This is a genomic window from Streptomyces sp. NPDC086519 (assembly GCF_040686075.1).
Lineage (GTDB): Bacteria > Actinomycetota > Actinomycetes > Streptomycetales > Streptomycetaceae > Streptomyces > Streptomyces shenzhenensis.
In genome coordinates this window covers 26,059-82,599 of sequence record NZ_JBFBJL010000034.1, presented here as the reverse complement: position 1 = coordinate 82,599, position 56,541 = coordinate 26,059, and the positions used below count along the sequence as shown (strand labels likewise).

Below are 56,541 nucleotides of genomic sequence, written 5' to 3'. Positions count from 1 at the left end.
TGTTCATCGAGGCCGAACTGGGTGAGATCGGGGGTAAGGGCTCGGCGCACCTCCCCGGTGTGCGCACCGACCCGAAGGACGCCGCCCGGTTCGTGGCCGAGACCGGCGTGGACGCCCTCGCCGTCGCCGTGGGCAGCAGCCACGCCATGGTCACCCGCGCCGCCGCGCTGGACCTCGGCCTGATCTCCCGCCTGCGGGACGAGGTGCCCGTGCCCCTGGTCCTGCACGGCTCCTCCGGCGTGCCGCACCCGACGCTGAGGTCCGCCGTCGAACACGGCATGACGAAGATCAACATCGGGACGCTGCTCAACGTCGCCTTCACCCGGGCGGTCCGTCGGGCACTGGCCGAAGCGCCGGAACTGGTCGACCCGCGCCGCTATCTGACGCCGGCCCGGTCCGCGATGACCGACACGATCGCCGACTGCCTCACGACACTGACGGCGCCCGCATCACCCTGACGCCGAGCCGGCCCCGCTGCCCGGAAGCCGGGACCGTCCCCCGGTGACCATTTCCATGGACGCAGCCGATGAGCGTCCCGCCACGGCAGACGTGGCGGGATGCGTGAAACTGGCAGCCTCGTGCAATCGGGAGTCGCCTGTTCCTCAGCTGCCATCCCCGGCATCAACCAGGCCGTCGCCGAAGTGATCACCGCGGAGACCGGCGGCGCCATGACCCGGTCGGCGGCGCCGGCGACCGCCGTTGTCGCCCCGGTGGACGCCGCTGACGGTGAGCCGGCCCGGCTTGTCGAAGTGCGGAATCCGGCGGCAGGTGGGTCGCCGAGGACTTCACCACGCACTACTGGATCAGCATCCAGCACAAGCCACGTCCACTGGTGTTCTGACGAGGCCCCCGGCCTGCCGGCCGACGCCGCCGGCACACTGCGTGCTGCCGGTGTCGACGGGCGCCGGCCGCGTGAGCTGGTCAGGGTACCCCCGAACGCGACTGACGGCTGTTCAGAACGTGCGTCGTTCATGCGTCAGGAATCGCTGCCGCACGGCGGCTCCGGCCCGCGACCCGGCCGTCGGCACAAGGGGTGCGCCGAGGACGACGGGCCCGGCACGGACCCCGCGCCGGAAGTCTGGCAGCAGGAGGGGGACCACGGCCTGTGTACGGCAGGGCACGGAACAGCACACCGGCCGGCACCCGGTCCGGTCGTGGCGGACGGTCCCGGGCCCGCACCGCTCGCCTGGTGTCCAGGCCGGCCGTGAAGGGAAGGCGCCACTGGACCGGCGATGCGCTCGGTCGCCGTCACGCGGACCGTCCCGCGCCGACGGCATGGGCGAGAGCCGCGTCGAGGAGCTGACGCAGTCCGGCGAGGGTCGGCGCGACGGCGGTGGCGAGGAGCGCCGCGTCGTCGGCGAGGGGCGACAGGACGCAGTGTCCCCTCAGTGGGGCACCGAGGAGCAGGGGTGCCGGTGGCGATTCGAGGTCGGGGGTGACGAGGAGGAGTTGGCCCGTCGCGCGATGGCCGCCCAGTACGGCGGGCCCGTCCCATGCGGGAGCCTGGGGGCCGTGAACGGTCTGCTGGTCCAGGATCGTCCGGCCCGCGCGTAGCACGGTCAGTCGTGTGGACAAGTGGCCCGGAGATTCGGCGGAGCGTCCGAGGAGCTGTTCCTCGCGCAAGAGCACATGGGATCTCCCGTCGAGTTCCACCCGGTAGGTCTGGTGCAGCCTGCTGCCGTAGGTACTGATCAGCGGCTGCGGCAACCAGTGCAGGGACGCGTCCTCGCCTACGGTCAGCCGTACGTCGTAGGTCGCGGGGTCGGGTGTGGGGCCGCGCAGGGCAATGGTGGCGGCGGCCGTTGTCACCTCCAGCCGGGTGTGGGCCGCGGCGGTGATGTCGAGCGCGAGCTGGTCGCCGCCGAGGGGTGCGCTCATCGCGCCGAGCACGCAGACCCGTGCCCGCTCTCCTCGCGGTCGCAGTCGGCGCAGGTGGAAGGGGCCGTCGCTGTGCAGAAGGGGAACGATGGTGGTACGGCCATTGTGGGTCGCCCGGAGGCGGGCCGTGGCGCGGAGGCCGGTGGTGTGGGCGGGGTCTGCGGCAGGGCGAGTCATGTGCGGGGGTCCGTCGTGCGGGTCTTCACCGGACGCCGTGGGGGCGCCCCGCCGCTGTCGGCCGGTGGCGGCGTCGCGGTCGGTGCCTGGGCAAGCGGCCTTCACCGGGTGGCTCCGGTCCGCCAGGCGGCGAGGCACTCGGTGACCCAGTCCGCGACAGGCTTGATGCCGCCGTCCGAGGTGAGACTGCTGAAGACGAATGGCAGATCCTTGCGCTGCCTGCGGGTGTCGGCCCTCATCATGTCCAGGTCGGCCCCGACGTACGGCGCGAGGTCGGTCTTGTTGACCACGAGGAGGTCTGCGGTCGTGATGCCGGGGCCGCCCTTGCGGGGGATGTCGTCGCCACTGGCCACGTCGATGACGAAGACCTGGGCGTCGACCAGTCCGCGGGAGAAGGTCGCGGTGAGGTTGTCCCCTCCGGACTCGATGAGGATCAAGTCGAGCGGCCCCAGCGCCTGTTCGAGTTGCTCGACGGCTTCGAGGTTGGCGGAGATGTCGTCGCGGATGGCGGTGTGCGGGCAGGCCCCGGTCTCGACGGCGGTGATCCGCTCGGGTGGCAGTACGGCTTCGCGACGCAGGAAGGCAGCGTCCTCCTGGGTGTAGATGTCGTTGGTGACCACGGCGAGGGACAGCCGGTCGCGCAGGGTGCGGCACAGCGCGGCGACGGTGGCGGTCTTGCCCGAGCCGACCGGTCCGCCGAAGCCGATGCGCAGGGCACGGGGGTTCCCGTCCGGACGCTGAGGATCGGCGCTGTGGGTGTGGCGCTGCGGCATGGTCACGGGATGGTCCAGGTGCACGGGAACTCCATGTCGGTGCGGGCGGGCTCAGGATGCGAAGAGGCGTACGGTCCGGACGGCGTGCTGTTCGCCGGTGATGTCCAGCAGGGGTGCGGACGCGGCGGGCAGGACGGCGACGCCTGCCGAGGCGACGCGCTCGGCCGCCTCTGCCGCGGTATCGGCGACGGTGTCGCACTCGCCGGCCAGGCGGGCCAGGACCGCTGTTGCGTCGAAGGGGTCGAGGCTCAGCAGCCGTACGGCCGCCGTCGCCGGGCCGCTGACACTGTCGAACGCGGCGGCGTGGGCGGCGTCCAGCGGGGACAGCCCGGCGGCCCGGGCCACGGCGCCGAGGATGACCGGCTGGTGCACGCCCCCCGGCCGATGGTGAGCGAGGTGGTCGAGGTCGGCACAGGGCCACGTGGCGCGGGCGGCGCGCAGCAGTTGCCGGCCCAGTCGGCGGGCGACGCGTCGCAGCGCGGGTGACGGCGTGCGGGCGTCGGCGGCGTCGTCCAGGGCCAGGGGATCGTGTCCGGCGGCGGCCGCGGCGGCCAGGCCGGCCGCGGTCAGTCCGGTGGTGTGCAGTCGTCCGCGGCAGAACGCCTCCAGGCTCGCGGTGTCGTGGACGGCTCCGGAGGCGACGGCGGCTTCCATGCCGCCGGAGTGGGCGTGCCCTCCGGCGGGGAAGCGGCCGTCGGCCAGGACGAGCAGAGCGGTACGGCTCATGGGGTGACTGGGTCGCCTTTCGGGAGAAGGCGGGTGGGGGCCGGCCTCGTCGCGTGTGTCCGGCCCACGGTCGGGGAGAGCGGTCGGAAGAGGGTCAGAAGAGGAAGTACCGCTGGGCCATGGGAAGTTCCGTGGCGTAGTTGCGGCCGACCTCGTGTCCGTCCACGCTGGTGCGCACGTCGGACGTCGTGGCGCCGCCGATGGTGACCAGGAAGGTCTCGGGGTCGACGACGATGTCCGGCACGCCGTCGTTGTGGATCATGTCGGCCTTGGTGACACCGCGGGTGGAGCGGATCGCCCGCAGCGGCTTGAGCAGTCCGAGCTGCGGCAGGCGCCCGCCGAGGGCGGCTTCGGAGACGAAGTTGAAGGAGTTCGCCGCCGGGGAGCGGCCCCGGAACCCCCACACCGGGCGCGGCAGGTAGGGCTGCGGAGTGGGGATGGAGGCGTTGGCGTCGCCGATCTGCGCGTAGGCGATCTGGCCGCCCTTGATGACCATGTGCGGTTTGACGCCGAAGAACTTCGGTTCCCACAGGACCAGGTCGGCGAGTTTGCCGGTCTCCACGGAGCCGACCTCGTGGTCGATGCCGTGGGTGATCGCGGGGTTGATGGTGTACTTGGCGATGTAGCGCCGGGCCCGGAAGTTGTCCGCCCGGGAGTCGTCCTCACGCAGATGTCCGTAGCGCGACTTCATGACGTGCGCGGTCTGCCAGGTCCGCATGATCATCTCGCCGATGCGTCCCATGGCCTGGGCGTCCGAGGACATCATCGAGATGGCGCCCATGTCGTGCAGCAGGTCCTCGGCGGCCATGGTGGAGGGCCGGATCCGGGAGTCGGCGAACGCCATGTCCGCCGGGATCTCGGGGTTGAGGTGGTGGCACACGACCATCATGTCGACGTGCTCCTTGACGGTGTTCACCGTCAGCGGCCGGGTCGGGTTGGTCGAGGCGGGGAGCACGTTCGGCTTGCTCACGAGGCTGATCATGTCCGGGGCGTGGCCGCCGCCGGCGCCTTCGATGTGGAAGATGTGCAGGCCCCGGTACTTGGCGTCCTTGGTGTCCGGGGCGCCGTCCTTGGTCGCGGCGAAGGTGTTGTGCACGAATCCCGACTCATTCAGCGAGTCGGCGTGGAGCGCCACCTGGACACCGGTCTGTTCGCACACGGTGAGGGCCGCGTCGATCACCGCGGGGGTGGCTCCCCAGTCCTCGTGGATCTTGAAGCCGAGGGCCCCGGCCGCGACCTGGTCGACCAGCGCCTTCTGCGACACGGTGCTTCCCTTGGCGAGCAGGCCGATGTTCACGGGATAGGCGTCCAGCGCCTCGAACATCCGCTGGATGTGCCACTCGCCGGGCGTCACCGTGGTGGCGGTACTGCCCTCGGCGGGGCCGGTACCGCCGCCGATCAGCGTGGTCACGCCGGACGCCAGGGCCTCGTGGATCTGGCCGGGGCACAGGAAGTGCACGTGCGTGTCGACGCCGCCCGCGGTCAGGATCCGTCCCTTGCCCGAGATCACCTCCGTCTCGGGGCCCACGACGAAGTGCGAGGCACGCGTGTCCTCGTGGGGCCGCTCGGACATGGTCTCGGGGTTGTACGCCTTGCCGATCGCCTGGATCCGGCCGTCGCGCAGCCCCACATCGGCCTTCACCACGCCCCAGTGGTCCAGGATCAAGGCGCCGGTGATCACCGTGTCCACCGGTTGGCGCGGGTCGTCGCGCGGGATGTGCGACTGCCCCATGGACTCCCGGATGACCTTGCCACCGCCGAAGACCATCTCGTCGCCGCTCCGTCCGGGGCCCCCGCACCAGTCCTCCTCCACCGCAAGGACGAGGTTGGTGTCGGCGAGCCGGACCCGGTCGCCGGTGGTCGGCCCGTACAGGTCGGCGTGCTTCGACCGCGGCAGCGGGTCCCAGGCGCGCCGTGTTCCGCCGTCGTGCTGTTCAGTCCTGTCGGGCATCGAGGTGCTTCTCCTCGTCGGTCTTGCCGGCCTGGAGTCCGTGCACGATCCGCTCGCCGGCGATCGGCACCAGCATCACGGTCCGCTCCTCACCGGGTTCGAACCGCTCGGAGGTGCCGGAGGGAATGTGCAGCCTCATGCCGTGGGCGTCGCGGCGGACGAAGTCCAGCCCCTCGTTGGCCTCGGCGAAGTGGAAGTGGGAACCCACCTGGATCGGACGGTCCTTGGGGTTGGACACCCGCAGCGGCACGGGGGTCGCGCCCTCGTTGAACACCACCCGGTGCTCGTCGTCGTCGGGCAGCAGTTCCGACTTCCCCGGATGGACGTCCACCTCACCGGCGGCCTCGTCGAACGGGTCGTGGATGGTCACCAGCTTGGTGCCGTCCGGGAAGGTCGCCTCGACCTGGACATTGTCGATCATCTCCGGGACACCGTCCATGACCTCGCTGCGCCGCAGCACGTGCCGCCCGGACTCCATCACGGCGTCGACGGTCGCACCGGCGCGTGCCTCCTCGTAGACATGCGCCGTCAACAGGGCCATGACCTCCGGGTAGTTGAGCAGCAGTCCGCGCTCGCGGCGCCGTCGGGCGACATCCGCCGCCACATGGACCAGCAGACGCTCCTGTTCGTGCGGAGTCAGATGCATACGGCCCCTTTTCCTGTTCGTCGCTCTCGTGCAGGACGGTCGGACGCCTCATCGGAGCAGGGCGGTGGGAGGGCCCCTGTGTCGTGCGCCACTCGTCGATCATCGGGAAGGCGAAGGCTCCGACGACCGTGAATCGCGCCGCAGGCCCTGAAGTGATGAACCCGAAGCATTCCAATGCACCGGGAGCGCTCAGCCGCGCCGAGACGCGCCCATGACCGGTCTCAGTCTGTCGAGCGCAGGAGCCGATGACGCATTCGACCACGTCGTGGACGTCGGCCGGGCAGGCGATCGCCTGCGGGCGGATGTGGTCGAACCGCTGGTTGCCCGGCAGGCGGTGTCGGTGGTGCGAGCGCGTCGCCGACGGGGTTGGGTGCTGCGTGAGTCGGTGACCTCACCGACCCGTGGGGGGCGATCTCAGGGCCGGTGAAGCCACCGATCACCAGTCCCGCTCCGGCCGCCGTCCCGCCGTCCGGCCAACCCGACCGCGTCCTCGCTCGTGCGCCGGGTGGACACACACCGCCGCGGCCAGGGCAAGCAGGGCCGGCGTGCCGAGGGGGCCGGTTACCTTCGCCACTTCGACATTTCCATACGACGTATGGTAACAATGAAAAGGTGCTTCCATACGACGTATGGAACTGCTCGCTCGTACCACGTAAGGCGCCACACATCGCCTGACAGAACCGCTGCTGGCGCAGATCACGCCCTCGGGAAGGAAAGATCATGAAGAAGCCCACGAAGCGCCTCGCCCTTGCTGTCTCCTCCGTCGCGGTCGCCGGTGTGACCGTCCTCGGTGCCGGGGGAACCGCTTCGGCCGCGCCCCTTGCGTCCACGCACGCCCAGCACCCGACCGACGGGGCTGTGGCCGTTGATCACAGCTGGGACCACGGTGTCGGCTACCTGCTCGAGCGGGGCTACTCCTGCGACGAGACCCGCGGCTGGCACCAGGACCCCCACGGCACCGATTCGACCCGGCACGACTGCGACGGTCTCTACTACCGCGATGGTCACTTCTACCGCTGGGAGGGCGAGGGACACGGTGGGACGTCCGACAGGTCCTACCGCCACGACGGGAACCGCTGCGGGCACGACGGCTGGGACAGGCACCACCACGACCTCAGCCGCGACGACCGGTGAGACGGATACCGAGGCCGTGAGCCCAAGCAGTTCCCCTCGGCCCTGTCCCTGCCGGCGACGGGGGACCCGTCTGGCTTTCGGAGGGCGGCGCCCCCGACTGCCGGCCGAGTGAGTGCAGTACCACTCATCACGCGGTGCCCCGGTGCCGTCCGGCGCCCGCGCCCTGCTGTACCGCCTCCGCCCGCACTGCCTCTTCGCCACAGGCTGGCGTGAGGCACCACCGAGCCATGCCCAGGAGCGGAAGTCGATGAAGAAGTCCTCAAAGGCCGTGGAGCGGCGGGTGGCCGTGCAGCTGGTCGTCTCGCACGCCTACTCGTTGCCCCTCTGCGTACGTCTGCGGTACGAGCCCGCTGATCCCTATGTCATCCGTGCCGCTTTCTTCGTCGACTGTGACAAGCCGGTCGAATGGGTCCTGGGACGGGATCTTCTGGCTGACGGTCTCGAGGGTTCCGCAGGCCACGCGGACGTCCGGATCTGGTCGGCCGCAGGGCGGGGTGACCAGTCGATCTACATCGCCCTCGGATCCTCCGCAGGCACCGCCTTGCTCGAGGTCCCCGTGCAGGACATCTCGTCCTTCCTTCAGGACACCCAGGCTCTGGTGCCCCGGGGTACCGAGTCCGGACTCATCGACTGGGATGCCGAACTGGCACACCTCCTCCCCCAAGGCTGACCACCGACCATCCATGCTCAGAAGTAAAGGAACCAGCGTCATGTCCCAGTACCAGCTCCGTGTCTACACCCTGCGCAGCCCCCACGCGCTCTCCGCCTACGAGAAGATCTGGGCCCAGCACATTCCCGGCATGACCAAGCACCGGATCACCACACACGGCGTCTGGACGGTGCCCGCGGCGCCCGGAAGCGGGACCCCCCGGCTCTACGCCCTCGTTTCCTACAGGGACGCCGACGACGTGCAGGACCGGCTGAAGGCGTACCTGTCGAGTCCTGAATTCCGCGCGGACATGGAGGGCTTCGACATCAGCCAGATCATCGGCCTCGACGAGACCCTGCTGACGCCCACCGTGGACTCACCCTTGCGCTGACTGCCGGCCCGCGACGAACGACGCGGCCAGAAGAGCAAGGGCCGGCATCCGCCGCGGGCCGGCCGGCAGCGGCCATGGACGAAGTCGGTGGGCACCCGGCCGGGCGGCATTCCTGCACGCCTGCGCCCACCGGCCGTCCCTGAACTTCATCTCCACGCGGCAGTAAGGCTGTGGCGGGGGAACCGGGCGCTCGCCGCCGTATGGCGCCGTCGACGGTTCGGGGGCAGCGGGCTGCTCCGTCGCGTCCGATCCAGACCCTGTAGGCACCTGACGGGACATCAGCCCGTGCGTCATTCATGCGTCACGCCGCAAAAACGAATGCCGTCCCGTTCCCGTCACACACCCGCCTCTTCAGACGAAAGCACAGGTCACGGGACGTCGTGCGGTTTCACCTGTTCCCACGCGACGCAACAGGTCGAGCAGCCCAAGGGCTTCGAAAAATCGCTGGTCACTGGCCCTTCTCGGAAGGTTCCAGGATCGCCACGCACTCCACGTGCGAGGTCATCGGAAACAGATCGAACGCCCGCAGGGTCCGCACCCGGTACCCCCCGTCCCGGAAGTAGGCCAGGTCGCGGGCGAGCGCGGCCGGGTCGCAGGCCACGTAGGCGATGCGGCGCGCGCCCAGCGATGCCAGGTGCTCCACCGTCCCGCGGCCCGCGCCCGCGCGGGGCGGGTCGAGGACGATGAGGTCGACCTCCGTGATGCCGGTGCGCGGCAGGACCGTCTCGACCTTGCCCTGCTCGACGCGGACCCGCGGGAAGCCGGCGAGGTTGTGGCGGGCGTCCTCCACCGCGCGCTTGCCGGACTCGATGCCGAGCACCGCGCCCTTCTCGCCGAGGCGGTCGGCGAGGGCGCCGGCGAAGAGGCCGACGCCGCAGTAGAGGTCCAGCGCCATCTCGCCCTTGCGCGGGAGGAGGCCCTGCATGACCGCGGTGACCAGGGTGTCCGCCGCCCTCGGGTGGACCTGCCAGAAGCCGCCGCTGCCGACCCGGTGGGTGCGGCCGTCGGCGCGCTCGCGGACGAAGGCGCGGCCGTGGACGCGGTGGATGCCGCCGTCGTGCTCGTCGACCCGCATGACCGAGACCGGCCGGTCGAGTTCGACCAGGGGGAGGCGGGCGCCGGGGCGGGGTTCCAGGATCACCATGCGGTCCTGGGAGCCCGTCGCGGCGATCGCCTCGACGGAGACCATGCCCGACCAGTCGCGCTCCTCGATGCCCAGCTCGCTGACGCCCGGCGCCGCGATCATGCAGTGCTCGATCGGCTCCACCTCGTGCGAGCGGTGCCGGCGCAGTCCCGCGTTGCCGTCGGCGTCGACGGCGTACTGCACCCGGGTCCGCCACTGCGGCACCTCGCCCGCCGGCAGCTTGTCGCCCTCGGCCGGCATCACCGTGCCGTCCCAGCCGGCCTCCTCGGGAGTGAGGCCGGCGAGCCGCTGGAGCTGTTCGGCGATCACCTCGCCCTTGAGGCGGCGCTGGGCACCCGGCTTGGCGTGCTGCCAGTCGCAGCCGCCGCAGCGGCCGGGACCTGCGTAGGGACAGGGGGCCGCGACGCGGTCCTTGGACGCGTCGAGGATCTCGACCGCGTCGGCGCGCAGGAAGCGGGCGCCCTCCTCGCCCTCGGTCACCCGGGCCACGACCCGCTCGCCGGGCAGCGCGTGCCGGACGAACAGCACCTGGCCCTCGGCGGTCCTGGCGATGCAGTGCCCGCCGTGCGCGACCGGGCCGACCTCGACCTCGTACTCCGTCCCCACCAGCGATTTCTTCGGTTCTGCCTGCATGGCGGGGTGACTCCAGATCAAGGGGGAGGGAAACGGCCCGGGCGAGGGCCGACGACAGCCCACCAGTCTACGTGCTCCCGCGAACCCCTAGTTACTGCCGCTGGGCTCCTTCGGCCGGTGCTCCGCCGGACCACGCCGTACCGCACCCGGCGCGTTCCACTCCTGCCGCCTGCGCGCCCGGACCTTGGCCGCCTCGGAGGACGCCAGCTGGTAGGGCACGGACGTCACCATCACGCCGGGCGTGAAGAGCAGCCGGCCCTTCAGGCGCAGCGCGCTCTGGTTGTGCAGCAGGTGCTCGTACCAGCGGCCGACGACGTACTCCGGGATGATCACGGAGACCGCGTCCCGCGGGGACTCCTTCCGCAGGCCCTTGACGTACTCGATGATCGGCCGGGTGATCTCGCGGTAGGGCGAGTCGAGGACCTTCAGGGGTACGTCTATACCGCGGCGCTCCCACTCCTCGCGCAGCGCCTTCGTCTCGGCCGGGTCGACGTTGACGGTGAGCGCCTCCAGGGTGTCCGAGCGCATCAGTTTGGCGTAGGCCAGGGCGCGCAGGGTGGGGCGGTGGATCTTGGAGATGAGGACGACCGAGTGCACCCGGGAGGGGCGGACCAGGTCGTCGTCCGGCTCCTCGGGGGCCGAGATCTCCTCGGAGACGCGGTCGTAGTGCTTACGGATCGCGGTCATCGTGGCGTAGAAGATGCACATGCCGAGCAGCGCCACCCAGGCGCCGTGGGTGAACTTCGTGACCAGGACGACGACCAGCACCAGGCCGGTGAAGAAGGCGCCGAAGGCGTTGATCGCGCGGGAGCGCATCATGTGGCTGCGCTTGGCCTGGTCCTCCTCCACCGCCAGGTGGCGGTTCCAGTGCCGGACCATGCCGGTCTGGCTGAGCGTGAAGGACACGAACACGCCGACGATGTAGAGCTGGATCAGGCGGGTCGAGTCGGCGCCGTAGATGACCACCAGCAGGGCGGCGGTGCCGGCGAGCAGCACGATGCCGTTGGAGAAGGCGAGGCGGTCGCCGCGGGTGTGCAGCTGGCGCGGCAGGTAGCGGTCCTGGGCGAGGATCGAGCCGAGCAGCGGGAAGCCGTTGTACGCCGTGTTGGCGGCCAGGAAGAGGACCAGGGCGGTGGCGGCGGCGAGCAGGACGAACAGGAAGCTGCCCTTGCCGAAGACCGCCTCGGCGACCTGGGAGATCACCGGGTTCTGGACATAGCCGGAGCCGATCGGGACGCCGCCCCGGATCAGGTCGGTGGCCGGGTTCTCGGCCATGCGGACCTTGGTGGTCATGGCGAGCGCGATGATGCCGCAGAACATGGTGACCGCCAGCAGGCCCATCATGGCCAGGGTGGTCGCCGCGTTCTTCGACTTCGGCTTGCGGAAGGCCGGGACGCCGTTGGAGATGGCCTCGACACCGGTGAGCGCGGCGCAGCCGGAGGAGAAGGCGCGCAGGAGCAGGAAGACGAGGGCGAAGCCCGCCAGGCCCTGGTGCTCGGCCCTGATGTGGTAGCCCGCGGTCGGGGCGCGCATCGTGTCCCCGAGGACCAGCCCCCGGAAGGCACCCCACGCGATCATGACGAAGACGCCGCCGACGAACACGTACGTCGGGATCGCGAAGAGCTTGCCGGACTCCTTGACACCGCGCAGGTTCATCAGCGTCAGCAGCACGATCACGGTGACCGCGCACAGCACCTTGTGCTCGACGACGAAGGGGACCGCGGAGCCGAGGTTCTCGATGCCGGAGGCGATGGAGACGGCGACGGTCAGGACGTAGTCGACGAGCAGGGCGCTGGCGACGGTCAGGCCCGCCCTGGAGCCGAGGTTGGTGGTGGCGACCTCGTAGTCGCCGCCGCCGCTCGGGTAGGCGTGCACGTTCTGCCGGTAGGAGGCGACCACCGTGAACATCAGCACGACGACCGCGACCGCGATCCAGGGGCTGAAGTGGTAGGCCGACACGCCCGCGATGGACAGGACCAGCAGGACCTCCCCCGGCGCGTAGGCGACGGAGGACAGCGGGTCGGAGGCGAAGACGGGGAGTGCGATGCGCTTCGGCAGGAATGTTTCGCCCAGCCGGTCACTGCGCAGAGCGCGCCCGATCAGGATCCGTTTGGGCACGTCGGTCAGTTTGGACACGAGAGAGGATCGTAGGCCTTCCACCTGGCGGGTCTCCAGCCGCAGGACGTGATCTGCCTCCCGAGTGAAAAAGGTGACGGCTGGAACTGCGGATTCCGCAGCTTACGCCCGATCCGTGCCTAGATGGCAGACCCCGCCTGTCTTCGCGCCCCGGAGGTCCCATGCCCGCGACCGCAGAGCTGATCGGTGCCACGGTCGCCCTCGTCGGCCTCGGAATCCTCACCGCCTGGAGCGTGCGCAGCATCACTCGACGATGAGCATGTCCGAGGGGTGCCCGGCCGGGACGGTGCATGTGTAGCTTGGGGCTCGGTCTGAGACCCTGATGGGGCTGAGCAGTAACTTCTGAACACCGGAAGGACGGTCGTGCACATCGTCATCATGGGCTGCGGCAGAGTGGGTTCCGCTCTCGCACAGACCTTGGAGCAACAGGGGCACACGGTCGCCGTGATCGACCAGGACCCCACCGCCTTCCGCAGGCTGGGCCCGGGCTTCGGCGGCCGCCGGGTCACCGGAGTCGGCTTCGACCAGGACACCCTGCGCGAGGCGGGCATCGAGGAGGCCGGCGCCTTCGCCGCGGTCTCCAGCGGCGACAACTCGAACATCATCTCCGCGCGGGTCGCCCGCGAGATGTTCGGGGTGGAGAACGTCGCGGCCCGGATCTACGACCCCCGGCGCGCCGAGGTCTACCAGCGCCTCGGCATCCCGACCGTGGCCACGGTCCGCTGGACCGCCGACCAGATGCTGCGCCGGCTGCTGCCCTCGGGCGCCGAGCCGCTGTGGCGCGACCCCACCGGCGGGGTGCAGCTCGCCGAGGTGCACGCCTCCCCGAAATGGGTCGGCCACAAGATCAGCAAGCTCCAGGAGGAGACCGGTGTCCGGGTCGCGTTCCTGACCCGGCTCGGCGAGGCGATGCTGCCCACCTCGCAGACGGTCCTGCAGGAGGGCGATCTGGTGCACGTGATGATGCGGACGGACGACGTCGGCACGGTCGAGGCCGCCTTCGCCGAGGGTCCGGAAGAGGAGGGCGGTCACTGATGAGGGTCGCCATTGCCGGGGCCGGTGCCGTCGGCCGCTCGATCGCGGGCGAGCTGCTGGAGAACGGCCACGAGGTCCTGCTGATCGACAAGGCCCCGACCGCCATCTCGGTCGAGCGGGTGCCGCAGGCGGAGTGGCTGCTGGCCGACGCCTGTGAGATCACCTCGCTCGACGAGGCGGCGTTGCAGCGCTGCAACGTCGTGATCGCCGCGACCGGCGACGACAAGGTGAACCTGGTCGTCTCACTGCTGGCGAAGACGGAGTACGGCGTTCCGCGCGTCGTCGCCCGGGTCAACAACCCCAAGAACGAGTGGCTGTTCAACGAGTCCTGGGGCGTGGATGTCGCCGTCTCGACGCCGCGCCTGATGTCGGCCCTGGTGGAGGAGGCGGTGTCGGTCGGCGACCTGGTCCGGCTGCTGCGCTTCAGCCACGGCGACGCCAACCTGGTGGAGCTGACGCTGCCCGAGGAGTCGGCCCTGGCCGGCACCCAGGTCGGCGACGTGGAGTGGCCCGAGGACACCTCCCTGGTCACGATCATCCGCGGCAACCGGGTCCTCACCCCCTCCCGCGAGGACTCCCTGGAGGTGGGCGACGAACTCCTCTTCGTGGCCGCCCAGGCCCGTGAGGAGCAGCTGGAGGACCTGCTGTCGGTACGGCGGGAAGACGGCTGACGTACGCACACGGAAGGGGCGCCCTCCCCGCGGAGGGCGCCCCTTCCGTCGTATCGCCTACTTGCGGTGGCGTCCGCCGGTGGGCTCACCGCTCTCCGCGGCCAGCGCCGCCTTGCGTTCCTCCTCGGCCTTCTCCGCCGCCTCCATCTCCGCGAACACGTCGATCGGCGCCGGCGCCTTGGCCAGGAAGACCCAGGTGAGCCAGACCGCGAGCAGGAACGGCGGGATCTTCAACGCGACGAGCACCCAGCCGAGCTGGGCGGTGTCGGCCCACCAGTACAGCGGGAAGAGGATCGCGCACTTGGCGAGCAGGATCAGGCCCCATGCCCAACTGGCCTTGGCGTACGCCTTCTTGCGGCCGGGATTGCGGACGCGCCAGGAGAGGTTCTCCTTGAAGACCGGGCCGAGGATCAGCCCGATCAGCGGGACCCCGCACAGGGTCGTGACGATGTACGCCAGCGCCAGGCCCAGCGTGTAGAGCATGCCGGGCAGGTAGAAGTCCTTGGCGTTGCCGGTCATCATCGCGAAGACGACACCGAAGACGACACCGAAGACCCCGCTGAAGGCGTGCTTGACGGTGTCCCTCATGGCGAGGCGGACCACCACCAGCACCACGGAGACCGCGAGGGCGGCGATCGCCGACCAGTGCAGGTCCTTGTTGATGGTGAAGATCGTGACGAAGAGCAGGCCGGGCAGGACCGTCTCGACCATGCCCCGGACACCGCCGAACGCCTCGAAGAGCGCGGCCTCGGTCACCGCCCGTGCGTCTTCCGCCCGGGCGTCCGCCGTCTGTGTGTCTTCGGTCGGCTTGTCGAGCGACGTCACCGGCTACTCCCTACCGAGGGGTCTCAGTTCGTACTTGGGATTGAACAGCACCCGGCGGCCCCGGCTCAGCGAGATCCGGCCCGATGCGATCAGCCTGCGCCCCGGTTCTATGCCCACGATGGAACGCCTGCCGAGCCACACGACGTCCAGCGCGGCGGAGCCGTCGAACAGCTCGGCCTCCAGGGCCGGGACTCCGGCGCGCGGTCGCAGGGTGACCGTGCGCAAGGTACCAGTAACGGTGACGATCTGCCGGTCCTGGCAGTCACCGATCCGGGTACAGCCCGCCGTGTCGGCGTCCTCACGCAGCTCCTCGGACTCCAGGTCCTCCTGCGACGAGGAGAGCCGGTCGAGCATCCGCCGGAACCGGCCGGCCGGCTTTTCGGAACGAGGAACAACACTCATATCTGAAGCGTACCGGGGCCCGCCGACACCGCCGTAGCCCAGCTCACTTCGCAACCCGGGTCACGTCTCGAACTGACAGCCCATGCCCGGCTCCGTGATACAGCACCCCCCGGGGGCCAACCCCCGGACCCCCGGCCGCCCCACAGCTCACCCCTCGAACCGGTACCCCATCCCCGGCTCCGTGATACAGCACCCCCCGGGGGCCAACCCCCGGACCCCCGGCCGCCCCGCAGCTCACCCCTCGAACCGGTACCCCATCCCCGGCTCCGTGATGAAGTGCTTCGGGTGCGACGGGTCCGTTTCCAGTTTCCGGCGTAGCTGTGCCATGTACACGCGCAGGTAGTTGGTCTCCGTCCCGTACGACGGCCCCCACACCTCCTGCAGCAGCTGCTTCTGGCTGACCAGCCGGCCGGTGTTGCGGACCAGCACCTCCAGCAGGTGCCACTCGGTCGGGGTGAGCCGGACGTCCCGGCCGGCCCGGTTGACCTTCTTCGCGGCCAGGTCGACGGTGAAGCCCTCGGTCTCCACCAGGACGTCGTCCTCGCCACCGCCGGCGACGGGCTCGGCGCGGCGTACGGCGGCCCGCAGCCGGGCCAGCAGCTCGTCCATGCCGAAGGGCTTGGTGACGTAGTCGTCGGCGCCCGCGTCGAGCGCCTCCACCTTCTCGTCGGAGGAGTGGCGGGCGGACAGGACCAGGATCGGCACCCGGGTCCAGCCCCGCAGCCCCTTGATCACCTCGACGCCGTCCATGTCCGGCAGGCCGAGGTCGAGGACGACCACGTCGGGGTGTCGGGAGGCGGCCAGTTCGAGGGCGGTACGGCCGTCGGGGGCCGCGTCGACCTCGTACTTGCGCGCCTTGAGGTTGATCACGAGGGCACGCACGATCTGCGGCTCGTCGTCGACCACGAGCACACGCGTGGGGGGCTGGGGGGCACCCCCAGTCGGGCTCAGCATGAGGCCTGCCTTTCCGGTTCTGCCGCGGGTGCCGCCACGGCGGTGGTGACCGATCCTGCCGCACGGAGGCTGAGGACCATGGTGAGCCCGCCGCCGGGCGTGTCCTCGGCGTTGAGAGTGCCGCCCATCGCCTCCGCGAAGCCCCGGGCGACCGCGAGCCCGAGTCCGACCCCGGCGCCGCGCGGAGCGTCACCGTAGCGCTGGAAGGGCTCGAATATGCGTTCCTTGGCCTCGTCCGGCACGCCGGGCCCGCGGTCCGCGATCCGTACCTCCACCCGGTTCGCGATAGCGCTCGCGGAGACCAGTACGGGCCGGTCGGGCGGGCTGTACTTGACGGCGTTCTCGACCAGGTTGGCCACTGACCGCTCCAGCAGCCCGGCGTCGGCCTCGACCATCGGCAGGGTCTCGGGGACGTCGAGGTCCACGCTGCCGTCCGGTACCCCGACCAGCGCCATCGGGACCACCTCGTCGAGGTCGGTCTCGCGGACGAGCGGGGTGACGGTGCCGGTCTGCAGCCGGGACATGTCGAGCAGGTTGCCCACGAGGTGGTCCAGCCGGTCGGCGCCCTCCTCGATGCCCTCCAGCAGCTCGGCCCGGTCCTCCTCGGACCAGTCCACGTCGTCCGAGCGCAGCGACGTCACCGCCGCCTTGATCCCGGCCAGCGGGGTGCGCAGATCATGGCTGACGGCGGCCAGCAGGGCGGTACGGATCCGGTTGCCCTCGGCGAGCGCGCGGGCCTGCTCGGCCTCCTCCTGGAGGCGCCTGCGGTCCAGGACGACGACCGCCTGGGCGGCGAAGGCGGCGAGCACCCGGCGGTCCTCGGCGGGCAGCACCCGGCCGGTCAGCGCGAGGGCCATGTGGTCGCCTATCGGCACGTCGACGTCGCCGTCCTCGGGGCGCTCCAGGGCGGGCCCGAACCCGGCGCGGCCCGCGCAGGTCCACGGCTCGACGTCGCCCGCCCGCTCCAGGAGGGCGGCGGACTCCATGCCGAAGGTCTCCCGGACCCGTTCCAGGAGCTCCTCCAGGCTCGTCTCCCCCCGCAGCACGTTGCCGGCGAGGAAGGAGAGGATCTCCGACTCGGCGCGCAGCCGGGCGGCCTGGTGGGTGCGGCGGGCCGCGAGGTCCACGACCGAGGCGACGGACAGCGCGACTCCGAAGAAGATCACGATGGCCACGATGTTCTTCGGGTCGGCGACGGTGAGCCGGTGCAGGGGCGGGGTGTAGAAGTAGTTCAGCAGCAGCGACCCGAAGGCCGCCGAGGCCAGCGCCGGGAAGAGCCCGCCGAGCAGCGCCGCCGCGACCGTGAGGGTCAGGAAGAGCAGCATGTCGTTGGCGAGGCCGAGGGCGACGGTGTTGAGCAGCACCGCCATGACGGCCGGGCCGGCCAGGCCGACCGCCCAGCCCGCGATGATCCGGCCGCGCCCGAGCCGGGCGCCCCGGGCCACCGGCAGCCCGCGGCCCTTGCCGGCCTCGCCGTGGGTGACGATGTGGACGTCCAGGTCGGGTCCCGACTCGCGGGCGACCGTGGCACCGACGCCGGGTCCGAGGACGTACTGCCAGGCCTTGCGGCGCGAGGAGCCGAGCACGATCTGGGTGGCGTTGACGCCGCGCGCGAAGTCGAGCAGGGCCGCGGGAATGTCCTCGCCCACGACGTGGTGGAAGGTGCCGCCGAGGTCCTCGACGAGGGTGCGCTGGACGGCGAGTTCCTTCGGGGAGGCGGAGGTCAGCCCGTCGCTGCGGGAGATGTAGACGGCGAGCACCTCGCCGCCGGCGCCCTTCTCGGCGAGCCGGGCGGCCCGCCGGATGAGCGTCCGGCCCTCCGGCCCGCCCGTGAGCCCGACGACGATCCGCTCCCGTGAGCCCCAGATCGCCGAGACCTGGTGCTCGCTGCGGTACTGCTTCAGGTACTCGTCGACCCGGTCGGCCACCCACAGCAGCGCCAGCTCGCGCAGGGCGGTGAGGTTGCCCGGCCGGAAGTAGTTGGACAGGGCCGCGTCGACCTTGTCCGAGGTGTAGATGTTGCCGTGCGCCATGCGCCGGCGCAGCGCCTGGGGCGACATGTCGACCAGCTCGATCTGGTCCGCGCGCCGTACCACCTCGTCGGGCACGGTCTCGCGCTGGCGCACGCCGGTGATGGACTCGACGACGTCGCCGAGCGATTCGAGGTGCTGGATGTTCACGGTGGAGATCACGTCGATCCCGGCGGCCAGCAGTTCCTCGACGTCCTGCCAGCGCTTGGCGTTGCGGGAGCCGGGGACGTTGGTGTGGGCGAGTTCGTCCACCAGGGCGACGGCGGGAGCCCGGCGCAGTACGGCGTCCACGTCCATCTCCGTGAACACGGTGCCCCGGTACTCCAGCTCCCTGCGCCGGCTCTGTTCCAGGCCGTGCAGCATCACCTCGGTGCGCTGCCGGCCGTGGTGCTCGACGAAGGCGACCACGCAGTCGGTGCCCCGCTCCACCCGCCGGTGCGCCTCGGAGAGCATGGCGTAGGTCTTGCCCACGCCCGGTGCCGCACCGAGATAGATCCGAAGCCTGCCGCGTGCCATGGTCCTATTGTCTTCCCGCAATTGCCGCCTACGCAGCGTCGACCTTACGGCCGGCGATGCGGGCGAACGGTGCGGGAACCCCCGGCAGCGGGCATCTTTGACGCAACTCTGACGGGCGCCGGTGCCGTGGCTCCGGCGCCCATGGCGTTCCCGTCCGTTCAGTTGGGGTTGTCGCCGTGCGTGAGGGTCTCCCAGGCGACGAAGAGGTTGTTGGTGCCCGCGGGGCGGTTGTCCAGGGTGAGCGCCTGGGTGTTGGTCATGGCGATGCCGAGGCGGTTGTGGAGGGCGTTGTAGCCGACCTCGGTGACGGGCCCGAGTCCCAGGTTCAGGGAGCCGCCGCAGAGCCAGCCGGGGACGGCGGTGCCCAGCTGGTACTTGGACTGGAAGCCGAGCGCCTGCCGAAGCCGCTCGCCGACGTCCGTGCCGTACAGGTCCTCGCCCTGGATCCGGCTGGTCTCGGCGACGTGGGAGATCGCGGAGATGCCGTACCCGGTGTGCGTGAAGTCCCGGCAGGTCTCCTGGGTGAGGCCGGTGACGAAGGTGGACTGGCCCTGCCAGTAGGAGACGATCTTGGCGGTGGTGTCCAGGTTCTGGCTGGGCACGGTCTTCGGCACCGAACCGTCGGAGGCCAGGTAGATGTAGGCGGCCGTGCGGGTGCGGAACTTCGCCATGGCCGTGTCGTACGACGCCTTGTCCTCCAGGAAGACGGAGATGCCGACGGCCGCCTCCATCATCGTCAGCTCCCAGTTGCCGTTGGAGTCGGAGCCCTTGATGACGGTGGGCAGGTAGACGTCGCGCAGCATGGTGGCGAAGCGGGCCTCGTTCGTCCAGGTGCCGGTGTACGTGTACTTGATGATCTCGGCGGCCTTGGGCCAGGAGGAGCCCGCCCAGCCGGTCTGCAGGGGCGCGTTGCTGTTGGTGTGACCGGTGATCGTGGCCGACCAGGCGTCCATGATCTGGATGGCCTTCTGGGCGTAGCGGGCGTCCTTGGTGATGTACCAGGCGAGGGCGTCGGTGTAGGCGGCGATCGCGTCCTCGCGCTCGTCGGTGCAGCCGTAGTTCGGGTTCGAGTACGAGCCGCACTCGACCGTCGCCCAGGGGGTCGGCGTGCGGTTCAGGTCGGCGTACTTGCTCGCCATCATCTGGTCGTAGGCCGCCTTCCAGGGCTGGGCGCCGGCCAGCACCTCGGTGCGGGCGAAGTCCAGCTGGGCCTTGGAGACGGTGACGCCGGGGTGCACGAAGGTGGTGGGGGCGGAGTGGGCGGCGGGTGCGGTGAGGGCGCCCAGGAGCAGGGCTCCCGCGGCGGCGAGCAGGGGGATGCGACGCACAGCGACTCCGTTCTCGTACGTTCTCGTATGTGAACATGGAGCGCCTCTGTGAACATAGGCGTTGACCCGAGACCGTAGGTACGGACCAGGCTTCCGTCAAGGTGTGAAGTAAGGGAGAGCCGTTCACACGGGGCCCGAGCGCATGTGAAAGGGCCGCACCCCGTGCGGGATGCGGCCCTCGTCGCCTTGCCTGCTGCTCTGCTACCGGACCTCGGTGATCTCCGGTCCGCGCTGGAGCTGGCCCATGCCGCCGGAGAAGCGCGAGGACTCCTCCTGCTGGACGCCCTCGGGGACCATCTGGGCGTCGTTGGGCAGCTTCAGGACGATCGGGTCGCGGGGCGCCATCGGACCCTCGCCACGGACCACCACGGTGTCCCGGAAGATCTGCTCGAGGAGCCCGGCCGCCTGCGGCTGCACCGCGCCCTGCCCGGAGATCACACCGCGCAGGAACCAGCGCGGACCGTCCACACCGACGAACCGCACGACCTGGAAGCCGCCCGTTCCGTCCGGCAGCTGCACCGGCACCTGGGCGCGCAGCTCCCAGCCCAGCGGACCCTCGACCTCGTCGACGATGCCGCCCTGCTGGGTGATGCCGGTGGCGATCTCCTCACGGACCTCGCCCCAGATGCCCTCGCGCTTGGGCGCGGCGAAGGCCTGCAGCTGGATGGCGCTGTCGCGCAGCACGACGGTCGCCGCGACGATCGCGTCGCCCGCGACCTCGACCCTCAGCTCCATGCCGTCCACACCGGGCACGAACAGACCGCCCAGGTCCACCCGGCCCTCGCCGGGCTCGCGCACCTCGGTGTCGTCCCACGGCCCGTCGGGCCGGGGCTCCGGCTCCAGACGAACGCGCTCGCGCTCGCCCTCTTCCTCGTCCGCCTCGGTGTCGACGCTGTCGACGACCTGCTCGGCCTCGCCGGCCGCGTCCTCGGCGGCACCCTTCTTCTTGCGACGTCCGAACACGTCACTGTCCTTCCCGGTCGGATACGACCGAAGCGTATCGATTCCCACCCGTCCGACCGCCGTCGACGGCCTGACCGCTTGTGCCGCTCGCATCGCCCACCGCGGCATGACCGCCGGTGGACCCGAAGCCCCCTTCGGCCCGCGCCGAGCCGGGAAGTTCCGCCACCTCCTGGAAGCGGACCCTCTCGACCTGCTGGACGACCAGTTGGGCGATCCGGTCGAAGCGTTCGAACCGCACCGGCTCGCGCGGGTCGAGGTTCACCACGATCACCTTGATCTCCCCACGGTACCCGGCATCAATCGTCCCCGGGGCATTCACGAGGGCCACACCGCACCGGGCGGCGAGCCCCGAACGAGGGTGCACGAAGGCCGCGTACCCCTCCGGGAGGGCGATCGACACTCCCGTGGGCAGTACGGCCCGTTCGCCGGGCTTCAGCTCGCACGCCTCGGTGGTACGGAGATCGGCTCCCGCGTCGCCGGGGTGCTCGTACGCCGGAAGCGGGACGTCCGGGTCGACGCGGCGGACGAGGACGCCGAGCGGGGTCACCGGACGGGCCGGGGCCACCGGGATTGCGGGGTTCACGGATTCACCTCGAAGGCGCGGGCCCGCCGGGCCTGGTCGGGGTCCTTCATGGCGGCCTGGATCTCCTCCTCGCGGCCGTGGTCGACGAAGTGCTCCACCGGAACCTCGACGAAGAGGGCGTCGGCGCGGACGGCGACGGGTCCCGCGGGGCCGTCCACGCGTCCGATGGCGGTCGAGTAGATCTTCCGGCCGGCCACGGCCACCACCTCGGCCTCCAGGTGGAGCGTGGTGCCGACGGGCACGGGCCGCACGAAGTCGGTCTCCAGGCGTCCCGTCACGGCGATCTTCCGCAGCAGCCAGTTCAGCGAGCCCAGCGTCTCGTCGAGGGCGGTGGCGAGCACTCCGCCGTGCGCGAGGCCCGGGGCGCCCTGGTGGGCCGGGCGCACGGTGAACTCGGCGGTGACGGAGACCCCCTCGCCGGCCCGCGCCTCCAGGTGCAGGCCGTGGGGCTGCTCATGGCCACATCCGAAACAGTGTTCGTAGTGTGCACCGATGAGCTCGCCGGGCGCGGGCGCGTCGGGGTGCCGCTCCGGTTTCCGGGCACCGGCGGGAGGCTGAAGAGCTGCGGAACTACGACTCACAGCCGCAGACCTTACCCGCGCGTCCGGTGAATCAGGACACCGTGCCAAGCTTGGCTCCATGCAGCTCTCCGCCACCCCGTACGAAGAACGCCTCACCGCCCCCCGGTCGTGGTGGTTCATCAGCTTTCTCGTGGGCGTCTCGTTCGCTCTGATACTGCTGCCGTTCGGCACCCTGCCGATGCTGGGCGGCCTGGTCGGCGGCACCGCGGCGGCGGCCGTGGTGGCCAGCTCGTACGGCTCCCCGCGCATCCGGGTGGTCGGCGACTCGCTGATCGCGGGCGAGGCGAAGATCCCGGTGTCGGCCCTGGGCCCGTCGGAGATCCTGGACCCGGAGGAGGCGCGCGCCTGGCGCACCTACAAGGCCGACGTCCGCGCCTTCCTGCTGCTGCGCTCCTACATCCCGAGGGCCCTGCGCGTGGAGGTCACGGACCCCGAGGACCCGACGCCGTACCTGTACCTGTCGACCCGGGAGCCGGAGGCCCTGGCCGCGGCGATCGAGGCGGCGAAGAGCAGCACGAAGGCCTAGCGCCTCCGTCGCCGGTCTCCTCTCCGCTGCGCGTCCTTTTCTCCGTCGCCCGGCCTGTTCTCCTCCGCCTCGACGGCGCTACGGCGGCCGGGCCCCGCGGTGCCGAACCGGCCGCGCACCCGGGACGACGTCAGCCTCCGAAGTCTTCCGGGAGCTCCGCGATCGGCAGCGGTTCGGCCGGCTTCTCCAGCGGCGGCAGCTCCGGCAGTGCCTCCCAGGGCACCTGGATCTTCCGCAGGTCCGCCCGGATCCGGGCCGCGAGTTTTCTGGTGTCCCGGCGGTTCATGACCGCCCCCACCGCGGCGCCCACCATGAACGGCATCAGGTTGGGCAGGTCCCGCACCATCCGCTTCATGATCTGCTGGCGCAGGTTGCGCTTCATCTGGCCCCCGAGGGCCGTGTTGATCGTCGACGGCTTCATCACGTCGATCCCGCGCTCCCCCGCCCAGGAGGACAGATACGCGGTGCTGCGGGCCTTCAGGTTCCCCGGCGGCCGCACGCCGTACACCTCGTGAAGTTCGGCGATCATCTTCAGCTCGATCGCCGCGACCCCGGTGATCTCCGCGGCCAGCTCGGTCGGCATCGCCGGCGGCACCGGCAGCATCGCCGCCGCCCCGACACCGGCCCCGACCGCCGAGGTCGCCGCCGCCGCGCCCGCCACCAGTTTGTCGGCGAGCTGCTCGGGCCCGAGGCCCGGGAAGTGCCGACGCAGGGTCGCGAGGTCACGTACGGGGACACGCGGGGCGATCTCGATGATCCGGTCCGCGAGGTACGCCAGCCCCGCTTTCGCCCGGCTGCCGCCCTTACGGGCGCCTTCGCGGGCCATGTCCACAGCCTTGTCACGGATGACCGCGACCTTCCCCCACTCTCGAATCCGTTCGAGCGGGGGGACGTCCGTCTTGCCGACGGGCGCGGGCTGATCCACCGGCGCCGGAAGGTCGCCCCGGCCGGCCGCCGGTTCGAGCGAGGCTCCCGGATCGGATGAGCCCCGCTCGTCGTCGTCATGCGCGCCTGGGCCGTTCGACAGCCCCGAGTCCGCTCCCCGGAAGGGGAGACGGCGCTTCCGAGGTGGGGTCGAGCCAGTCATGCCCGACCCGTCCTCAGTCGCAGTCGCGGCAGATCGGCTGACCGTTCTTCTCGCGGGCCAGCTGGCTGCGATGGTGCACCAGGAAGCAGCTCATGCAGGTGAACTCGTCCTGCTGCTTGGGCAGCACCCGGACCGCCAGCTCCTCGTTCGAGAGGTCCGCGCCGGGCAGTTCCAGGCCTTCGGCGGCCTCGAACTCGTCGACGTCCACCGAGGATGTCGACTTGTCATTCCTCCTGGCCTTCAGCTCTTCAAGGCTGTCCGAGTCCACGTCATCGTCGGTCTTGCGTGGAGTGTCGTAATCGGTTGCCATGTCGCTCTCCCCCTCTGGGTGTCTGCGGTGTCTCCAGCGCACGTAACGCGTGAGAGGCCGGACTTGTGCCCGACCCGAGGCGGAGATTTTGCCTCACATCAAGGTCTGTTACTCAATCGACACCCAACCGGACCCCTCAAGAGCGATCGGGTTGAATGGCGATGGGGACCGTACACGGTTCTGTCGCGGCACTTCAAAGGCGCCTCACCCTGTACTTCCCGTGATCAAGACCCCTGAAAACAGGGATTTTCTGGGCTTTATTCCCCCAGCCATGATCACGGAGAGTAGATGGCCTGAAATCCGCCCTTGTGATCGATCACACAGAGGGGAATGTGCCGCGCCGTTGGAAAATTCAGCGCAAAGCGAACATCCCCCGCGTGTGTCGCGATCTTGTAACGGCATCAGACCGGCAGCGTGACCCTCATCACGAGTCCACCGCCCTCCCTGGGCTGGGCAGCGATGTGCCCGCCGTGCGCCCGGGCCACGGACCGCGCGATGGACAGGCCCAGGCCCACACCCTTGTCGCTGCCCGTGCGCTCGGTACGGAGCCGTCTGAAGGGCTCGAAGAGGTTGTCGATCTCGTACGCCGGCACCACCGGCCCGGTGTTCGAGACATACAGCACCGCCTGCCCGTGCTGGATGTCCGTGTCGACCTCCACCCAGCCGTCCTCGGGCACGTTGTAGCGCACCGCGTTCTGCACCAGGTTCAGGGCGATCCGCTCCAGGAGCACGCCGTTGCCCTGGACCACGGCCGGCTTGCGCACGCCCCGGATCGTCACACCCTTGGCCTCCGCCTCGGCCTGCACCTGGTCGACGGCCTGGGAGGCCACCTCGGCCAGGTCGACCGGTTTGCGCTCGACGATCTGGTTGTCGCTGCGGGCGAGCAGCAGCAGGCCCTCCACGAGCTGCTCGCTGCGCTCGTTGGTGGCCAGCAGGGTCTTGCCGAGCTGCTGCAGCTCCACGGGCGCGTCCGGGTCCGAGAGGTGCACCTCCAGGAGCGTGCGGTTGATCGCCAGGGGCGTGCGCAGCTCGTGCGAGGCGTTGCCGACGAAGCGCTGCTGGGCGGTGAAGGCCCGCTGCAGCCGCTCCAGCATGTCGTCGAAGGTGTCCGCGAGCTCCTTGAGCTCGTCGTCCGGGCCGTCCAGCTCGATCCGGCGGGAGAGGTCCGAGCCGGCCACCGCGCGGGCGGTGCGGGTGATCCGGCCGAGCGGGGACAGCACCCGGCCGGCCATCGCGTAGCCGAACGCGAAGGCGATCACGGCGAGGCCCAGCAGCGCGAGGAGCGAGCGGCTGAGCAGGTCGTCGAGGGCCGCCTGGCGCTGGTGGTCCACGCACTGGGCGATCGCGTTGTTGAAGTCCTGCAACGGCACGGAGTTGGCCGTGCTGGCCATGTTGATCGCGGGGCAGTTGTCGCTGGAGACCTGCAGTTCCTGGAACTTGACGATCTTGAACAGCGGCTGGTTGCCGGTGCTGATCGCCTGGGCGGCGAGCAGGTAGATGATCGACAGCAGCAGGATGCCGGCGATCAGGAACATGCCGCCGTACAGCAGGGTGAGCCGTATGCGGATGGTCGGGCGCAGCCACGGGAAGACCGGCTGCGGCCTTCTGGGGTCCCAGGTGGGCTTGGGGGGCGCCTGCGGGGGTGCGGGAGTGGTGGCCACGGTCATCAGATCCGGTAACCCGAGCCGGGGACGGTCACGATCACCGGGGGCTCGCCCAGTTTGCGGCGCAGGGTCATCACGGTCACCCGCACGACGTTGGTGAAGGGGTCGGTGTTCTCGTCCCACGCCTTCTCGAGGAGCTGCTCGGCGGAGACCACCGCGCCCTCGCTGCGCATCAGCACCTCCAGCACCGCGAACTCCTTCGGCGCGAGCTGGACCTCCTTGCCGTCGCGGAAGACCTCGCGGCGGTTCGGGTCGAGCTTGATGCCGGCGCGCTCCAGGACGGGCGGCAGCGGCACGCTGGTACGGCGGCCGAGGGCGCGCACGCGCGCGATGAGCTCGCTGAACGCGAAGGGCTTGGGGAGGTAGTCGTCGGCGCCGATCTCCAGGCCCTCCACGCGGTCGCTGACGTCACCGGACGCGGTCAGCATCAGCACGCGGGTGGGCATTCCGAGCTCGACGATCTTGCGGCAGACGTCGTCGCCGTGCACGAGGGGCAGGTCGCGGTCGAGGACGACCACGTCGTAGTCGTTGACGCCGATGCGCTCCAGGGCGGCCGCTCCGTCGTACACGACGTCGACGGCCATGGCCTCCCGGCGCAGTCCGGTGGCCACCGCATCGGCGAGCAGTTGCTCGTCCTCGACGACGAGTACGCGCACGTCGCTTGTCCTTCCTCTGTCCACTCGCGTAGCGCGCACCGGCGCCCGCGGGCAGGGCTCTTCATGGGGTGTGTGACCTCCATCCTGCCCTTTTCGGCCATAAGTCGGCAGTAAGACGGGGGCTGCACAGCGGGATCGGAGGCTGTCGGGCGGGAATGCGGGATTTTCTCCTGCGGTTGAGGTTTCCACGGAGGGGAGCGGGGGGAGGACGGCATGTACACCCCGCGATCACGCTCTGCATGTGCCGCAGCACCATGCGGTACGTACACCGCCGCTACAGCAGAGTGGACGATGGGGGTGTCCGGCACCGTCGCCGTCGCCGCCCGGCACGGCAGCGCTGGGCACCCGCGAGAGACGTGATCGCCCCTTCCCGACGGCACACCCCCGTGCCACCGACCCACGACCCAGGACGAGGGGGCGCAGCATGGACGCATTCACCGCAGGACTTCTGCAGCGCATAAAGGCGACCGAGTCCGACCTCACGAGGGCTCGTGACGAGGGTGACGACTTCCTCGTCGAAGTGGAACAGGCCGAGCTCGACGACCTGCGCCGCCTCGCAGCCGAACACGGTGTGGAAGTCGGCGCGACCAGCGTCTGACAGTCCCGCAGCACAGCAGCACGGCACCGCACGAGCAGGGCCCCGGCGAATCCAGCGCCGGGGCCCTGCTCGTGCCTGATCCTTTCCCAGCGCAGCAGCGTTCGATTCCTGCTCCATCCGGCCAAGGCGCCGGACCTTTCGGCGAGAGCGCACACCGCTCGACGCGACCGCGCGCGGAATTCCAGGCAGAGATCCTCGAAACCCTAGGGGAAGAATGTACGAAGCTCCCGGCCAAGGAAGCGCCGGACTCGCACCAGGCACGCAGAGCTCGCGCTGACGACGGCGCCGCAGATCTTTTCCCCCCGCCACGGCCCCAAGCCCCGACGACACCGTCCGGCCGCCCCCGCACCGCCGATCTCTTCCCACCGCGACGGCGCGCAGCCGCCACGGCGGTGTCCGGCCGCGCCCTGCCAGCCAGACCACCCGCGACCACTCACCACCACCGAACCGGGCCCCGCACCGCCGGCCTCTTCCCACCGCGACGGCGCGCAGCCGCCACGGCGGTGACCGGCCGTCCCCTGCCAGCCAGACCACCCGCGACCACTCACCACCACCGAACCGGGCCCCGCACCGCCGGCCTCTTCCCGCCGCGACGGCGCGCAGCCGCCACGGCGGTGTCCGGCGGTGCCGTGCTCGCCTCAGCCCCAGCCCCAGCGTGCGGTGTCTCTCAGTCGTGCCATGCTCCGAAGTCCTCCAGGAGGCGCTGGAGGGGCTCGAAGACGCCGGGGGTACCGGCGACCGCGAGGTCGCGTGAGAGGGCTTCTCCGGGGCGGCCACCCGTGCGGGCGCCGGCCTCGCGGGCGATGAGGTCGCCTGCGCCCCAGTCCCAGGCGTTGAGGCCGCGCTCGTAGTACCCGTCCAGCCGGCCGCAGGCCACGTCGCACAGGTCGACCGCCGCCGACCCGCTGCGCCGTATGTCGCGGAGCAGCGGGATCAGCCGGGCCGCGACCTCGGCCTGGTGGGCGCGGACGCCGGAGACGTAGTTGAAGCCGGTCGACACCAGTGCCTGCTCCAGCGGCGGCGCCGGGCGGCAGCGCAGCTCGCGCTCGCCGTCCCACGCCCCGGTCGCCCAGGCCCCGCCGCCGCGCACCGCGTGGTACGTCTCGCCGCGCATCGGCGCCGCCACGACGCCGACCACGGTCTCCCCGTCCTGCTCGGCCGCGATGGAGACCGCCCAGGTCGGCAGCCCGTACAGGTAGTTGACCGTGCCGTCGAGCGGGTCGATCACCCAGCGGACGCCGCTCGTGCCCGCCGTGGCGGCGCCCTCCTCGCCGAGGAAGCCGTCGTCCGGACGGTGCCCGGCGATCAGGTCGGTGATCAGCTTCTCCGCCGCGATGTCCATCTCGGTGACGACGTCGATCGGGCTTGACTTGGTCCGGGCCACGGCGAGGTCGGCCGGGCGGCCGTCCCGCAGCAGCTCGCCCGCGCGGGCGGCCGCTTCCCGGGCGAGGTCCAGCAGGTCCGTGTGCGGGGCGTCGGTCACGGGGCTCCTCACGCGTAGGGGCTGTCGGCGCCGGCCGCGGCGGGGCGGGGGGCACGCGCCGGGCAGCAGCCGACCGGGCAGAGGTTGTGGCTCGCGCCGAGCGTGCCCAGGGCGCACGGCGTGACCTGCCGCCCGTTCTCCACGGCCGCGCGCTCCAGGACCAGGTCACGGATCGCGGCGGCGAACCGCGGGTCGTCCCCGACGGTCGCGGACCTGCGTACCGGAAGACCCAGCTCCTCGGCCTTGGCCCTGGCCTCCGTGTCGAGGTCGTAGAGGACCTCCATGTGGTCGGAGACGAAGCCGATGGGGGCCATCACGACGGCCGGGACCCCGGCGCCGTGCAGCTCCTCCAGGTGGTCGCAGATGTCGGGCTCCAGCCACGGGATGTGCGGGGCGCCGGAGCGGGACTGGTAGACGAGCCGCCAGGGATGGTCGACGCCGGTGCGCTCGCGGACCGCGGCGGCGATCAGCTCCGCCACGTCCAGGTGCTCCTCGACGTACGCGCCGCCCTCGCCGTGCGTCTCGGCCGGCCCCGAGGCGTCGGCGCTCGCGATCGGGATGGAGTGGGTGGTGAAGGCGATGTGGGCGCCCGCGCGGACGCTCTCGGGGAGGTCGGCGAGGGACGCCAGCACTCCGTCGATCATCGGCTCGACGAAGCCGGGATGGTTGAAGTAGTGCCGCAGCTTGTCGATCTTCGGGAGTTCGAGACCTTCCGCCTCCAGCGCGGCCAGCGAGTCGGCGAGGTTCTCGCGGTACTGGCGGCAGCCCGAGTAGGAGGCGTAGGCGCTGGTGGCGAGCACCAGGATGCGGCGGCGGCCGTCGGCGACCATCTCGCGCAGGGTGTCCGTCAGGTACGGCGCCCAGTTGCGGTTGCCCCAGTAGACCGGCAGGTCCAGGCCGTGCTCGGCGAAGTCCTTGCGCAGGGCGTCCAGCAGGGCGCGGTTCTGGTCGTTGATCGGACTGACCCCGCCGAACAGGAAGTAGTGCTGCCCGACCTCCTTGAGACGTTCCTTCGGGATACCGCGCCCGCGGGTCACGTTCTCCAGGAACGGGACCACGTCGTCCGGGCCTTCCGGGCCGCCGAAGGAGAGCAGGAGCAGGGCGTCGTAGGGGGTGGCATCGAGCGCGTCTGACATGAGCCGATCCTGCCACCCGGCGCTGACGGTCCGGAAACAGGAGCATGAAGAGTCGGATTCGGGAGGTTTATCCCCGGTACCCGACGGGTGCGTTCGGGTGACCGCACTCGTAAGCTGTATCAGCCGCAGTCGCGCCTTACCCCGTACAGCCTCGGAGACCCCCGTGCCCAGCCCCTATCGCGCCCTCTTCGCCGCCCCCGGCAGCAAGGGTTTCTCCGCCGCGGGTTTCGTCGGCCGGATGCCGCTGTCCATGATGGGCATCGGCGTGGTCACGATGATCTCCCAGCTCACCGGGCGGTACGGGCTCGCGGGCGCGCTGTCGGCCACCATGGCGCTGTCCGCCGCGGCGATCGGGCCGCAGGTGTCCCGGCTGGTCGACCAGCACGGCCAGCGCCGCGTCCTGCGCCCCGCGACCCTGCTCGCGCTCGCCGCGGCGGCCGGGCTGCTGCTCGCGGCGCATCATGGATGGCCGGACTGGGTGCTGTTCGGGTGCGCCGCGGGGATCGGCGCGGTGCCGAGCCTGGGGGCGATGATCCGGGCCCGCTGGGCCGCCCTCTACCGGGGCACCCCGCAGCTGCACACCGCCTACTCGTTCGAGTCGGTCGTCGACGAGGTGTGCTTCATCATCGGGCCGATCCTCTCCATCGGCCTGTCCACGACCTGGTTCCCGGAGGCGGGTCCGCTGCTGGCCGCCGGTTTCCTCGCCGTCGGCGTCTTCTGGCTGACCGCCCAGCGGGCCACCGAGCCCGAGCCGCACCCGCGCGGGCACCACGGCGGCGGTTCGGCGCTGCGCGCGCCCGGCCTCCAGGTGCTGGTGGCGACCTTCGTGGCCACCGGAGCCATCTTCGGGGCGGTGGACGTGGTGACCGTCGCCTTCGCCGACGAACGCGGCCACAAGGGCGCCTCCAGCATCGTCCTGGCGCTGTACGCGGCGGGTTCCTGCCTGGCCGGAGCCGTCTTCGGGCTCATGCGGTTCGCGGGGAGACCGGAACGCAGGTGGCTGCTGGGCATATGTGCGATGGCCGTGAGTATGATCCCCCTCCTACTGGTCGGAAACCTGCCGCTTCTGGCCGTGGCGCTGTTCGTTGCGGGCCTGTCCATCGCACCGACGATGATCACGACGATGTCCCTCATCGAAAAGCACGTACCTCGCGCGAAACTCACCGAGGGCATGACCTGGGTGAGCACCGGCCTCGCGGTCGGGGTGGCGCTCGGCTCCTCGGTCGCCGGCTGGGTGATCGACGCGGCCGGCGCCCGCGCCGGGTACGGGGTTCCGGCCGTGTCCGGAGCCGTCGCGGTCGCGGTCGGTTTCCTCGGGTACCGCCGGCTCAGCCGGCCGGTCACGGGTCGGGGAGGCACCGTTGGGCAGCACAGCGAGCGGGAAGAGCGGCACGTGGCGTAACTGGGGAGGAAATGTCACCGTCCGCCCCGCGCGGGAGGTCACGCCCGCCTCCGTGGACGAACTCGCGGCGGCGGTACGGCAGGCGGCGGAGGACGGCCTGAAGGTGAAGGCGGTCGGCAGCGGCCACTCCTTCACCGCGATCGCCGCGACCGACGGTGTCTCGATCCGCCCTCAGCTGCTGACGGGCATCCGCAGGATCGACCGTAAGGCCATGACCGTCACGGTCGAGGCCGGTACCCCGCTCAAGAGGCTCAACGTGGCACTGGCCCGCGAGGGCCTGTCGCTGACCAACATGGGCGACATCATGGAGCAGACGGTCTCCGGGGCCACCAGCACCGGCACCCACGGCACCGGCCGTGAGTCCGCCTCGCTCGCCGCGCAGATCAAGGAGCTCGAGCTGGTCACCGCCGACGGCTCGGTGCTCACCTGCTCGGAGAAGGACAACCCGGACGTCTTCGCGGCCGCGCGGGTCGGTCTCGGCGCCCTGGGCATCGTCACCGCGATCACCTTCGCGGTGGAGCCGCTCTTCCTGCTGACCGCGCGGGAGGAGCCGATGCCGCTGGACCGGGTGCTCGCCGAGTTCGACCAGCTCCGCGCCGAGAACGAGCACTTCGAGTTCTACTGGTTCCCGCACACCGGCAACACCAACACCAAGCGCAACAACCGCAGCGCGGGGCCGCCGCAGCCGGTGGGGCAGCTGGCCGGCTGGTTCGAGGACGAGTTCCTCTCCAACGGGGTCTTCCACGCCGCCCAGTTGGTCGGCCGCGCGGCGCCCGCCGTCGTACCGGCGATCGCCCGGGTCTCCAGCAGGGCGCTGTCCTCGCGAACCTACACGGACATCCCGTACAAGGTCTTCACATCCCCGCGCCGGGTGCGCTTCGTGGAGATGGAGTACGCCGTCCCGCGCGAGGCCCTGGTGGACACGCTGCAGGAACTGCGGGCGATGGTCGACCGTTCCGATCTCAGGGTCAACTTCCCGGTCGAGGTCCGCACCGCCCCCGCCGACGACATCGCCCTGTCCACCGCGTCCGCCCGGGACAGCGCCTACATCGCCGTGCACATGTTCCGGGGCACGCCGTACCAGGCGTACTTCACCGCCGCGGAGCGCATCTTCACCGCCCACGAGGGCCGTCCGCACTGGGGCAAGGTGCACACCCGCGACGCGGACTACTTCGCCCAGGTGTACCCGCGCTTCGGCGAGTTCACCGCGCTGCGGGACCGGCTCGATCCGGAGCGGCTGTTCCAGAACGACTACCTGCGGAGGGTTCTGGGGCAGTAGCCGAGGAGCCGTCCGGCGCGGGGGCGGCACTCCGCTCCCCGCCGGCGACCGCGTCGCTGACCGTCGCCTCACCGAACCCCGCCCGCCCTTCCGGCACTTGTTCGATCGGCCGGGCAGGATGCGGACACACGGACGAAACCATTAGTTCCGTTTCTGACGATTACGTGAAGTACGCCACGTTCAAGATCGCCCGAGGCGGGCAAACTACGGTCGAACAACGGTTGTTGCCAGAAGTTGGGCGGCGCGCCAATCCACGCACGTGGCCCGAATGGAGTACTGTTGCGAGCCCTGGGTCCGGTCTCCCGCCAGGGCGTCCGGGGCCTTGCAGGACCGCCGGGAGGGGGGCTGGATGCACAGGGTGACGGAGTTGGTCACTTAGCGTTGCGAATAGGTAACCGTGCCATAACGGCGATCCCGGGCCCGTGCCCGACACGCCGGGCAACTCGGCAAGGTTGTGGCAGGCTGCACCCGGGCAGGCCACACTCGACTAGCGGAAGCAGCGACGCACGTGACGTCGGCAGGCACCACCCGGGAGGTCCCCATGCCCGAACTGCGTGTCGTGGCCGTCTCCAATGACGGCACACGGCTGGTGCTCAAGGCTGCCGACTCAACGGAGTACACCCTTCCGATCGACGAACGGCTCCGTGCCGCCGTGCGCGGCGACCGGCCCCGGCTCGGCCAGATCGAGATCGAGGTCGAGAGCCATCTCCGGCCCCGGGACATCCAGGCGCGGATACGAGCGGGTGCGACGGCCGAAGAGGTCGCCCAGCTCGCCGGGATCCCCGTCGACCGGGTGCGGCGCTTCGAGGGTCCGGTACTGGCCGAGCGCGCCTTCATGGCCGAGCGGGCACGCAAGACGCCCGTCCGCCGGCCCGGCGAGAACTCCGGTCCCCCGCTCGGCGAGGCCGTGCAGGAGCGGCTGGTGCTGCGCGGTGCCGAGAAGGACACCGTGCAGTGGGACTCCTGGCGCCGGGACGACGGCACCTGGGAGGTCCTGCTCGTCTACCGGGTCGCGGGCGAACCGCACTCGGCGAGCTGGACCTACGACCCGCCCCGGCGGCTCGTCCAGGCGGTCGACGACGAGGCGCGCTCGCTGATCGGCGAGTCCGACGACCTCGCCGTACCGGAGCCCAGCTTTCCGTTCGTGCCGCGCATCGCCCGGCTGCCGCGTGACCGTTCGCTGGACCGCTCCGGCGACCGTGAGCGGCCGGCCCTGCCCGCGCAGCCGTCCGAACCGGCCGAGGAGACGGCCGACGAACGCGACTCGCTGACCAGCCTCTTGGAGGCGGTGCCGAGTTTCCGGGGCGACATGGTGGTCCCGGAGCGCCCCGTGGAGATCCCGGAGGAGCCCGCCGCGGAACCGGCGGAGGAGGAGCCCCCGGCCCCGGCGGCCTCGGCCGGCTCGGCCTACGCGGACGTCCTCATGCCCCGCTCCGTCGGCAGCCACCGCGACCGGCTGATCGGCGCCACCGACCGCCAGGCCGAGGCCGACGGTGTCCGCCCCGGCCGCCGGGCCGCGGTGCCGAGCTGGGACGAGATCGTCTTCGGAACGCGGCGCAAGAAGCAGGAGTAAGAACGGGTCGTACGACCGTACGAGTTCATACGGGAGAGGGGGCACGCGCGCGTGCCCCCTCTCCCGACATGGAGTACGGCTGCCCTGCGGCTGCCGCTACTGCGGGTCGGGGCCGACCGCCACCGGACGGGACGGGTCGGCGGACCACTCCGACCACGAACCGACGTACAGCGCCGCGTCGATGCCCGCGACGGCCAGCGCCAGCACCTCATGGGCGCCGGAGACACCCGAGCCGCAGTACACGCCCACCTCCGCCCCGTCAGAGGCACCCAGGCCCTTGAACCGGTCGCGGAGTTCGGCGGCGGGCAGGAAGCGGCCGTCCGCGCCGACGTTCTCGGTGGTCGGCGCCGACACCGCGCCCGGGATGTGCCCGCCGACCCGGTCGATCGGCTCCACCTCACCCCGGTACCGCTCCCCCGCACGGGCGTCGAACAGCACACCCGAGCGGGCCAGCGCGGCCGCCCCGTCCGCGTCGAGCAACTGTCCCGTCCCCGGAGCCGGTTCGAAGTCACCCTCGACCGGCTCGGTCACCTCAGTCGAAAGAGCGCCCTCCCAGGCCGGCAACCCGCCGTCGAGGACCCGCACGTCCGGGTGACCCGTCCAGCGCAGCAGCCACCAGGCACGCGCGGCCGCCCAGCCCTGTCCGCCGTCGTAGACGACGACCGGCCGGCCCGCCGACACCCCCGCGCGGCGCATCGCCGCACCGAAGACGGCCAGGTCGGGCAGCGGATGCCGGCCGTTCGCGCCGGGTGGCGAGGCGAGTTCGCCGTCCAGGTGCACATAGACGGCGCCCGGCAGATGCCCCGCCGCGTAGGCCGCCCGGCCGTCGAAGGGCGGCGTGCCGGGCGCGGTCAGCTGCCAGCGGACGTCCAGCAGCACGGGCGGGGTCGGCCCGGCCAGGTCGTCGGCGAGTTCGGTTGCGGTGATGATGGCTTCCATGGCCCCATCCTTACGCCAGGGGTGGCCGCATCGTCCAGGGACCACTACTCTGCTCGGCCGGACAGGCTCGATCACCCGGCGTACGGGATCGGGCACTTGCTGTACAGCCGATGGACACTCGTCGGCAATCCACCGGAAACGGGCGAGAAACGGCAGATCAGGCATCCTCCCGGCGAAGCCGCTCCACGGCCCTGGACGCAAGGCGCCACGGAGGGTGCGAGCATCGGCACGGTGCGTGTCCGCGGCTGCGGCGCAACCGGTCCGGACAGCGGAAGCGACACGGCCACCGCGAGGGGCCGAGGAGAGAGTGACGATGACCGAGGTACGGGGCGCGGCCGGCCCGAACGGCGACACGCACGCTCGGCGCGCGCCCGGCACCCCCTGCAGGGTGAGTCTGATGGTGCACGGCTTGACCGCGACCGAGGAGTTCTACGGAGCCCTGTTCGGCTGGGAGTTCGAGCCCGGACCCCAGCAACTCGGCCCCTACGCGCGAGCCCTGCTCGACGGTCGGGAGGTCGCGGGCATCGGGCAATTGCCGCCGGACCTGCGCCTGCCGACCGCCTGGACGCCGTACTTCGCCTCGGACGACGTGGATCTGACGGCGGAGACGGCCCGGCTGTGCGGGGGCACGGTGGGTGTCGGCCCGCTGGACGCGGCCGAGGCCGGGCGGATGGCCATCGCCTGCGACCCGTCGGGCGCGGTGTTCGGCATCTGGCAGGCCTCGGCCCACCTGGGCACCTCTCTGACGGGCGTCCCGGGCACACCGGTCTGGAACGAGCTGCTCACCTTCGAGACGTCGAGCGTCGCCAAGTTCTACCAGGCGGTGTTCGGTTACGAGGAGGAACCGGTGCTGGCCGCCGGCTTCGACTACGTGACCCTGCACGTCGGGGGCCGCCCGGTGGCCGGCATCCACGGCGTCGGACTCTCGCTGCCCCGGGAGCGGGGACCGCACTGGCTGACGTACTTCGAGGTGGCCGACGTGGACGCGACCGTGCGGGAGGTCGCCGAGCTGGGCGGGCAGGTGCTGAAGCCGGCCCGGGACAGCGCGCACGGGCCGGCCGCGACGGTGGCCGACCCGGAGGGCGCGGTCTTCTCGGTGGTCCAGAGCCCGCGCTGAACCGGCGCCCGATGACCCCTCACGGTGACCCGCCCTCGGCGACGGATGCGGAGGCCGGTCAGGCGCGGCTTTCGCCGCCCCGCAGGTACGCTCCCGCACGCGCGGCGGCCGCGGCGGCCTCGGCGGCCTGGTCCGCGGCGGCCTCGTCGAGGCGGTCGCCGCTGGTCAGCAGGCGGTAGTAGAGAGGGGCGGAGACAGCCCGGATCACCTCGCGGACATCGGTGCCCGCAGGCACCTCACCCCGGTCGATGGCCTGCTGGACACAGGGGGCCCACTCCGTGACGCGGATGTCGTAGAAGCGGTGCAGGGCCTCGGCTGCCTTCGCCTCGCAGGTGGCGGCGGCGATCACCGCCTTGAACAGCGCTCCTTGCCGCGGGTCGGCCAGGGTGCGCTGCACGAGCCGGGCGTTGGCCTTGAGGTCGCCGAGCAGCGAGCCGGTCTCGGTACGCGGCAGTGACTGCTCGGCCATGTCCAGCAGGAGATCGGCCACCAGGCTGGTGACCGTTCCCCAGCGGCGGTAGACGGTGGTCTTGCCCACCTCGGCACGGCGCGCGATGTCGGCGAGGTCCAGGTGGGCGAAGCCGTGCTCGGCCAGGGCGTCCCCAGCCGCTCGCAGCACCGACGCCCGCACCCGCGCCGTGCGCCCTCCTGGACGGACGGTCCCCGGGTCCGCACCCTCAAACCCCATAACGGGACTCCAGTTTCGTTAATCACTCGTACCTGCTACGTTGAGGCCCACATTAACGGAACTCCAGACCCGTTAGCCAGATCGAGCGACGAGAGACGAGAGAGGGACGGCCATGGAATACAGGCGGCTGGGCGCATCCGGCCTCAGGATCCCCGCACTGAGCTTCGGCGCGGGCACCTTCGGCGGCCAAGGGCCGCTGTTCGGTGCCTGGGGCACCACCGACGCGCGAGAAGCACGCCGTCTGGTGGACATCTGCATCGATGCCGGGATCACGATGTTCGACACCGCCGACGTCTATTCCGGCGGGGCCTCCGAGGAGGTGCTGGGCGAGGCGATCAAAGGCCGCAGGGACCAGGTGATCGTGTCCACCAAGACCGGTCTGCCGATGGGCGACGGCCCGAACGACGCGGGCACCTCCCGGTCACGCCTGATCACCGCATGCGAGGACGCCCTGCGCCGGCTCGGCACCGACTACATCGACCTGTTCCAGCTGCACGCCTTCGACGCCGGCACGCCGATCGAGGAAGTCCTGTCCGCACTCGACGAGCTCGTCCGCGCGGGGAAGGTCCGCTACCTCGGCATCTCCAACTTCTCCGGCTGGCAGGCGATGAAGTCCCTCGCGAGCGCGGACAGACACGGCCACCCGCGCTACGTCGCACACCAGGTCTACTACTCACTCGTCGGCCGCGACTACGAATGGGAGCTGATGCCCCTCGGGCTCGACCAGGGCCTCGGCGCCGTCGTCTGGAGCCCGCTCGGCTGGGGCCGGCTCACCGGCCAAGTCCGCCGCGGCCGGCCGCTGCCGGCCCGCAGCCGGCTGCACCGCACCGCGGACTACGGCCCGCCGGTCGAGGACGAACACCTCTACCGCGTGGTCGACGCCCTCGACGAGATCGCGCGGGAGACCGGCAGGAGCATTCCGCAGATCGCCATCAACTGGCTGCTGCAGCGGCCGTCCGTCTCCTCCGTCATCATCGGCGCCCGCGACGAGGACCAGCTTCGCCAGAACCTCGGTGCCGTCGGCTGGACGCTCACGCCCGACCAGATGGCGAGACTCGACGCGGCGAGCGTCAAGACAGCGCCCTACCCGTACTTCCCTTACCAGCGCCAGGAGGGCTTCGCCCGCCTCAACCCACCGGTTGTCGCGTCTGCGCCCGCCGCATGACGTGACGTCAGGCACGAACTGAGTTCTGAGCGCCGGGGACGGCTGAGTACAGCGGGAAGGCCGACAACGGGGGCGGACAGACGCTCCGCCGGCCGCCGCCGAGCGCGGGCTCGCGCGGAGTCTCCTGTTCCGGTGGCGTGCCGAGGCCGACGCCTGGGACATGGCCGATCCCGAGCCGCTGCCCGTGCGCTGGACGCCCAGCCGACGAGTCGCGTCCGCCGGGGAGTACGTGCCCGTGGGCTCCGGGGCCGACACCATCGCCGGGACCTTGCCCAGGCTCCAGCCCCGACGGCGGCTGGTCGTGCTGGGCAACGCCGGGTCCGGCAAGACCGTGCTCTCCGTCCTGCTCACCCTCGAACTCCTCGCCCGGCGGCTCACACAGGGCGAGGACGACGTGCCGATCCCGCTCGTGCTGTCGTTGGAGTCCTCGGACACCCGGCGGCAGCCGCTGACCGAGTGGCTTGTGGACCGGCTGCGGCAGGACCACGCCGGTCTGCCGCCCGTGGACAGCGTCCATCCCGCCCGGCGGCTCGTAACGGAGCGGCGGGTACTGCCCGTCCTCGACGGCCTCGACGAACTGCCCGGGCACCGCCGCGCCGAGGCCCTCGACGCCCTCGACGCCGGCCTCGGCAGTCAAGGGGACGTCGTCCTGGTCTCCCGCACGGCCGAATACGCCCGCCTCGACCAGGAGGGCAAAAGGCTGCGGCACGCCACGGTCATCGAATCGCTGCCGCTGCGCCCCGACGAGGTCGCGGAATACCTGCGTCAGGCCCAGCCCCGGGCTCCCGCGCCACCGCCCCGTCGTGCACGGCTCGGTCAGCCACCGAGGTTGATGGAACCGTGCACGTCCCGCGTCTGGATGACGGTGCTCTGAGTGCCCCCGGAGACCACGTTGCGTACGTCGCCCGCGCCGGTCCGCGTGCCCTCCAGTGCCTCGGCCTCCCGCCGCCAGGCCGCCAGCGCCTCGGCGAAGGCGGGGTCCTGCCGGGCGCGGAGAGCCAGTGCCCGCGCGAGTTCCACAGCCCGCTCCGAGTTGTCGGGCGCCTCGGCGAGGGCCGTCAACTCGCCCTCGTCGTACGGCTCTCCGTCCGACGGCCGTCGCCTGACCAGGTTTCGCAGGGACGTCCAGATCTGCTCCCCGGCCGCGCCCGCGGTACCGCCGGCAAGGGCCATGAGCAGTTCAGGTGCGATCGGGACCACGATGCCCTCCACCTTCTCCCACGCACAGGTCGTAGGTCGAGCGTAGGGCACGGTGGGCACGCGGGGCCCGGGGCCGGAGGAGGAATCTCGCCGTCGGACGGATGTGACCGGCCGGACGTCCAGGCCCTGCCGTCGTCCCCTGGTACGGATCCGGTGTCAGGACAGCGCCTGTCGCCGAGGCCGAGGCCGAGGGTCCTGTCCCTCCGGAGCCGGTCGGTGCGTCATGGAAGGCGCGTGTTATTCTCATGCTTTTGCGTGCTCGTGACGGTTGGCGATCCCGACTGTCCGGTTCCTCGCACTCGTCTCGTTCGCCTTGTTTGTCTTGTCTGTCTTGTCTGTCTTGTTCCTCGGCTGATCATTCCTACCGTGCCTTCCTCGGTACGTCCGCATGCGGAAGGCTCTTCATGAATCACCCTGACCGCCCCGCTTCCTTCGCCGGCCTGGAACTGCCGGCCGAGGTGCTGCGAACGCTCAGCGAACTCGGTGTGCGCGAGCCCTTCCCGATCCAGGCGGCCACGCTGCCCGACGCCCTCGCGGGACGCGACGTCCTGGGGCGCGGGCGCACCGGATCGGGCAAGACGCTCGCTTTCGGCCTGCCGCTGCTCGCACGGACGGCTGGCCGGCGCGCGGAACCGAAGCAGCCCCTGGCGCTGATCCTGGTGCCTACCCGCGAGCTGGCCCAACAGGTCACCGAGGCGCTTGCGCCGTACGCAGAGGCACTGCGGCTGCGGATGGCCACGGTCGTCGGCGGCATGTCGATCGGCCGGCAGGCCGCCGCGCTGCGCGACGGCGCCGAGGTGGTCGTCGCCACCCCAGGCCGTCTGCACGATCTCATCGAGCGCAAGGCCTGCCGCCTGGGACGGGTAGGGATCACCGTCCTCGACGAGGCCGACCAGATGTGCGACATGGGCTTCCTGCCGCACGTGACCGAGTTGCTCGACCAGGTGAACCCCGACGGTCAGCGGATGCTGTTCTCGGCCACCCTGGACCGCGACGTCGACCAGCTGGTCCGCCACTACCTCCACGCCCCCGTCGTCCACTCGGTCGACCCGTCCGCGGGCGCGGTCACCACGATGGACCACCACGTCCTGCTGGTCCACGGCCCCGACCGGTACGCCGTCACCACGGAGATCGCCGCCCGCGACGGCCGCGTACTGCTGTTCCTGAACACCAAGCACGCGGTCGACCAGCTCACCCGGCATCTGCGGGCCGCCGGAGTACCCGCCGCGGCCCTGCACAGCAGCAAGTCCCAGCCGCAGCGCACACGGACCCTCGCGCAGTTCAAGAGCGGCCAGGTCACCGTCCTGGTGGCGACCAATGTCGCGGCCCGTGGCCTGCACGTCGACGACCTCGATCTCGTGGTCAACGTCGACCCGCCCACCGATCCCAAGGACTACGTGCACCGCGCCGGCCGCACCGCCCGGGCCGGTGGCTCCGGCAGCGTCGTCACGCTGGTGCTGTCGGGCCAGCGCCGCGAGATGAGCCGGCTGATGGCAGAGGCCGGCATCGAGCCGACCATCACCAAGGTCCGCTCGGGCGAGGCGGAGCTGAGCCGGATCACCGCGGCCAAGGCCCCCTCCGGCACCCCGCTCGACGGCGGGCCCGCCGCACCCCGGCCCAGAAACTCCAACGCTCCCTTCCGTGGCCTGGGCACCAGCAAGGACACCTCCCGCGGCGCCGGCGGCAAGTCCCGAAAGGCCGGCGAGGCACGCAAGCTCGCCGAGGCCCGCAAGGCGGCCCTGGTGCGTCGCGGCGGCTGAGCCGTTCAGGAGCTGGGCCCCGGTCCGGGCATGCCCTGCGCCTACGAGATGAGCCCCTGCGGCATGCCCGGACTCAAGGCGATACGCGCCGAAACCGAGCCAAGATGATGTTGCCTGCGCACCGCACCGCGCCCGGCATGACAAGCTGTGCTTCTCACTGCCCGAGCTCAGGAGGTCGCCATGACCGCAGACTCCGCGTCCGAAGAAGATTCGGGGTCGCCCGACCCCGAGACGTCCGCTCCGGCACCCGACGGCGAGGGGCACGACGACCTGAAGCGCAAGTTCCGGGAAGCCCTGGCGCGCAAGCGCGGTGTGCAGGCGGACGCCGCCGACGCCGCTGGGAACGCCGCCGCGTCGAAGGTCCGTTCGGCGCACGGCCCGGCTGCGAGCCAGCGGTCGTTCCGGCGCAAGAGCGGTGGCTGAGTCCGTCAGCTCCGCGATCCGGCCGCCCTGCACCGCACCCTCCCGGCACCACGTGCTCGCGCGCCCGGTGCCGGGGCCCGGGAGGTGGGCATACCCGCGTGCCGGCCGCCGGTTCAGGTCGTGACCGACGGTCTCCACCTGTGGACACGGATCCCACCGCGGTTGGCGTGGGCCGACGGCGTCACCGCGGTGGACCTGGTCCTGTCCCTCAAGAAGGGGCGAACGGCAGGACGTCCGGCGACAGCTCGCCGGCACGCGCGGCGGCGCTCGTCAGGCGGCGGCGGTGATGACGTCGGCACAACACCTCGTAACCGACCTCCGCGGCCGGGCGGTTCACGTCACCGACGACGACCTGCTCGCCCTCCACGACCATCTCGCCGCCCACCGTGCGGGCGTTGTGCGTGGCACGTGCCCCGCACCAGCACATCGCCTCGACCTGAAGGGTCTCGATCCGGTCCGCCAGCTCGATCAGCCGCTGCGAGCCCGGAAAGAGCCTGGTCCGGAAGTCGGTCGTGATCCCGAAGGCGAAGACGTCGAGGCCCAGGTCGTCCACGACCCGCGCCAGCTGATCGATCTGCTCCGGGGCGAGGAACTGCGCCTCGTCCACGATCACGTAGTCCACCCTGCCGCCCTTCGACAGCTGGCCGACCAGGTAGGCGTGCAGATCCATGCCCGAAGCCGCCTCGACCGCGTCCGTCACCAGGCCCAGCCGCGAGGAGAGCTTCCCCTCCCCCGCTCGGTCGTCCCGGGTGAATATCACACCCTCCAGACCCCTCGCCGACCGGTTGTGACCGATCTGCAGAGCGAGTGTCGACTTCCCGCAGTCCATCGTTCCGGAGAAGAACACCAGCTCGGGCATGGGGAGTCGAGCACCTTTCGGTCAGTGGCGGGGCAGGGTGTCAGGAGCGTACTTCGAGCAGCGGCACGAGCTGCTCGGCGGGGGTCATCGAGCCGTGGTTGCCGACCATCGACGACTCCTTGGGCTCCCGCTCGGACGCGATGATCAGGACGTCGTCGTGCGCGGCCGCGAGGACGTCGCCGATCCGTTCGTACACCCGCTCGTCGAACCGGTCCGGCGGGCCGAACCAGCCCGCCGTGATCGCCTCGTCCCGCGAGGCCACCCAGAACTGCTCGCCGAGCACCTCGCGCCAGCAGGCCAGGACGTCGTTCGCGGCGCCGGGCACCGCGTAGACGTGCCGGGCCCGCCCCTCGCCGCCGAGCAGGGCGACGCCGGCGCGCAGCTCCCAGTCCGCGTCGAAGTCGATGCGGTGCTGCTCGTCGAACGGGATGTCGACCATGCCGTGGTCGGCGGTGACGTACAGCGCGCTGCGCGCCGGGAGCTGTTCGGCGAGCCGCTGGGCGAGCCGGTCGACGTGCATGAGCTGGCCGCGCCAGGTGTCGGAGTCGACGCCGTAGCGGTGCCCGGCACCGTCCAGTTCGGCGTAGTACGTGTACACCAGGGAACGGTCGGCGGCGGCGAGTTGCTCCGCCGCGAGGTCCATGCGCTCCTCGCCGGTCAGCCGGCCGTGAAACGTTCCGCCGCTGAGCGCGACCTTGGTGAGCGGGGTGTGCTCGAAGGCCGGGGAGGACACCTGGGCCGCGTGCACGCCGGCGTCCTGGGCGAGCTGGAAGACGGTGGGGTACGGCTGCCAGGGGCGTGGGGCGGTCCACGGATGCCAGCGGAGCTGGTTCATCAGCTCACCGGTGGCCGGGTTGCGGACCGTGTAGCCGGGCAGGCCGTGGGCGCCGGGCGGCAGGCCGGTGCCGACGGAGGCGAGGGAGGTCGCGGTGGTGGCCGGGTAGCCGGCGGTGATCGGCCGTCCCGTGCCGCCGCGCGAGCTGCCCAGCAGCGCGGTGAGGAAGGGCGCCTCGTCCGGGTGGGCCTTGATCTGCTCCCAGCCGAGCCCGTCGACCAGGAAGACGCAGTTGCGGTCGGCGGGCGTCAGTTCCGTGATCGACGCGGTCGTTCCGGGTACGGCCATGCCCGCGGCCAGGGTGGGCAGCAGGTCGGCGAGGGAGCCGCTGCCGTACTCGGGCAGCGGCGCGGAGCCGAGGGCGAGCGGTTCGGGATGGTCCCAGGCGGCGTACGCCATCAGCGGGTGACGTCCGCGGTCGCCTCGGAGATGGCCTGCGCGAAGGCGAGCGCCTGGCGCACCGTCTCCGGGCCGTCCCCGGCCTCGCTGACCCGCAGGCTGAGGTCGTCCGCCGTGGAGTTGCCGGTGTATCCGTGGTCGGCCTCGCAGTTGGGGTCGCCGCAGGCGGCGGGCTCCAGGTCGATGCGGGAGACGGCACCCCAGCCGATGGTCAGCACGATCTCGCGGGGCAGCGTGCCCGGCGTGTACTGCTCCGGGTTGGCCACGACCCGGCTGACCACGACCGACGAGATCCGGCCGAGCTTGACCGACTCGGTGGAGGTGGTGGCGTACGGGGTCGGGGAGGTGCTGTCGGCGGCCTGCTCGTCGGTGTGGCTGACGATGAAGCGGTTGCCGGTGAGGACGAGCACCGTCACATGCCGCCGCACCTCGTTCTGGTCGAACGTCGTCTCCTGGTGGACCAGGTACGACTGGATCGGCTCGCCGCCCACGGCGGCCTCCACCGCCTCGGCCACGAGGGCCGGGTAGTAGCCGCTGCGCTCGATCGCGACGCGCAGCCCCTGGGTCGTCGTACTGGTCTTGGCCATGGCGTCCATCCTAATCCGTGGTCAAGGGGACCCGGGCCAGTCGCGCACGGCCGCGTCCGGGGCCGCCGCCGTCGCCCGCGGCCGGATCGAACACCGCCGACGGGTGCGGGCGTTCGCCCCGGCCGACGGGGCACGGTGGCGGTCAGTAGGCGGGCAGGGTGCGCGGGCCCAGATCGTCACGGGCCGGCGGTGGCGCGAGGCGCACGGTGGCCCCCAGGACACTCACGCCGTGCCGCGCGACCACGACCGGTTCCAGGGTGACCGCGACCACCTCGGGGTGGTCGTCGACCAGCCGGGAGACCCTGAGCAGCAGCTCCTCCAGGGCAGGCGTGTCGACGGGGTCCGAGCCGCGCCAGCCGAACAGCAGGGGCGCGGTCCGGATCGAACGCACCAGCGAGGTCGCGTCCCGGTCGGTGACGGGAACCAGCCGGTGCGCCATGTCGCCGAGCAGCTGCGAGGCGGCTCCGGCGAGGCCGAAGGACAGCACGGCCCCGGCGGCCGGGTCGATCACGGCCCGTACGACGGTGTCGACGCCCCGGGGTGCCATTCGCTGCACCACCGGCCGCAGCTCCTCGGGCGCCCCGAACAGCTCGCTCAACTCGTCGTACGCGCGGCGCAGTTGCTCTTCGTCCGCCAGGTCCAGCCGCACTCCGCCCAGATCGGCGCGGTGGCGCAGGTGGGGGGCGGTGGCCTTGAGGGCGACGGGATAGCCGAGGGTGCGGGCGGCTTCGACGGCGGCCTCCGGGGTGGGGGCGGGCAGCGCGCGGTGCACGGCGATGCCGTACCTGCCGAGGAGCCGGCAGGTCTCCTCGACGCCGATGGCGAGTCCCTCCCCCCGCTCCAGCAGGGCGCCGATCAGCTCGGCGGCCCCCTTCTCGTCGATGTCGTCGTACTCGGGCACCTTCCCGGGCTCGGCGGCCTCGCGCCGCCACTGCCCGTACTTCACGGCTTCGGCGAGGGCGCGGACGGCCCGCTCGGCGGCGGGGTAGGCCGGGATGAGGCGGGAGCAGGGGTGGGGGGCGGGGGGCTTGGGGGACGGGGGCAGCGCGACGGACGGCGTCTCCGCTTCCGCCGTTACCCCGGTGGCTTCCGCCGTTACCCCGGTGGGCAGGCGCTCCGCAGGGCGGGACGGGCGGGCACCGCCACCCGTGCCGGGTGCCGTCGCACCTGCGTGCGGTGCGGTACGGCCCGCGGCGGAAAGCGCCTCCGCAAGCCCCCCGAGCTCCACGTGCACCACGAGAACCGGCTTCCCCGGAACCTCTTCGGCCGCCGACCTGAGCGCCTCCGCCAGCTCCGCGTCCCCGACCGCACCCTCTCCGATCGTCGGGATCGCCGTGACGACCACCGCGTCGCACGACTCGTCCGTCAGCGCCTGCGACAGCGCCCGGCGGAAGTCCTCGGCACTCGCCCGCGTCGTCAGGTCCAGCGGCCGGGCCGGCCGCAGCCCCTCGGCCAGGCACCGGTCGTACGTGAGCAGCCCGAGCGACTCCGAGTTCCCGAGAATCGCCACCCGCGGCCCGGCCGGCAGCGGCTGCCGCGCGAGCAGCAGCCCCGCGTCGACCAGCTCGGTGATCGTGTCCACCCGGATCACCCCGGCCTGCCTCAGCAGCGCGGACACCGTGGCATGCGGCAGCCGCGTGGCCCGTATCGCGTGGCCCGGCGGGGCCTGCCCCGCGCCCTGCACCACGACCAGCGGCTTCGCCGTCCCCGTCCGCCGGGCGAGGCGGGTGAACTTGCGCGGGTTGCCGATGGACTCCAGGTACATGAGGACGACGTCGGTCTCGGGGTCGTCGTACCAGTACTGGAGGACGTCGTTGCCGGAGACGTCCGCGCGGTTGCCGGACGAGACGAAGGTGGAGACGCCCGTGGTGCCGGTGACGCCGCCGCCGCGCCGCTGCAACCGGGACAGCAGGGCGATGCCGATGGCGCCGGACTGCGCGAACAGGCCGATGCGGCCGGGGCGGGGCATCTCGGGCGCGAGGGAGGCGTTCAGCCGGACGTCGTCCGCGGTGTTGATGATCCCGAAGGCGTTGGGGCCGACGATGCGCATGCCGTACGTGCGCGCCTGCCGGACGAGCGCGCGCTGGCGCTCGCGGCCGTCGGGGCCGCTCTCCGCGTAGCCGGCCGCGAGGACGACGAGTCCCTGCACGCCGTGTTCGCCGCACTCGGTGACGACCTGGGGCACGTGCTCGGCGGGTACGGCGACCACCGCCAGGTCGACAGGGCCGTCGATGTCCCTCACCGAGCGGTGCGCGAGCACCCCGTCGACCTCCTTGAGGTCGTCCGGGAAGGCCTGGTTCACGGCGTGCAGGCGGCCGGTGTAGCCGGCGTCCCTGAGGTTGCCGAGGACGCTGCGGCCGACCCCGCCGGGCGCCCGGCCGACGCCGATCACGGCCACGGAGGAGGGCGCCAGCAGCCGTCGTACCGAACGGGCCTCCGCGCGCTGCTCGCGGGCGCGCTGCACCGCGAGGGAGCGGTCGGTGGGCTCCAGGTCGAACTCCAGGCGGACGACGCCGTCCTCGAAGCTGCGCTTCTGGGTGTAGCCGGCGTCCGTGAACACCTTGATCATCTTGCTGTTGGCGGGCAGCACCTCGGCGGCGAAGCGGCGGATCCCGCGCTCGCGCGCGACAGCGGCGATGTGCTCCAGCAGGGCGGAGGCGACGCCCCGGCCCTGGTGGGCGTCCTGGACGAGGAAGGCGACCTCGGCCTCGTCGGCGGGTGCGGAGGCGGGCGACCCGTCGGCGCCAATGCGGTCATAGCGTACGGTTGCGATGAACTCGCCGCCGATGGTGGCCGCGAGTCCCACCCTGTCCACAAAGTCGTGGTGCGTGAAGCGGTGGACGTCCTTGGCGGAGAGCCTGGGGTAGGGCGCGAAGAAGCGGTAGTACTTCGACTCGTCCGAGACCTGCTCGTAGAAGCTGACCAGGCGGTCGGCGTCATCAACGGCGATGGGTCGGATGCGCGCGGTACCGCCGTCGCGCAGCACCACGTCAGCCTCCCAGTGGGACGGGTACTCGTGCCGGTCCTGCGGGTCCGCCGGGGTCTGCATGGCCCCCAGAGTACGGCTCGCGTCCGACAATGGCGCGAGGCAGTCTGTGGAGGACGGAAGCCGGACCGAGGCCGCGGTCCGGCGGCACACCCGGAGCAACCGATGTCCGCTCCGGGGTCGCTTCACGGTATGGAAAACTGGTCTAGACAACCCTGAACACCGAAGGGCAGCATCACATGGCTGAGCGCCGCGTCAACGTCGGCTGGGCCGAGGGCCTCCACGCCCGCCCCGCTTCCATCTTCGTCCGAGCCGCCACGGCCGCAGGCGTCCCGGTGACGATCGCCAAGGCCGGGGGCAGCCCCGTCAACGCGGCCTCCATGCTGGCTGTCCTGGGGCTGGGCGCCCAGGGCGGCGAGGAAGTCGTCCTCGCCTCCGAGGCCGAGGACGCCGAGGCCGCCCTCGACCGCCTGGCCAAGCTGGTCGCCGAGGGTCTCGAGGAGCTCCCCGAGACCGTCTGAGCACCGGGCATCCGCACGTCCGGGGCCGGGCCGACTCCCACGGGGGACGGCCCGGCCCCGTCGTCCGCCCCGCATGTGCCGTCATTCCATGACAGCCGCACATGACTTCATGGCAGGGCCGCACACGGCTTTGCGAGGGATCCGCCCCCGAGTTCGTGAAGGCTCCGGCGCCCGGCTTTACCGCGGGCAGACGAAAGAAGCGCGACCGCTAATTCCCGGCGCGCGTGAATTAGGGCACAGAAAACAGGCCCCGCCGAATAACACTTCTTTGTATACGGTGCGCGTGTTAATGCCGCAGGCCCGACATGTTTACGGGGTGTTGCGAAGTCCTCACACCGTTCGCCCGTTCGGTGGTGCCGGAGAAGCGGAGCCGGTGGGAGACCGTCGAGCGCTCGGTGTGCAGTGCCGTGATCGCCCGGGCACGCTCGCCGTCGCCGCGCGCCACCGCGTCCACGATGGCGCCGTGCTCCGTCCAGGACTCCACGGGGTTGGCGGGCGTCTCCGTGGTGTACATCCAGGCGATCTTGTGCCGCAACTGGGTCAGTGTCGAGGTCAGGGCGTGGCTGCCGGAGGCCTGGGCGAGCGTCTCGTGGAACCAGCCACCCAGGGAGCGCAGGTCCTCGCTGTTGCCCCGCCTGGCCCGCTCCTGGCCCAGCCTGACCAGTCCGCGCAACACCTTCAGGTGGGCCTCGGTGCGGCGCTGGGCGGCCCGCAGAGCGCCGAGCGGCTCCAGGAGCATGCGCATCTCCAGCAGGTCGGCGGCCTCCTGCTCGGTCGGTTCGGCGACGCACGCGCCCGCATGCCGGCGCGTCACCACGAACCCCTCGGCCTCCAGGGTGCGCAGGGCCTCGCGGACCGGGACGCGCGAGACCCCGTAACGGCGGGCCAGGAGTTCCTCGGTGAGCCGGCTGCCTCGCTCGTAGACACCCGCGACGATGTCGTCCCGGATCGCCGTGCATACCGAGTGCGCCGGAATACGCATGACCGACCTCCGCCTTAATCCCCGTGAAACGCCGCCGAGTGGCGCCCGTTCCGTGACTCTATTGCAATGAGCCGGAATTTCCGACGGCGGGCCGGAATCCGGGGATATATTTTGGACACCGGGTGTACGAAAACGACGAAAGCCCCGGCACCGGGCCGGGGCTTCGGAAGATCTCACCGGATGTCGTCGGGCGTCCCCGGGACCTGGCCACGCCGCGTTTCCCACGGGGCGCGCCGCCCGGTCGCCCGCCGGCTCCTGTCAGACGTGCACGCCGTGCTTGCGGAGGTAGGCGACCGGGTCGACGTCGGAGCCGTAGTCCGGGGTGGTGCGGGCCTCGAAGTGAAGGTGGGGGCCGGTGGTGTTGCCGGTCGCGCCGGAGAGGCCGATCTGCTGGCCCGGGGTGACCTTCTGGCCCACCGAGACGCCGATGGACGAGAGGTGGCCGTACTGGGTGTACATGCCATCGGCCATCCTGATGACGATCTCGTTGCCGTACGCCCCGCCCCAGCCGGTGGAGACGACCGTGCCGGTGCCGACCGCGTGCACGACGGTGCCGCTGGCGGCGTGGAAGTCGATGCCGGTGTGGGTGCCGGAGGACCACAGGGAGCCGCCGGTCTGGTAGCCGGTGGACACGTAGGAGTCGCTGATCGGCGCGACGAAGGTGTTCAGGCGCTTGCGCTCGGCCGCGCGGGCGGCGCGCGCCTTGGCCGCGCGCTCCTTCCTGGCCTGCTCGGCGGCCTTCTGGCGGGCGGCCTCCGCGGCCGCCTTGCGCTCGGCGACGGCCTTCTGGGCCGCTGCCTGGGCGTCGATCTGCTCGGCGACGGAATCGCTCATCGTGATGACCGGGGTGAGGCCGGTCTGCTCGACGGAGTTCTCGGCGGCGAGCGCGGGGGCGGCCGAGACGGTGCCGATGACACCCGTGGTGGTGAGGGCCGCGATGCCGGCGGCCTGCGCGGTGGTGCGCTTCACCCGGCCGGGACGACGGTGCTTCCCGGAGGCGCACATGAACGCCATGTAGAGGCTGGTCCTTTCCTTCCCTCTCGCCTACCGGGTTAGCTGACGGGTTCGGAGCAGGAAGGTCTCCTACGGGCCCCCTCGCGGTACGCGCGGGCGCCCGATTCACCCCAGGGACTGCGTGGGTCCCCGGCTCCCCTGGCTCGCGCCGTACGGGGACTCGGCGATGGCTGTCCGGTGCCGCGGGCGCGGCGCACTGCCTGACGGACAGCCCGGAAGAACCTATGAGGGGCTGCTTTCAATGCCCAAACGGATCACGGCTTTTGTAGCGCATCCCACAGGGCAGACAGGCAACCTCCATCCCAATTCGGACATTCGAGAGCCCTGGTGGCCGTCGGCCACCAGGGCTCCGCACGCGCGCGTGGAGTTGCGTGCAGCTGCTCCGCCGGAGTCGCGTGCGGCTACTCCGCCGCGACGACCGTGACGCCGCCGATGCCGAGGGCCTCGACGGGCTCCTTGATCTGCGCCGCGTCCCCGACCAGGACGGTCACCAGGCGGTCCACCGGGAAGGCGTTCACGACCGCCGCGGTGGCCTCCACCGTGCCGGTGCCCGCGAGTTGCCGGTAGAGCGTGGCCTGGAAGTCGTCGGGCAGGTGCTGCTCGACCTGGTCGGCCAGGGTGCCCGCGACGGCCGCCGCCGTCTCGTACTTGAGCGGCGCCACCCCAACGAGGTTCTGCACGGCCACGTCGCGCTCGGCGTCCGTGAGTCCCTCGGCGGCGAGCGTGCGCAGCACCGTCCACAGGTCGGTCAGCGCCGGGCCGGTGTTCGGGGTGTCCACGGAGCCGCTGATGGCGAGCATCGAGGCGCCGGTGCCGTCGGGGGCGGAGCGCAGGACCTGCCCGAAGGAGCGGACGCCGTAGGTGTAGCCCTTCTCCTCGCGCAGGACGCGGTCCAGACGGGAGGTGAGGGTGCCGCCCAGGCAGTAGGTGCCGAGCACCTGGGCGGGCCAGACGCGGTCGTGCCGGTCGGGGCCGACGCGGCCGATCAGCAGCTGGGTCTGGACGGCGCCGGGGCGGTCCACGATGACGACCCGGCCGGTGTCGTCGGCGGAGACGGGCGGGACCGGCCGGGGCTGGGCGGTGGAGCCGCGCCAGGCGCCCAGGGTCTCGCCGAGCAGCTCGTCGAGGTCGATGCCGGTCAGGTCGCCGACGACGACCGCGGTGGCCGTGGCGGGGCGGACGTGCCGGTCGTAGAACGCGCGGACGGCGGTCGCGTCGATCTTCTCGACCGTGTCCTCGGTGCCCTGGCGCGGCCGGGACATCCGCACGGTGGCCGGGAACAGCTCCTTGTAGAGCTCCTTGGCGGCCCGGCGGCTGGGGTTGGCCAGCTCGTGCGGGATCTCGTCGAGGCGGTTGCGGACCAGCCGTTCGACCTCGCTCTCGGCGAAGGCGGGCGCCCTGAGGGCGTCGGAGAGCAGCCCGAGGCCCTTGGCGAGCCGGGAGGCCGGGACCTCCAGGCTGATCCGGACGCCGGGGTGGTCGGCGTGCGCGTCGAGGGTGGCGCCGGCCCGCTCCAGCTCGGCGGCGAACTCCTCGGCGGAGTGCTTGTCGGTGCCCTCGGAGAAGGCGCGCGCCATGATCGTGGCGACGCCGTCCAGGCCGGCCGGCTCGGCGTCCAGGGGCGCGTCCAGGAGTACCTCGACGGCGACGACCTGCTGGCCGGGTCGGTGGCAGCGCAGCACGGTCAGGCCGTTGTCCAGGGTGCCGCGCTCGGGGGCGGGGAAGGCCCAGGGCCTGGCCTCGCCGGGCTGCGGCCGGGGGTGGAAGTCCATGGTGGCGAGCTCGGTCACTTGGCCGTCTCCTCGTTCTCGTTGCCGGCCTCTACGGTCGCTTCCTGCTCCGGGTCCTCGCCGCGCCCCGCCTCCTGGGTGTGCTCCGCGGACTCCGCGGACAGCGGCTCGTAGACGAGCACCGCGCGGTTGTCGGGACGCAGGCGGGCCTTGGCGACCTCCTGGACCTCCTCGGGGGTGATCTGGAGAACGCGCTGGACGGCGGTCAGGGCGAGCTGCGGGTCGCCGAACAGGACGGCGAACCGGCACAGTTCGTCGGCGCGGCCCGCGACGGTGCCGAGCCGGTCCAGCCACTCGCGCTCCAACTGGGCCTGGGCGCGCTCCATCTCCTCGGGCGTCGGGCCCTCCGCGGCGAACCGGGCGAGCTCCTCGTCGATGGCGGCCTCGATGACCGGCACCTCGACGTCACCTGAGGTCTTCACGTCGAGCCAGCCCAGGGAGGGCGCCCCGGCGAGCCGCAGCAGCCCGAAGCCGGCGGCGACGGCCGTGCGGTCGCGCCGCACCAGGCGGTTGTAGAGCCGGGAGGACTCGCCGCCGCCGAGGACGGTGAGGGCCAGGTCGGCCGCGTCGGACGCGCGCGTGCCGTCCTCCGGGAGCCGGTAGGCGGCCATCAACGCGCGTGCGGGCACCTCCTCCACGACGACCTCGCGCAGCTGTTCGCCGATGACGTCGGGCAGCGAGCCGTCGCGCGGGGTGGGCTTGCCGTCGTGCGCCGGGATGGAACCGAAGTACTTCTCGATCCAGGCGAGCGTCTGTTCCGGGTCGATGTCGCCGACGACCGACAGGACGGCGTTGTTGGGCGCGTAGTAGGTGCGGAAGAACGCGCGGGCGTCCTCCAGGGTGGCCGCGTCCAGGTCCGCCATCGAGCCGATCGGCGTGTGGTGGTAGGGGTGGCCCTCCGGGTAGGCGAGCGCGGTCAGCTTCTCGAAGGCGGTGCCGTAGGGGACGTTGTCGTAGCGCTGGCGGCGCTCGTTCTTGACGACGTCCCGCTGGTTCTCCATCGACTCGTCGTCGAGGGCGGCGAGCAGGGAGCCCATGCGGTCGGCCTCCAGCCAGAGGGCGAGCTCCAGCTGGTGGGTGGGCATGGTCTCGAAGTAGTTGGTGCGCTCGAAGCTGGTGGTGCCGTTGAGCGAGCCGCCGGCGCCCTGGACGAGCTCGAAGTGGCCGTTGCCCTTCACCTGGGCGGAGCCCTGGAACATCAGGTGCTCGAAAAGGTGAGCCAGGCCGGTACGGCCCTTGACTTCGTGCCGGGAACCGACGTCGTACCAGAGGCAGACCGCCGCGACCGGGGTCAGGTGGTCCTCGGAGAGCACCACGCGCAGACCGTTGGCCAAGCGGTGCTCGGTCGCTGCCAGGCCTCCGGAGCCTGTCTCGGCCGTGGTCGTGTGACCCATGGGCATGTACGTCCCTTCGCTCGCGGAAGCGGTCTCGAACCGCGGTTTTTATGCCGGTCCTGCCACTGTATGCAAGCGTGCGGGGACCCGGCGAAGTTCCCGCACGACGTACGCCCACAGCGGATCGCACGGGCGGATCGCGTAGCCTGCGTCCCACCCGCCCTGTGACGGCTTCCGGCACCGGGGCGGGCCGCGGCGACCGGGCCCTGGCCCGGGTTGTCAGTGCCGCGGTCCACAATGGTCCGCGTCAGATCCGTTCACGCATGAGCAAGGAGCCGGCAGCGATGGCCCGCCGCAGCACGAAGACCCCGCCGCCCGACGACGCGTTCGAGGAGAGGATCCTCGACATCGACGTCGTGGACGAGATGCGCGGCTCCTACCTCGAGTACGCGTACTCGGTCATCTACTCGCGCGCCCTGCCGGACGCCCGCGACGGCCTCAAGCCGGTGCACCGCCGGATCGTCTACCAGATGAACGAGATGGGGCTGCGCCCCGAGCGCGGCTATGTGAAGTGCGCGCGCGTGGTCGGCGAGGTGATGGGCAAGCTGCACCCGCACGGCGACTCGTCGATCTACGACGCGCTGGTGCGCATGGCCCAGCCGTTCTCGATGCGCGTCCCGCTGGTCGACGGCCACGGCAACTTCGGCTCGCTGGGCAACGACGACCCGCCGGCCGCCATGCGGTACACCGAATGCCGGATGGCCGAGGCGACCAGCCTGATGACCGAGTCGATCGACGAGGACACGGTCGACTTCGCGCCCAACTACGACGGCCAGGAGCAGGAGCCGGTGGCGCTGCCCGCCGCCTTCCCGAACCTGCTGGTCAACGGCTCGTCGGGGATCGCGGTCGGCATGGCGACGAACATGCCGCCGCACAACCTCGGCGAGGTGATCGCGGCCGCCCGCCACCTGATCCGCTACCCGAACGCGGACCTGGGCACGCTGATGAAGCACGTCCCGGGCCCCGACCTGCCGACCGGCGGCCGGATCGTCGGCCTGGAGGGCGTCAGGGACGCCTACGAGACGGGCCGCGGCACCTTCAAGATCCGGGCGACGGTGGAGGTGGAGACGGTGACGGCCCGCCGCAAGGGTCTGGTCATCACCGAACTGCCGTTCACCGTCGGCCCCGAGAAGGTCATCGGCAAGATCAAGGACCTGGTCAACGCCAAGAAGCTCCAGGGCATCGCCGATGTCAAGGACCTCACCGACCGCGAGCACGGACTGCGTCTGGTCGTCGAGATCAAGAACGGCTTCGTGCCGGAGGCGGTCCTGGAGCAGCTCTACAAGCTGACGCCGATGGAGGAGTCCTTCGGCATCAACAACGTGGCGCTGGTGGACGGCCAGCCGCTCACGCTGGGCCTGAAGGAGCTCCTCGAGGTCTACCTGGACCACCGCTTCGACGTGGTCCGCCGGCGCAGCGAGTTCCGCCGCGGCAAGCGCCGCGACCGGCTGCACCTGGTGGAGGGCCTGCTCACCGCCCTCGTCGACATCGACGAGGTGATCCGTCTGATCCGCTCCAGCGAGAACAGCGCACAGGCCAAGGAGCGGCTGATCGGGCGCTTCTCGCTGTCGGAGATCCAGACCCAGTACATCCTCGACACGCCCCTGCGCCGACTGACCAAGTACGACCGCATCGAGCTGGACGCGGAGAAGGACAAGCTCACCGCGGAGATCGCCGAGCTGACCCGGATCCTGGACTCGGACGCGGAGCTGCGCAAGCTGGTCTCGGCGGAACTGGCCGCGGTGGCGAAGAAGTTCGGCACCGAGCGGCGCACGGTCCTGTTGGAGGCGTCGGGCGCTTCGGCGGCCGTGGTGCCGCTCCAGGTGGCCGACGACCCGTGCCGGGTGCTGCTGTCCTCGACGGGCCTGCTGGCGCGCACGACGAACGGCGAGCCGTTCCCGGAGGACACCGACGGCAAGCGCGCCAAGCACGACGTCATCGTCTCGGCGGTGCCCGCGACCGCGCGCGGTGAGGTCGGCGCGGTCACCTCGACGGGCCGCCTGCTGCGCATCAACGTCGTCGACCTCCCCCAGCTCCCGGAGACCGCGACCGCCCCGAACCTCGCCGGCGGCGCGCCCCTCTCCGAGTTCCTCTCCCTTCAGGACGGCGAGTCGGTGGTCTGCCTGACCACGCTGGACGAGTCCTCGCCGGGTCTCGCCCTCGGCACCGAGCAGGGCGTGGTCAAGCGGGTGGTTCCCGACTACCCGTCCAACAAGGACGAGTTGGAGGTCATCACCCTCAAGGAGGGCGACCGGATCGTCGGCGCGGTGGAGCTGCGCACCGGCGAGGAGGACCTGGTCTTCATCACGGACGACGCGCAACTGCTGCGCTACCAGGCCTCCCAGGTGCGTCCGCAGGGCCGTCCGGCGGGCGGTATGGCGGGCATCAAGCTCACGGAGGGCGCGAAGGTCATCTCCTTCACGGCCGTCGACCCGGCGGCCGACGCGGTGGTCTTCACGGTGGCCGGCTCGCGCGGCACGCTCGACGACTCGGTGCAGACCACGGCCAAGCTGACCCCGTTCGACCAGTACCCACGCAAGGGCCGGGCCACCGGTGGCGTGCGCTGCCAGCGGTTCCTGAAGGGCGAGGACTGTCTGTCCTTCGCCTGGGCGGGCCCGGTCCCGGCGAAGGCGGCCCAGAAGACCGGCACCCCGGCCGACCTCCCGGAGATCGACCCGCGCCGCGACGGCTCCGGCGTGTCGCTCCCGAAGACGGTGTCGGTGATGGCGGGTCCGGTCTAGTCAGACCTCGTCGCCGTCGTCAGGGCCTTCCGCCAGGCCCGGTACGTAGCGCAGGACGCCCCACATGCCGTGTTCGTCGGTGTGTGGGGCGTCGTTCGTGCACGCCTCCAGTTCCTTGCGCAGCGCGGCCTCGTCGATGCCGGAGCCGATCAGCACGAGTTGGGTGAGCCGCTCCTCGCCGGGCCCCCAGGCCTCGGGGTGGAACCGCAGAAACCGACCCACGGCATGCACGGCGTACCGGTTGCCCGTGTCGTACGGACCGAAGTCGACGTACCCCTTGATCCGGTAGAGCCCCTCGGGCCGGCTGTCGAGGAAGGCCATCAGCCGACGGGGGTCGAGGGGCAGCTCGGAGGCGAAGGACAGGCTGTCGTAGGCGGTGTGCAGGTGTCCCTCGTGCGTGCCGTCGTCGTGGCGGTCGTGCAGGTCGTCGAAGGACAGCTGTCCGAGGCGTTCCCCGCCCGGCCGGCAGTCGAACAGGAACTCGGGGTCGATACGGCCGTAGGTCGCGGGGACGACGGCGGCCCCGCGGTCGCTGAGCGACCGCACGATGCCGAGGACGCGCTCGCCGCCCGCCGCGGTCCGGTCGAGCTTGTTGACGACGACCAGGTCGGCGAGGGCGAGATGCCGGTCGATCTCGGGGTGCTTCGCGCGCGTACCGTCGAACTCGGCGGCGTCGACGACCTCGACGAGGCCGCCGTAGACGATCCCGGGATGCTCGCTGGCGAGCAGCATGCGGACGAGTTCCTGAGGTTCGGCGAGACCGCTGGCCTCGATCACGATGACGTCGACACCCGTGGCGGGGCGTGCCAGCCGCTCCAGGTAGACGTCCAGCTCACTGGCGTCGACGGCACAGCACAGGCACCCGTTGCCGAGCGAGACGGTCGAGTCGCCGAGGGCCCCGGCCACGGCCATCGCGTCGATCTCGATGGCTCCGAAGTCATTGACGATCGCCCCGATCCGGCTGCCCCCGCTGCGGTGCAGCAGGTGATTGAGGAGCGTGGTCTTCCCGGCCCCCAGGAATCCGGCGAGGACGACTACCGGGATCTGCCGGGAGGTGGGGCGCTGCTCCAACGGGGGCCTCTTTCGCACGGGAGGTGGTGGCGGACCGGTCCAGGATAGGAAACGGCCGGGCCACCCGCCGTGCCCCGTTCCGGTCAGGCGGTGACGGCCTCGGCCGCCTCCGGCCAGGGCCCCACGTACCGCGCCACCGCGCCACCGCGCCACCGCGCCACCGCGCCACCGCGCCACCGCGCCACCGCGCCACCGCGCCACCGCGCCACCGCGCCACCGCGCCACCGCGC

The 56,541-nt window shown here is 71.4% G+C and carries 51 protein-coding genes and 1 riboswitch (1 of these 52 only partly in view); of the genes, 18 read left to right on the top strand and 33 right to left on the bottom strand.

Annotated features, from left to right (window positions below):
• Positions 1-458: the 3' portion of a class II fructose-bisphosphate aldolase gene (locus AB0P24_RS29035; protein ID WP_234538802.1), read on the top strand. It extends 388 nt beyond the left edge of the window; only the last 458 of its 846 coding nucleotides appear in the window; the start codon falls outside the window, past its left edge; it ends in the stop codon at positions 456-458.
• A 790-nt stretch (positions 459-1,248) separates the two neighbouring features.
• Here AB0P24_RS29035 and AB0P24_RS29030 read toward each other — a convergent pair.
• From AB0P24_RS29030 to AB0P24_RS29010, 5 genes are all read right to left on the bottom strand, one after another.
• On the bottom strand, positions 1,249-2,055 hold the full coding sequence (locus AB0P24_RS29030; RefSeq protein ID WP_365799044.1) for an urease accessory protein UreD: 807 nt from the start codon (positions 2,053-2,055) through the stop codon (positions 1,249-1,251).
• 101 nt (positions 2,056-2,156) lie between these two features.
• Complete coding sequence (gene ureG / locus AB0P24_RS29025) at positions 2,157-2,852, bottom strand: urease accessory protein UreG (RefSeq protein ID WP_365799042.1); 696 nt, start codon at positions 2,850-2,852, stop codon at positions 2,157-2,159.
• A gap of 27 nt (positions 2,853-2,879) precedes the next feature.
• On the bottom strand, positions 2,880-3,554 hold the full coding sequence (locus tag AB0P24_RS29020) for an urease accessory UreF family protein (protein WP_365799040.1): 675 nt from the start codon (positions 3,552-3,554) through the stop codon (positions 2,880-2,882).
• Between the two features lie 94 nt (positions 3,555-3,648).
• Positions 3,649-5,505 (bottom strand): urease subunit alpha, encoded by a 1,857-nt coding sequence (locus AB0P24_RS29015; RefSeq protein ID WP_365799038.1) that lies wholly within the window; start codon positions 5,503-5,505, stop codon positions 3,649-3,651.
• Complete coding sequence (locus tag AB0P24_RS29010; protein WP_365799036.1) at positions 5,489-6,151, bottom strand: urease subunit gamma; 663 nt, start codon at positions 6,149-6,151, stop codon at positions 5,489-5,491. The genes AB0P24_RS29015 and AB0P24_RS29010 overlap by 17 nt, the downstream gene beginning before the upstream one ends.
• Positions 6,152-6,871: 720 nt before the next feature.
• Here AB0P24_RS29010 and AB0P24_RS29005 point away from each other — a divergent pair.
• The 3 genes from AB0P24_RS29005 (at position 6,872) to AB0P24_RS28995 (ending at position 8,325) form a co-directional block, all read left to right on the top strand.
• Complete coding sequence (locus AB0P24_RS29005) at positions 6,872-7,285, top strand: hypothetical protein (RefSeq protein WP_365799034.1); 414 nt, start codon at positions 6,872-6,874, stop codon at positions 7,283-7,285.
• Positions 7,286-7,532: 247 nt separating this feature from the next.
• Positions 7,533-7,955 carry an SsgA family sporulation/cell division regulator gene (locus AB0P24_RS29000; protein WP_365799032.1) on the top strand — a complete coding sequence of 141 codons (423 nt, stop codon included), beginning with the start codon at positions 7,533-7,535 and terminating at the stop codon, positions 7,953-7,955.
• 40 nt (positions 7,956-7,995) lie between these two features.
• On the top strand, positions 7,996-8,325 hold the full coding sequence (locus AB0P24_RS28995; protein WP_365799030.1) for an NIPSNAP family protein: 330 nt from the start codon (positions 7,996-7,998) through the stop codon (positions 8,323-8,325).
• A gap of 448 nt (positions 8,326-8,773) precedes the next feature.
• Here the strand turns inward: AB0P24_RS28995 and AB0P24_RS28990 are convergent, their stop codons facing one another.
• Both AB0P24_RS28990 and AB0P24_RS28985 read right to left on the bottom strand, forming a co-directional pair.
• Complete coding sequence (locus AB0P24_RS28990; RefSeq protein WP_365799028.1) at positions 8,774-10,102, bottom strand: TRAM domain-containing protein; 1,329 nt, start codon at positions 10,100-10,102, stop codon at positions 8,774-8,776.
• 87 nt (positions 10,103-10,189) lie between these two features.
• Complete coding sequence (locus tag AB0P24_RS28985; protein ID WP_365799026.1) at positions 10,190-12,238, bottom strand: APC family permease; 2,049 nt, start codon at positions 12,236-12,238, stop codon at positions 10,190-10,192.
• Positions 12,239-12,601: 363 nt separating this feature from the next.
• On the opposite strand from AB0P24_RS28985, the gene AB0P24_RS28980 reads away from it, so the two are divergent.
• Entirely contained in the window at positions 12,602-13,273 is a 672-nt protein-coding gene (locus AB0P24_RS28980; protein WP_365799024.1) for a TrkA family potassium uptake protein, read from the top strand.
• Positions 13,273-13,944: a TrkA family potassium uptake protein gene (locus AB0P24_RS28975; protein WP_365799022.1), complete on the top strand. Its 672-nt coding sequence runs from the start codon at positions 13,273-13,275 to the stop codon at positions 13,942-13,944. Before AB0P24_RS28980 ends, AB0P24_RS28975 begins: the two co-directional genes overlap by 1 nt.
• A gap of 57 nt (positions 13,945-14,001) precedes the next feature.
• Here the strand turns inward: AB0P24_RS28975 and AB0P24_RS28970 are convergent, their stop codons facing one another.
• From AB0P24_RS28970 to AB0P24_RS28935, 8 genes are all read right to left on the bottom strand, one after another.
• On the bottom strand, positions 14,002-14,769 hold the full coding sequence (locus AB0P24_RS28970) for a DUF3159 domain-containing protein (RefSeq protein ID WP_365799020.1): 768 nt from the start codon (positions 14,767-14,769) through the stop codon (positions 14,002-14,004).
• A 3-nt stretch (positions 14,770-14,772) separates the two neighbouring features.
• Positions 14,773-15,171 carry an OB-fold nucleic acid binding domain-containing protein gene (locus AB0P24_RS28965; protein WP_365799018.1) on the bottom strand — a complete coding sequence of 133 codons (399 nt, stop codon included), beginning with the start codon at positions 15,169-15,171 and terminating at the stop codon, positions 14,773-14,775.
• Between the two features lie 234 nt (positions 15,172-15,405).
• A complete protein-coding gene (locus AB0P24_RS28960) occupies positions 15,406-16,125 on the bottom strand; it encodes a response regulator (RefSeq protein WP_365799016.1) in 720 nt (239 codons plus the stop codon).
• Positions 16,119-18,671, bottom strand: coding sequence for a sensor histidine kinase KdpD (locus AB0P24_RS28955; RefSeq protein WP_365799015.1), 2,553 nt, complete (start codon positions 18,669-18,671; stop codon positions 16,119-16,121). The genes AB0P24_RS28960 and AB0P24_RS28955 overlap by 7 nt, the downstream gene beginning before the upstream one ends.
• Before the next feature lie 158 nt (positions 18,672-18,829).
• On the bottom strand, positions 18,830-19,984 hold the full coding sequence (locus AB0P24_RS28950; RefSeq protein ID WP_365799066.1) for an alginate lyase family protein: 1,155 nt from the start codon (positions 19,982-19,984) through the stop codon (positions 18,830-18,832).
• Positions 19,985-20,200: 216 nt separating this feature from the next.
• Entirely contained in the window at positions 20,201-20,962 is a 762-nt protein-coding gene (locus AB0P24_RS28945; RefSeq protein WP_365799012.1) for a DUF3710 domain-containing protein, read from the bottom strand.
• 1 nt (position 20,963) lies between these two features.
• Entirely contained in the window at positions 20,964-21,545 is a 582-nt protein-coding gene (gene dut, locus AB0P24_RS28940; protein ID WP_365799010.1) for a dUTP diphosphatase, read from the bottom strand.
• On the bottom strand, positions 21,542-22,126 hold the full coding sequence (locus AB0P24_RS28935) for a PaaI family thioesterase (protein ID WP_365799008.1): 585 nt from the start codon (positions 22,124-22,126) through the stop codon (positions 21,542-21,544). The genes dut and AB0P24_RS28935 overlap by 4 nt, the downstream gene beginning before the upstream one ends.
• Before the next feature lie 58 nt (positions 22,127-22,184).
• Here AB0P24_RS28935 and AB0P24_RS28930 point away from each other — a divergent pair, with 58 nt between their 5' ends.
• Positions 22,185-22,652, top strand: a complete 468-nt coding sequence (locus AB0P24_RS28930; RefSeq protein ID WP_365799007.1) for a DUF3093 domain-containing protein — start codon at positions 22,185-22,187, stop codon at positions 22,650-22,652.
• Positions 22,653-22,782: 130 nt separating this feature from the next.
• On the opposite strand, the gene AB0P24_RS28925 is transcribed toward AB0P24_RS28930, so the two are convergent.
• The 4 genes from AB0P24_RS28925 to AB0P24_RS28910 form a co-directional block, all read right to left on the bottom strand.
• On the bottom strand, positions 22,783-23,739 hold the full coding sequence (locus AB0P24_RS28925) for a hypothetical protein (protein ID WP_365799005.1): 957 nt from the start codon (positions 23,737-23,739) through the stop codon (positions 22,783-22,785).
• A 13-nt stretch (positions 23,740-23,752) separates the two neighbouring features.
• A complete protein-coding gene (locus AB0P24_RS28920; RefSeq protein WP_003997302.1) occupies positions 23,753-24,049 on the bottom strand; it encodes a DUF4193 domain-containing protein in 297 nt (98 codons plus the stop codon).
• A gap of 401 nt (positions 24,050-24,450) precedes the next feature.
• Positions 24,451-25,710 (bottom strand): HAMP domain-containing sensor histidine kinase, encoded by a 1,260-nt coding sequence (locus AB0P24_RS28915; protein ID WP_365799064.1) that lies wholly within the window; start codon positions 25,708-25,710, stop codon positions 24,451-24,453.
• 5 nt (positions 25,711-25,715) lie between these two features.
• Positions 25,716-26,369, bottom strand: a complete 654-nt coding sequence (locus tag AB0P24_RS28910) for a response regulator transcription factor (protein WP_003993508.1) — start codon at positions 26,367-26,369, stop codon at positions 25,716-25,718.
• A gap of 424 nt (positions 26,370-26,793) precedes the next feature.
• Between AB0P24_RS28910 and AB0P24_RS28905 the strand changes: the two genes are divergently transcribed.
• The gene (locus tag AB0P24_RS28905; RefSeq protein ID WP_181802767.1) at positions 26,794-26,967 is read left to right on the top strand and encodes a hypothetical protein; all 174 of its coding nucleotides are present in this window, start codon (positions 26,794-26,796) and stop codon (positions 26,965-26,967) included.
• A gap of 667 nt (positions 26,968-27,634) precedes the next feature.
• Here the strand turns inward: AB0P24_RS28905 and AB0P24_RS28900 are convergent.
• Together AB0P24_RS28900 and AB0P24_RS28895 are read right to left on the bottom strand one after the other, a co-directional pair.
• Positions 27,635-28,450, bottom strand: coding sequence for an inositol monophosphatase family protein (locus AB0P24_RS28900; protein ID WP_365799003.1), 816 nt, complete (start codon positions 28,448-28,450; stop codon positions 27,635-27,637).
• Between the two features lie 8 nt (positions 28,451-28,458).
• A complete protein-coding gene (locus AB0P24_RS28895; RefSeq protein ID WP_365799001.1) occupies positions 28,459-29,586 on the bottom strand; it encodes a ferrochelatase in 1,128 nt (375 codons plus the stop codon).
• A gap of 163 nt (positions 29,587-29,749) precedes the next feature.
• Here AB0P24_RS28895 and AB0P24_RS28890 point away from each other — a divergent pair, with 163 nt between their 5' ends.
• The 3 genes from AB0P24_RS28890 to sepH all read left to right on the top strand — a co-directional run bounded on the left by AB0P24_RS28890 (position 29,750) and on the right by sepH (position 33,840).
• The gene (locus AB0P24_RS28890) at positions 29,750-30,988 is read left to right on the top strand and encodes an MFS transporter (RefSeq protein ID WP_365798999.1); all 1,239 of its coding nucleotides are present in this window, start codon (positions 29,750-29,752) and stop codon (positions 30,986-30,988) included.
• Positions 30,948-32,267: a D-arabinono-1,4-lactone oxidase gene (locus AB0P24_RS28885; RefSeq protein WP_365798997.1), complete on the top strand. Its 1,320-nt coding sequence runs from the start codon at positions 30,948-30,950 to the stop codon at positions 32,265-32,267. The genes AB0P24_RS28890 and AB0P24_RS28885 overlap by 41 nt, the downstream gene beginning before the upstream one ends.
• Positions 32,268-32,808: 541 nt before the next feature.
• Positions 32,809-33,840: a septation protein SepH gene (sepH, locus tag AB0P24_RS28880; protein ID WP_365798995.1), complete on the top strand. Its 1,032-nt coding sequence runs from the start codon at positions 32,809-32,811 to the stop codon at positions 33,838-33,840.
• Between the two features lie 96 nt (positions 33,841-33,936).
• Here the strand turns inward: sepH and AB0P24_RS28875 are convergent, their stop codons facing one another.
• Entirely contained in the window at positions 33,937-34,779 is an 843-nt protein-coding gene (locus tag AB0P24_RS28875; RefSeq protein WP_365798993.1) for a sulfurtransferase, read from the bottom strand.
• A gap of 313 nt (positions 34,780-35,092) precedes the next feature.
• Between AB0P24_RS28875 and AB0P24_RS28870 the strand changes: the two genes are divergently transcribed.
• Positions 35,093-35,896, top strand: coding sequence for a VOC family protein (locus tag AB0P24_RS28870; RefSeq protein WP_365798991.1), 804 nt, complete (start codon positions 35,093-35,095; stop codon positions 35,894-35,896).
• 58 nt (positions 35,897-35,954) lie between these two features.
• On the opposite strand, the gene AB0P24_RS28865 is transcribed toward AB0P24_RS28870, so the two are convergent.
• Complete coding sequence (locus tag AB0P24_RS28865) at positions 35,955-36,584, bottom strand: TetR/AcrR family transcriptional regulator (RefSeq protein WP_365798989.1); 630 nt, start codon at positions 36,582-36,584, stop codon at positions 35,955-35,957.
• 112 nt (positions 36,585-36,696) lie between these two features.
• Between AB0P24_RS28865 and AB0P24_RS28860 the strand changes: the two genes are divergently transcribed.
• Together AB0P24_RS28860 and AB0P24_RS28855 are read left to right on the top strand one after the other, a co-directional pair.
• Entirely contained in the window at positions 36,697-37,749 is a 1,053-nt protein-coding gene (locus AB0P24_RS28860; RefSeq protein WP_365798987.1) for an aldo/keto reductase, read from the top strand.
• A 160-nt stretch (positions 37,750-37,909) separates the two neighbouring features.
• Positions 37,910-38,623, top strand: a complete 714-nt coding sequence (locus tag AB0P24_RS28855) for an NACHT domain-containing protein (RefSeq protein WP_365798985.1) — start codon at positions 37,910-37,912, stop codon at positions 38,621-38,623.
• On the opposite strand, the gene AB0P24_RS28850 is transcribed toward AB0P24_RS28855, so the two are convergent.
• Positions 38,566-38,949 (bottom strand): hypothetical protein, encoded by a 384-nt coding sequence (locus AB0P24_RS28850; protein WP_365798983.1) that lies wholly within the window; start codon positions 38,947-38,949, stop codon positions 38,566-38,568. The two genes, AB0P24_RS28855 and AB0P24_RS28850, sit on opposite strands and share 58 nt — an antisense overlap.
• 404 nt (positions 38,950-39,353) lie before the next feature.
• Between AB0P24_RS28850 and AB0P24_RS28845 the strand changes: the two genes are divergently transcribed.
• Together AB0P24_RS28845 and AB0P24_RS28840 are read left to right on the top strand one after the other, a co-directional pair.
• On the top strand, positions 39,354-40,709 hold the full coding sequence (locus tag AB0P24_RS28845; protein ID WP_365798981.1) for a DEAD/DEAH box helicase: 1,356 nt from the start codon (positions 39,354-39,356) through the stop codon (positions 40,707-40,709).
• Positions 40,710-40,889: 180 nt separating this feature from the next.
• Entirely contained in the window at positions 40,890-41,132 is a 243-nt protein-coding gene (locus AB0P24_RS28840) for a DUF5302 domain-containing protein (RefSeq protein WP_365798979.1), read from the top strand.
• Positions 41,133-41,340: 208 nt separating this feature from the next.
• Here AB0P24_RS28840 and AB0P24_RS28835 read toward each other — a convergent pair whose 3' ends face one another.
• From AB0P24_RS28835 to AB0P24_RS28820, 4 genes are all read right to left on the bottom strand, one after another.
• Positions 41,341-41,991: a thymidine kinase gene (locus AB0P24_RS28835; RefSeq protein WP_365798977.1), complete on the bottom strand. Its 651-nt coding sequence runs from the start codon at positions 41,989-41,991 to the stop codon at positions 41,341-41,343.
• 40 nt (positions 41,992-42,031) lie between these two features.
• The gene (locus AB0P24_RS28830) at positions 42,032-43,225 is read right to left on the bottom strand and encodes a nucleotide pyrophosphatase/phosphodiesterase family protein (RefSeq protein ID WP_365798976.1); all 1,194 of its coding nucleotides are present in this window, start codon (positions 43,223-43,225) and stop codon (positions 42,032-42,034) included.
• Entirely contained in the window at positions 43,225-43,821 is a 597-nt protein-coding gene (locus AB0P24_RS28825) for a DUF5998 family protein (RefSeq protein WP_234537088.1), read from the bottom strand. The genes AB0P24_RS28830 and AB0P24_RS28825 overlap by 1 nt, the downstream gene beginning before the upstream one ends.
• Before the next feature lie 133 nt (positions 43,822-43,954).
• Complete coding sequence (locus tag AB0P24_RS28820; protein ID WP_365798974.1) at positions 43,955-46,861, bottom strand: GNAT family N-acetyltransferase; 2,907 nt, start codon at positions 46,859-46,861, stop codon at positions 43,955-43,957.
• Between the two features lie 176 nt (positions 46,862-47,037).
• On the opposite strand from AB0P24_RS28820, the gene AB0P24_RS28815 reads away from it, so the two are divergent.
• Complete coding sequence (locus AB0P24_RS28815; RefSeq protein ID WP_365798972.1) at positions 47,038-47,319, top strand: HPr family phosphocarrier protein; 282 nt, start codon at positions 47,038-47,040, stop codon at positions 47,317-47,319.
• Between the two features lie 286 nt (positions 47,320-47,605).
• Here the strand turns inward: AB0P24_RS28815 and AB0P24_RS28810 are convergent, their stop codons facing one another.
• The 4 genes from AB0P24_RS28810 to AB0P24_RS28795 form a co-directional block, all read right to left on the bottom strand.
• The gene (locus tag AB0P24_RS28810; protein WP_365798970.1) at positions 47,606-48,301 is read right to left on the bottom strand and encodes a GntR family transcriptional regulator; all 696 of its coding nucleotides are present in this window, start codon (positions 48,299-48,301) and stop codon (positions 47,606-47,608) included.
• A 258-nt stretch (positions 48,302-48,559) separates the two neighbouring features.
• Positions 48,560-49,315 (bottom strand): M23 family metallopeptidase, encoded by a 756-nt coding sequence (locus AB0P24_RS28805; RefSeq protein ID WP_365798968.1) that lies wholly within the window; start codon positions 49,313-49,315, stop codon positions 48,560-48,562.
• 12 nt (positions 49,316-49,327) lie between these two features.
• A riboswitch (cyclic di-AMP (ydaO/yuaA leader) is annotated at positions 49,328-49,491 on the bottom strand.
• 225 nt (positions 49,492-49,716) lie between these two features.
• Positions 49,717-51,105 carry a pitrilysin family protein gene (locus tag AB0P24_RS28800; protein ID WP_365798966.1) on the bottom strand — a complete coding sequence of 463 codons (1,389 nt, stop codon included), beginning with the start codon at positions 51,103-51,105 and terminating at the stop codon, positions 49,717-49,719.
• Positions 51,102-52,505, bottom strand: coding sequence for a pitrilysin family protein (locus AB0P24_RS28795; RefSeq protein ID WP_365798964.1), 1,404 nt, complete (start codon positions 52,503-52,505; stop codon positions 51,102-51,104). Before AB0P24_RS28795 ends, AB0P24_RS28800 begins: the two co-directional genes overlap by 4 nt.
• A 278-nt stretch (positions 52,506-52,783) precedes the next feature.
• Here AB0P24_RS28795 and AB0P24_RS28790 point away from each other — a divergent pair, with 278 nt between their 5' ends.
• Positions 52,784-55,240 carry a DNA topoisomerase IV subunit A gene (locus tag AB0P24_RS28790; protein WP_365798962.1) on the top strand — a complete coding sequence of 819 codons (2,457 nt, stop codon included), beginning with the start codon at positions 52,784-52,786 and terminating at the stop codon, positions 55,238-55,240.
• Here AB0P24_RS28790 and AB0P24_RS28785 read toward each other — a convergent pair whose 3' ends face one another.
• Positions 55,241-56,311: a GTP-binding protein gene (locus AB0P24_RS28785; RefSeq protein ID WP_365798960.1), complete on the bottom strand. Its 1,071-nt coding sequence runs from the start codon at positions 56,309-56,311 to the stop codon at positions 55,241-55,243.
• Positions 56,312-56,541: the final 230 nt, after the last annotated feature.

Excerpts from the sequence above, each read along its gene's own strand:
- AB0P24_RS28860 (WP_365798987.1), top strand. The coding sequence starts at position 36,697 with ATGGAATACAGGCGGCTGGGCGCATCCGGCCTCAGGATCCCCGCACTG.
- AB0P24_RS28865 (WP_365798989.1), bottom strand. The coding sequence starts at position 36,584 with ATGGGGTTTGAGGGTGCGGACCCGGGGACCGTCCGTCCAGGAGGGCGC.
- AB0P24_RS28920 (WP_003997302.1), bottom strand. The coding sequence starts at position 24,049 with ATGGCAACCGATTACGACACTCCACGCAAGACCGACGATGACGTGGAC.
- AB0P24_RS28960 (WP_365799016.1), bottom strand. The coding sequence starts at position 16,125 with ATGCTGAGCCCGACTGGGGGTGCCCCCCAGCCCCCCACGCGTGTGCTC.
- AB0P24_RS28955 (WP_365799015.1), bottom strand. The coding sequence starts at position 18,671 with ATGGCACGCGGCAGGCTTCGGATCTATCTCGGTGCGGCACCGGGCGTG.
- AB0P24_RS28930 (WP_365799007.1), top strand. The coding sequence starts at position 22,185 with ATGCAGCTCTCCGCCACCCCGTACGAAGAACGCCTCACCGCCCCCCGG.
- AB0P24_RS28810 (WP_365798970.1), bottom strand. The coding sequence starts at position 48,301 with ATGCGTATTCCGGCGCACTCGGTATGCACGGCGATCCGGGACGACATC.
- AB0P24_RS28870 (WP_365798991.1), top strand. The coding sequence starts at position 35,093 with ATGACCGAGGTACGGGGCGCGGCCGGCCCGAACGGCGACACGCACGCT.
- sepH (WP_365798995.1), top strand. The coding sequence starts at position 32,809 with ATGCCCGAACTGCGTGTCGTGGCCGTCTCCAATGACGGCACACGGCTG.
- AB0P24_RS28835 (WP_365798977.1), bottom strand. The coding sequence starts at position 41,991 with ATGCCCGAGCTGGTGTTCTTCTCCGGAACGATGGACTGCGGGAAGTCG.
- AB0P24_RS29020 (WP_365799040.1), bottom strand. The coding sequence starts at position 3,554 with ATGAGCCGTACCGCTCTGCTCGTCCTGGCCGACGGCCGCTTCCCCGCC.
- AB0P24_RS29015 (WP_365799038.1), bottom strand. The coding sequence starts at position 5,505 with ATGCCCGACAGGACTGAACAGCACGACGGCGGAACACGGCGCGCCTGG.
- AB0P24_RS28975 (WP_365799022.1), top strand. The coding sequence starts at position 13,273 with ATGAGGGTCGCCATTGCCGGGGCCGGTGCCGTCGGCCGCTCGATCGCG.
- AB0P24_RS28905 (WP_181802767.1), top strand. The coding sequence starts at position 26,794 with ATGGACGCATTCACCGCAGGACTTCTGCAGCGCATAAAGGCGACCGAG.
- AB0P24_RS28855 (WP_365798985.1), top strand. The coding sequence starts at position 37,910 with ATGGCCGATCCCGAGCCGCTGCCCGTGCGCTGGACGCCCAGCCGACGA.
- AB0P24_RS28990 (WP_365799028.1), bottom strand. The coding sequence starts at position 10,102 with ATGCAGGCAGAACCGAAGAAATCGCTGGTGGGGACGGAGTACGAGGTC.
- AB0P24_RS28815 (WP_365798972.1), top strand. The coding sequence starts at position 47,038 with ATGGCTGAGCGCCGCGTCAACGTCGGCTGGGCCGAGGGCCTCCACGCC.
- AB0P24_RS28795 (WP_365798964.1), bottom strand. The coding sequence starts at position 52,505 with ATGCCCATGGGTCACACGACCACGGCCGAGACAGGCTCCGGAGGCCTG.
- AB0P24_RS28925 (WP_365799005.1), bottom strand. The coding sequence starts at position 23,739 with ATGACTGGCTCGACCCCACCTCGGAAGCGCCGTCTCCCCTTCCGGGGA.
- AB0P24_RS29030 (WP_365799044.1), bottom strand. The coding sequence starts at position 2,055 with ATGACTCGCCCTGCCGCAGACCCCGCCCACACCACCGGCCTCCGCGCC.
- AB0P24_RS29005 (WP_365799034.1), top strand. The coding sequence starts at position 6,872 with ATGAAGAAGCCCACGAAGCGCCTCGCCCTTGCTGTCTCCTCCGTCGCG.
- AB0P24_RS28820 (WP_365798974.1), bottom strand. The coding sequence starts at position 46,861 with ATGCAGACCCCGGCGGACCCGCAGGACCGGCACGAGTACCCGTCCCAC.
- AB0P24_RS28790 (WP_365798962.1), top strand. The coding sequence starts at position 52,784 with ATGGCCCGCCGCAGCACGAAGACCCCGCCGCCCGACGACGCGTTCGAG.
- AB0P24_RS28830 (WP_365798976.1), bottom strand. The coding sequence starts at position 43,225 with ATGGCGTACGCCGCCTGGGACCATCCCGAACCGCTCGCCCTCGGCTCC.
- AB0P24_RS28805 (WP_365798968.1), bottom strand. The coding sequence starts at position 49,315 with ATGGCGTTCATGTGCGCCTCCGGGAAGCACCGTCGTCCCGGCCGGGTG.
- AB0P24_RS28840 (WP_365798979.1), top strand. The coding sequence starts at position 40,890 with ATGACCGCAGACTCCGCGTCCGAAGAAGATTCGGGGTCGCCCGACCCC.
- AB0P24_RS28825 (WP_234537088.1), bottom strand. The coding sequence starts at position 43,821 with ATGGACGCCATGGCCAAGACCAGTACGACGACCCAGGGGCTGCGCGTC.
- AB0P24_RS28965 (WP_365799018.1), bottom strand. The coding sequence starts at position 15,171 with ATGAGTGTTGTTCCTCGTTCCGAAAAGCCGGCCGGCCGGTTCCGGCGG.
- AB0P24_RS28995 (WP_365799030.1), top strand. The coding sequence starts at position 7,996 with ATGTCCCAGTACCAGCTCCGTGTCTACACCCTGCGCAGCCCCCACGCG.
- AB0P24_RS28875 (WP_365798993.1), bottom strand. The coding sequence starts at position 34,779 with ATGGAAGCCATCATCACCGCAACCGAACTCGCCGACGACCTGGCCGGG.
- AB0P24_RS29000 (WP_365799032.1), top strand. The coding sequence starts at position 7,533 with ATGAAGAAGTCCTCAAAGGCCGTGGAGCGGCGGGTGGCCGTGCAGCTG.
- AB0P24_RS29010 (WP_365799036.1), bottom strand. The coding sequence starts at position 6,151 with ATGCATCTGACTCCGCACGAACAGGAGCGTCTGCTGGTCCATGTGGCG.
- AB0P24_RS28845 (WP_365798981.1), top strand. The coding sequence starts at position 39,354 with ATGAATCACCCTGACCGCCCCGCTTCCTTCGCCGGCCTGGAACTGCCG.
- AB0P24_RS28895 (WP_365799001.1), bottom strand. The coding sequence starts at position 29,586 with ATGTCAGACGCGCTCGATGCCACCCCCTACGACGCCCTGCTCCTGCTC.